We start from the raw sequence: 49,976 nt of genomic DNA, 5'->3' as shown, positions 1-49,976 counted from the left end.
TCTTCAAACGAAAAACACCTCCATTGAATTTGCATACTTAGTATGCGAATTCAGGAGGTGTTTTTTTCATGTACCACTATTCGGGTTCACTTCAAAAATTATTTTAAGGAGGGCTTTTTAGTTTAGCCTAATTTTTTTGGAAGAGTTTCAATTGTTTCATATAATCAATAGCTTTTGTTTTATTACTCTGTTTAGAAACATATTGTAGCTCGTTTAAATCTCTATAATAACTATTAAATATTTCTTCAGAAAGTATGCCGTCAGAGATAGCTTTTTTTATTGCACAGTGTGGTTCATTTGTATGCGAACAATTAGAAAATTTACATTTCCGAGATATACCCGTAATATCTTCATATCCAAAATCAAAGTTACCTTTATGTTCTATCAAGTCAAATCCCATTTTACTAATAATTATTCCCTCCAATTTTGAAAGAGTTTTTTAGAATCATACATACAAATTTTAGCGTTTTTAAGTTGTGTTTATTTTAATATTCTATATTTTTATAAATCGATGTCTCTATATCAGGGAGAAGTGTGTATATGCTCTTACCAATTAAAGATTCTAATTCTTTCTTAATTGCATAGAATCCCTTCCAATGTAAAGAAGTATGAGAGGTTGTGCCATGACGTAAACCAACTGAAATCAATCTTTTTTCAAGAGTAGTAAATCCATCCGCATCAGCGAGAGCGTCGCAAAGAGTAATTACTTTATTGTATAAGTCATAGTCACTATTTTTATTCAATATTTCAATTAACCGGCTTTCCATATAATCAGGAACAATGCTCCACTCCGCTGCGATATCTATATGTTCATTTTTGCAAGGAAATGAATGCGTCACACATATAATGGCGTTTCCTGTATACCCTAAATCATTCATATACATATAACCATCATAGGAATGAATAACAGATTTAGTAAAACCTTTATATCTTCCTATGTCATGCAGGAGGGCAGCGTTGTATGCTATATCAGCATCTAGGTCGTACCCATTATTAATAAGTTCAACAACTATCTTTTCAGTTGCAAGGGCAACATTACGTGAATGATCGAACCACGGACCTGGGTTTTGTTCATATGCCCACTGGAGTAATTCTCTTGCATATGTCCTATCTAATATATATTTCATATAGGTATCCTTTCTCTAAAAAATCATATATTTAATAATTTCATCTTAGAATTTCATTATTCCTTCTTTAAAAGTTGTTACAATGAAATAAAAGGGGGAAAAGTAATGCGAAATTTAGTAATTGAAGAAATTAAGCAACTAGAAAATGATATTGAAGAGCTTTCTGAACTGTTGAAAACTGTAGTAGATGATGGGGCGTCAATAGGTTTTTTACCTCCACTAGAAGAAAAAGAAGCAGCGAAGTATTGGCAAACTGTATTAGCACCAGAAGTGATATTGTATGTTGCTAAAATAAACAATGAAGTGGCGGGCAGTGTTCAATTACATTTAGTTACAAAGCCTAACGGGATACATAGAGCTGAAATTTGCAAGTTAATGACTCATCCAAACTTTAGACGTAACGGTATTGGACGTTCACTTATGCAAAAAGCAGAGGAACGAGCAAAGCAAGAAAACAGGTCTCTTTTAGTGTTAGATACTAGAGAAGGAGATCCCTCGAATAGATTGTACAAGTCGTTAGACTATCAAGAATCCGGTAAAATACCAGGGTATGCAATTTCTCCGAATGGTGAGTTAGATGCAACAGTAATTTATTATAAAATGATTTAGTTTTTTATTTGAAAAGGGAGATAATTTCAAACGACATATTTGTTATTATGTCTGTGTGTTGATTTGCAAAAAAGATTAATAATTCAAAATAAAGTTTGGTGAAATCCTGTATAATAGTTTTTTTCTTTTGACCCTTTAACTTCATCTGGAATGTTTAATTTAAAGGGCTAGTCTGTAGAGAATTTTAACAGTTTTTTAGATTTTGATTTTGAAGTCTTTTGGTGAATATTAAATGTTAATCTAAAAGATGGAGGTTGCTGTCATGTTGAAACTGTTTCAATATAATTGGCAAGTTCGTGATGAGTGGTTTACATTGTGCGAAGACATGCCGGATGAAGAACTATTAAAGAAACGGGTCGGTGGGTTCGGTAGTATACTACATACACTATTTCACATTGTAGATGTGGAATATATGTGGATCTTAGGTTTGCGAGGTGAGCCAGTTCCTGAGGAGCCATTGTTTGAAGAGTATGCCAGCTTGCAAAAAGTAAAAAATCTCTCAGCTCAATATCACGAGAAAGTGAAGCCATTTGTGACATCTTGGACAAATGAAATGGATTCTCGGAAACTTTCAGAAACTGATTTCAATGAAGAACCGATTAGCTCTAGAGACGCATCAATTAGGCGCCGAGTCATTGAATGTACACACGGAGAGATAATATGTCATGTCATTGTCCACGAAATCCACCATATCGGCCAGTTATCTATATGGGCACGTGAAATAGGAAAGGAGCCTGTTTCCGCAAATCTGAGAGGAAGAGGGCTATTCGATAATTAGACTGCCTTTGCCAATTTCGTAATTTATTTATAAACGAATGGTTTAATTGAGTATATTTAAAGCGTGTTTAGATCAATCTTTTTCAAAACACACTTTGTCTTTGTATTATTTTATCTAGCTTTATAGAGTTAATGTAATCAAACTTTTTTCGAAGCTACACTGTGATATATAATTGTAAGTAATTATTAACTACTTTAACGCCGTTTGTATTTTCAGACGGTGTTATAAGTATTTAACAATAAAACGACAAAATAAATAATAGATTTGATAACTGGTAATTAAAATGTGAAGAAGAATTGATATTTTTGTAGCTAAACGAATTGGAGAAAGTTTTTAGAGGGTTCTTTTAGTAATGCTCTTCCACTTATAATGGATGTAGAGAAGATGACTAGGCAACTATAGTTATTTTCGTTTCATTTTTGGGAAGGGGATGAAAGAATGAAAAAGACAAGTTTACAAAAGATAAAAAAGGTTATGTTAAGTGGTGGGATATTACTTACTGGATTATTAACATTTGGATTTTCAGAAAAGGCTTCAGCTCATGGGTATGTAGAATCACCAGCGAGCCGATCTTATTTATGTAAGCAAGGGGTAAATGTAAATTGCGGTCCAGTTCAATATGAACCACAAAGTGTAGAAGGAATAGGTGGCTTTCCGCAATTAGGACCTTCTGATGGACAAATTGCAGGTGCTGGTCATTTTCCTGCTTTAGACGTTCAAGCAGTTGATAGGTGGAAGAAAGTTACGTTAAACGGCGGGATGAATACATTCAAGTGGAAACTAACCGCTCCTCATAGTACGAAAGAATGGAAATACTACATTACAAAGAAGGATTGGAATCCAAATATGCCTTTAACAAGGTCTAGTTTAGATTTAGTGCCGTTCTATGTAAAAAATGATGGCGGAGTTAGACCGGGGACAACAGTAACGCATGAAGCAAATGTACCAACTGACCGTAGTGGCTACCATCTTATTTTAGCTGTTTGGGAGATTGCGGACACTGGAAATGCGTTTTATCAAGTTATTGATGTGAACCTTGTGAATAATGGTTTAAATTCCAATTTTGCTTTTAACAATGTAGTGCAAGTTCCTACACTATTTTAAATTAAATATACATTTTGATCATCTAATTCATTTTAGATGATCTTTTTTATGAAAAATATAGAAGAAAGTACAATTATTTATAAAAAAATGTGTCTAAAATATTGTCATATTTGCTTCTTTAAGATATCCTTTTCATGAAGAGGTGGAAAACATGGAAAAAGTACTAGTTTTCGGGCATAAAAACCCAGATACAGATGCAATTTGTTCTGCGATTGCTTATGCAGAATTGAAAAAAGAATTAGGAATGAATGCTGAGCCTGTACGTTTAGGCGAAATCAGCGGTGAAACTCAATTTGCGTTAGACTCTTTTAAAGTAGAAGGACCGCGTTTTGTTGAGACAGTAGCAAACGAAGTGGACAACGTTATTTTAGTTGACCATAACGAGCGTCAACAAAGTGCTAACGATATCGAATCTGTTCGTGTGTTAGAAGTTATTGACCATCACCGTATTGCTAACTTTGAAACAAGCGATCCTATATACTACCGTTGTGAGCCAGTTGGTTGTACAGCTACAATCTTAAACAAAATGTACAAAGAAAATGGCGTTGCAATTCGTAAAGAAGTTGCAGGTTTAATGTTATCTGCAATTATTTCAGATTCTTTACTATTCAAATCTCCAACTTGCACAGAACAAGACGTAGCAGCAGCTCGTGAATTAGCGGAAATCGCTGGTGTAGATGCAGATAGCTACGGCTTAGAAATGTTAAAAGCTGGTGCTGATTTAAGCGGAAAAACAATGGAGCAATTAATCTCCCTTGACGCTAAAGAATTCCAAATGGGTAACGCGAAAGTTGAAATCGCACAAGTAAACGCTGTTGATACAAACGACGTTCTTGTACACCAAGCGGAACTTGAAAAAGTTATCACTGCAGTAGTAGAAGAAAAAGGTTTAGACCTATTCTTATTCGTTGTAACTGATATCTTAACTAACGATTCTGTCGGTCTTGCGATTGGTAAAGCAACAAACGTTGTTGAGAAAGCATACAACGTAACATTACAAAACAACACAGCTACTTTAAAAGGTGTTGTATCTCGTAAAAAACAAATCGTTCCTGTATTAACAGAAACATTCCAAGCTTAATAATATTGAGTACGGATAAAGAGAAAGGACAAGTAGTCAGATTGGCTGCTTGTTTTTTTCTTTTTTAAAATGACAGAAAATTATAATTTTAAACGAGGAGGTTTGCGTATGTTTAATGGTTCAAAGACGTTAAAAAGGGATGGAAATAGGAAATGTTATGACTTGGAAACGTTGGAAAACAAATTTCAATCACTTTTAAATCAAAATATTTCTTCTGTTGCTGAATTAGAGGAATGGCTAATAAAGGAACAGCGTTTAACCGCTGAAGTAGAAGAGGTGTTAACGAGTCAATTAATTGCTGTGTATAGAGATGCGAAAGACAGTACAATACGTAATCTACATAAATATAACCAAAATAGTATTCAACCACTTTTTAAAAAATACAATGCAAAATTTGATCGGAAATTTAGTGATTGTCCGTTTTCAAAGCTATTGGATGAACGAAAATACGGATACATGAAAAAAGTAAGATTGGTGAACAGCGAATTATTTAATGAAAAGAATATTTCTCTTGCCGTTAAGGAGGAGGGTTTTATAACGAAGTATAGAGAAATTATGTCTAACATAACAATCAATTGGAACAACGAAATAAGGACGTACGCATACGTTAAAGCAGAGTTGGATAACCCAAATAGAAGCATTCGTGAAAAGGCATGGCATGCTTTATGTGAAGCACGAAGTGTAGTAAAACCAGAAATAGATTGTATTATGAATGAACTTGTACAATTACGGAATCAAATGGCCCTAAATGCAGGGTTTAACAATTATAGCGAATATATTTTTAAGCTAAAAAACAGAGAATATAGTATTGAAGACTGTTATACGCTTCATGAATCTATAGAGAAGCTGGTTGTACCCGTATGGAAACGATTAGGAAATCTTTTTAAAAAGGATCTTGGTGTAAAAGCGTATCTCCCATGGGATCTTGCTCCTTGTACATTGCAGAAAGTTTCATTTCAAAATTCCAATGATTTATTGGATGGGATTGAAGAGATGTTAAGAAAGACAGATTCATATTTTCATGAGGAATTTATTCATATAAGGAAATCAGGATTAATTGACGTAGAAGAACGGGAAAATAAGGCGCCGGGGGCTGCTTGTTTTACCTTACCTTATAACCAAGAGGTTTTTATTTATTCTAATTTTAGTCCATCATTTAACGCAATTAATGCACTCATACATGAAGTGGGTCATGCACTTCATTTCAATAAACAGTTTAACAATGAAAGTAGTATGCAAGAAAAATATCTTCGTGAAGAAGTAGCTGAGTTGTATTCTCATAGTCTCGAGCTATTACTAATGGATAAACTTAACATTTTTTATAAGGAAGAGAATGAATATAAGAAAGCACAACGAGAACAACTGCATCGAGCTTTGTCTTTATTAATTACGCCAGTTTCAGGTGATCTATTTCAGCATTGGCTCTATACCAATCCAAATCATTCATCAGAAGAACGGGATGAGAAATATCTTGAATTATGTAAAAGGTATAAATTTTCGTCAATCGATATTACAGGCTATGAGGAAGGGCTTGGTGCGAGTTGGATAGAATCGTTCCATTATATTCAGTATCCTTTTTACAAAATTGAATATGCAATTGCACAATTAGGAGCACTACAATTATTTCAAATATATCGGGAGAATCAAGAAAAAGCGATTACTTTCTTTAAAGAGGGAACGAGTACGGATTGGAATGTTTCCATACAGGAAATCTATGAAAATACAGGTGTTACATTTGATTTTTCGCAAGAAACGGTACAAAGTACTGCTGGAGCTGTGTTGAAGTTTATAAGTGAATTAAAATAAGGATAGCATTCGCTATCCTCTTTATTCATAAGATCGTTTCTTGTTTATATAAAATGTAACAATAGCAGTAATAATGAAAATAGGTATTGCGTACGCTTGCCCAACGAATAATTTCCATCCCACATTATTATAGCCGTCAGATGCTGGAATGATAATTGCGATGATACAAACAATAATATAAGCTAATAATGCTGGGAGTATATTTTTCATAATTGTTCACCTCCTTTTTATACTACATTTATATATTGTACTATTAAATAGAGGTTGGGAGATTAAGTGTACTTGATTTTACGAGATCTTTACAAATTCACTAAAGGATGAGGAGTCTGCATGCTGTATGAAAGTGACTTTAGTACGGTGTGTTTATGTAATAATACATATGCTTAATAGATTGTTCTGAAATAAATTAAACTAAATATAGGAGATAATGTAATTTTATCTTTCGAGATAAGTATATAGTATTCTGTAAAAAAATGTACTGGAAAATTGATATTTCATAAGAAATATAGAAGCGAGGTAAGAAATAACAATGAAAAGATTATGCATTATTCCGTGCGGAAAAAAGAAAATTTGGGATAAGTATCCAAATTACGGAGAGGCAGAGGCAAAAGATGTATATATTAGTCCATTCGGAAAAGCATGTCAGGCGTATGCAACTGAGTTTTTCGAGAACTGGGTTATATTATCAGCAAAGCATGGATTTTTAAGACCAAATGATATTGTAAAGGAAAACTATGATCTTGCATTTGATTCAAAGAGTGATGAGGTTATTAGTATTGAACAATTAAAACAACAGATGATTGATAAAGGCTTATTTCAGTTTGATGAAATAGTCTTACTTGCAGGGAAGAAACATAAAAAAGTAGTGACGGAGCTATATCCAGAAGAAATCATTACATATCCATTAGAAGGATGTAAAGGGATTGGGTATATGTTGCAGAGGTTGAAGGGGGCTGTGGAAGGGCAGCAGGAAATATAGGCATGAATTAGTACTTGATTCAAATTATATCACATTTATACATTTAAAATAGACTATTAAACAAGCCTTTTTACGCTTTTAAACATAGAATATGATGAATTCTAATATTGTATTAGGGGGAAGCATATTCATGTGTAATAATTGTGGTTGTAGACGTAGAGATTGTAATAGATTTTGGGATGATTTAATGTTTGGTAGATGTAGACGCAGAGATTTTGATGATTGTGGTTGTAGACGTAAACGTGACTGTGATTGTGATGATTGCCGTCGCAATCGTAAACGTGACGACGATGATGACAAATGCCGTAAGTGGTAATTTTCTTTGAAAGAGTACTTTGAAGTAAAGTACTCTTTTTTGTATGAACCTTTTAAATTCCTTTTTGAACGGATTTCTTTTCAATTCCCCATGAATCTTGTTTTATTATTTTTAAAGCTACATTCGTACCATTAGATTCTGTATAAAAGATGTATCCGTGGTTTGATTTAACGTAAGTTGAAGGTTCACTTGTGCAATCTTGTGAACAAGATTTATTGATGAGCTCAATTAAGGATAGTTCGCTAGGATCGGTTTTACTAGCATCTATAAGTGTATCAAGGTTCGTTTTACGAAAGCCTTGTAAGTTTACATCGAAATTCTTTTCTATTTCTCCAGTAACGCTAGTATTCATTACTTCAACTGAATTTTTCTTTTCTAGAAGAAAACCATTTCCATAAAGGAATTTTGTATATCCAATCCATGCGATTAAAAATAGTATAAAAAACATACCAGTTGTTTTAAGTTTTCGAAGCCGTTTACTTACGATTGATTCTGAATATTTCATTCAGCCTAATCCTCCAATGTTTTTATTTTAAAGTATGCGTGGGTATATATATTTAGAAGGAGATGAAAGTTAGAGAGTTACTGATTCAAAAAAAGAAAGCATCTGAAGTTAGGTGCTTTCTTTTTGAATACTGTCCGCTATCTGTTAGTTACTTGTTTCATAAGCGGTCTTATTTCTTTAACAGGTGGTTTTTTATCATAGGCATCAACGTAAGAAAAGTAATAATTTAAGTTTCTAAGAAGTCCCTTTCCTATTTTTGCGCTTAAGAAGGGGAATACTTGTCCAGTATAATCATCGAGAGATTTACAGTAGTATTTTTCGTCTAAGTATATGCTGTATTTACATGTTAGTTCTACTAATGAGTTACCTTCATCATCAAATACTTCTTTAGAATCAATAATGTCTATTAATGCGAATTTTTCATTCAGATAAACTTTCTTCTTTTTCTCGTGCTTATTTGTGAGAATAAATACGAGACCAATTGCGTTAATCAAACTATTTCCTCCTATAAAAAACGGATATTAATAAAATATATCGATATACGTTAAATGTAAAGAGGAGTAGTGAAATATCATTGATAGAAAGCTAAATAAGCCGATTTGTTTTTTCAAATCGGCTTATTTTTATTGAAATACTTGCGGAAATTGTTTTACGATTGCGTCTGTTATCATGTCGGCCATTTCTAATGCTTCTTTTTCAATTTTATCGTATAGTTTTACACTGGCATCATAATCTTTATTTAGGAAGGCAAGTGCTTCCGCTTTCGTTAACGCTAAATGCTCATAAAACATTTTTCTAAATTCTTCTTTTTCTATATATGGATTGATACTAGTTAGAAACTCAACAATTTCGTCTCCATTAGCGTACCATTTCTTTTCTATAGCGGCCGCTGCGTTTTGATCACTAGCTTTTGCGGCTTTAACAAGATCAGCAGCGATTGTTAAGTGGTCTTTAATTAATGCACTATATTTTTTTACTGCATTTTCTCCGTAGAATGGTTCAAGTGATAGCCCCATGTGTGTTGCATTTTGTAGAAGACGTCCAACGGTAACGTTTACGTCGGGCAAGTTAAAGATGATGCCTATAATGGCTAATCGTGTCCAAGCAACGTGTTGTTCCCATAAAGAACGCATATATCCTTTTAGAAAGTTTTCGTTTTTACTAACTGGGTAATTTCTTACAAATGAATCGAAGTTTCCATTAGTGATATGATAAGGGGAGTAATACGATTGCCAATAAGTATACATAAATAGTTACACTCCTTTGAACATGTATATCTCACAATATGATAAACGTTATTTTTAAGTTACGTGTCCAAGAGTTTTTTTGAGAGTTGGAAAAGGAGAAAGTTGAAGGGGAATGAAAAATATACTTATGATATATATAAATCAAAAGAATTTTAAAATAATAGAGGTCCTGCAAGGGAAATTACAGGACCTCTAAAGGGTATTGTCGAGATGTCGGACTCGACTACGTAATATTAACATAAAATTCTTTCAAAAAAACCTGGTAAATGTGTCCAAATAAGAAGGGTACTTTTTAATAAAGTTAAAGGGGTCTGCTTCCCGTGGCAGACCCCTTTAACTAGATAATGTTGATGAGCAAAAACTCATCTAGAGTACTTTTATAGTAACAAATGAAATTCACTTTGTGTATTGAGAAAAAATGAATTGCTTGTATGAATGTAGCGGATTTATATTTTGCTTTTTGGAATTATAATCATTTGTGGAGAGCGGAATAGGGTTCTAAAATGGAGAAAAGACTTTTCAACCAGGATACGATATATTGCGATATGCAAGTATAAAAAAAGACCTGCTAATTTAAGCAGGTCAACATAAGGGGTTTATCTAACAGATTATTATATATGGTAACAACTGTATTGTAGTAAGTCTATAAGTTATATGTTGAGAAAATTTGTTTGAATGATATATATTTGGCACATGTATTAACGTTTAAAAAGTTGAGAAAGGAAATTCATAAGCTTGCTATAAGAAAATAAGGGCTGATACTTATAAAATGATTCATATTTCCACGCATCATTATTAGAGAATTGGAGTTGTTTATTTGACGCTTTAGGTTTGTTGGAATTATTGTAACGACTCTTCATAATTTAACCTCCTCAAATTCATATGTATACGATTAGTAGTATTCTAGGAAGGTAAATTAAATGAATATTTATTTTGAAATTCTTTCTTCTTGTGTACTAGATTTGTTTTTTTATGTTGGAAAACGTAGAAAGCAAATAGAACTCAAATACTTATAAAATTCAAAGTGGCGAGAATCAGTTTGATGATATAATGGGAATAGATGAAAGATAAAGAAAAGCAGGTGACTCTTTTTTGTTTACAAAAGCACAAGAACTTTTAGCGTCTTATTTCGGTTATTCTTCATTCCGAAGAGGACAAGATGAAACAATTAAAAATGTATTAGATGGGAAAGATACAGTCTGTATTATGCCTACGGGTGGTGGTAAGTCAATTTGTTATCAAATTCCCGCATTAGTATTCGAAGGAACGACATTAGTTATTTCACCTTTGATTTCACTTATGAAAGACCAAGTAGATACATTAGTACAAAACGGTATTTCAGCTACTTATATTAATAGTTCCATTTCTATTACAGAAGCAAATCAACGAATTCAATTAGCGAAACAAGGCCATTATAAGTTACTTTATGTGGCGCCTGAGCGTCTTGATTCAATGGAATTTGTTGATCAACTTATCGATATGAAAATCCCGATGATTGCAATTGATGAGGCGCACTGTATTTCGCAGTGGGGACATGATTTCCGTCCTAGTTATTTACATATACATCGCATATTAGATTATCTTCCAGAAAAGCCGCTCGTATTAGCGTTAACAGCGACGGCAACACCACAAGTTCGTGAAGATATTTGCAACACACTTGGAATTAATCAAGAAAACACGATTATGACAACGTTTGAGCGCGAAAACTTATCATTCTCTGTCATTAAAGGACAGGATCGTAATGCTTATTTAGCGGATTATATTCGTCAAAATCAGAAGGAATCTGGGATTATATATGCAGCTACAAGAAAAGTTGTCGATCAGTTATATGAAGATTTAGGGAAAGCAGGAGTTTCTGTATCGAAATATCATGCTGGTATGAGCGACCACGATCGAAATGAACAGCAAGAACTCTTTTTACGAGATGAAATAAGTGTTATGGTGGCAACATCTGCATTTGGAATGGGTATAGATAAATCGAATATACGTTACGTTATCCATTATCAACTTCCAAAAAATATGGAAAGTTACTATCAAGAAGCAGGACGTGCTGGTCGTGATGGATTAGATAGTGAATGTATTTTGTTATATTCTTCTCAAGATGTGCAAGTACAACGCTTTTTAATCGATCAATCAACTGGAGAATCACGTTTTTCAAATGAGCTTGAAAAACTCCAAAATATGATCGATTACTGTCATACAGAACAATGTTTACAATCATTTATTTTGCAATACTTCGGAGAAGAGCCGAAGGAAGATTGTGGTCGCTGCGGTAATTGTACGGACGACCGTGAAAGTATCGATGTGACGAGAGAATCCCAAATGGTACTATCTTGTATGATTAGGACGAACCAACGATTCGGAAAGCAAATGATTGCACAAGTATTAACTGGATCTAAAAATAAGAAAGTCATTGAATTTAATTTTCATACTTTGCCAACGTACGGTCTTTTATCAAACCGTAGTGTAAAAGAAGTCAGTGAGTTTATTGAGTTTTTAATTTCAGATGAGTTAATTGCAGTTGAACATGGTACGTATCCAACATTAAAAGTAACGGAAAAAGGAAAAGAAGTATTACTTGGTAAAGAGAATGTTTTACGCAAAGAACGAGTAGAAACGAGACAAATTGTTCAAGACCATCCTTTATTTGAAGTGCTTCGTGAAGTGCGTAAAGAAATTGCACAAGGAGAAGGTGTACCGCCGTTCGTTATTTTCTCTGACCAAACGTTAAAAGATATGTGTGCGAAAATGCCACAAAGTGACTCCGAACTCCTAACTGTAAAAGGAATCGGAGAACACAAACTCGTGAAGTACGGGTCTCACTTCTTACAAGCAGTTCAGCACTTTATTGAGGATAACCCAAACTATGCGGAAACAATTAAGACTGAAGTTGTTTCAGAGAGTAAAAAATCAGGAAAAGCGTCAGCGAATTCTCATTTAGAAACGTATGAAATGTATAAACAAGGCATTGATCTAGATGAAATTGCGAAAGAACGTAGCTTATCAAGACAAACAATTGAAAATCATTTAATTCGCTGCTTTGAAGATGGAATGGAAGTAGACTGGAACAGTTTTGTTCCTGCAGAATATGAATCACTGATTGAAACTGCCGTGCAAAATGCAGAGGGTGGTCTGAAATCGATTAAGGACCAACTTCCAAACGAAGTGAGTTACTTTATGATTCGTACTTATTTACAAATTAGAAAGTAGAGACATATAAAGGGGATAGGGATTTATGCATCACGTTTTCGTGTATGGCACGTTAAGAAAAGAGCAAACGAATGCTCATTTTATGCAAGGTGCAATATGCATCGCAGACGAAGCATGGACGTATGGTAAATTATTTGATACATACGAAGGGTATCCTGCGATGATTTGTTCAAATGGGGAAAAGGTATACGGAGAAGTTTATGAAGTAAATGATGATGTTCTGCAAAAGTTAGATGAACTTGAAGAATACACAGGTAATGCAGAGAGTGATTTATATGACCGAATCACCCAAACGATTTATTTAGGTGATAGAGAAATACGTGCATTTGTGTATATTGCTCAAGGTAGTGAAATGTTAAAGAAAGTTATCATTTCTGGTGATTGGCTGGAGTATCAAAGAGAGAAATAAAGTGAAGCTTTAATCATTGAGCCAATCGTGCCTTTACGGACAGTTGATCTCCCACCAAACTTCTTTGCTTAGCTGAAGTTTGGGGTGGGAGTCTTACGGCTCGTTAATGCGGTATAAAAACTTATTTATAGTTATGAGTAATATAAAACCTGGATAGTGGCCGCTTGTAAAACGGTCATAATTCGGGTTTTATTTGTTTTTTAGTGTTAAGGTTACTTTTTATCATCCGCTTTTATTAGTTACTATATTAATAGGTAAAGAGGACTTGCGAACTAAACAGTGAATATATTTAAATTAAAGTTTCGAATTAAAGGAAGGTGATAACAAATGGAAAGTTTAACAATACCTGAGTTGTTTCTTTTATTATCTGTAGATGATGAAACAGAAACGATAAAAGCTCCTTATCAATCGAATATAGAAATGTTCATAACAATAAATATATTGTTAGAACTTTATCTTCAAAATTATATTCACATAGATCATGAATTTAATGTAAGGAGAACTGGAAAGTCATCAAATATTTCTTATTTGCAACAAACTTTAGATGCAACAGAGCATTTAGGAGATAAGCATGGTATAAAAATATGGTTAATGATGATTTGCAGTAAACAACAATTAACCCACAAACTATATAATTCAATACTAGAGTGTATACAACATAAAAAGCAAATAAAGATAATCGAAAAGCGTGTATTAGGTATAACCGTTCAAAAAAAATATATTTGCCTTCAAACGAAAAACCAAATTCTTATGTTTTTACGACAAAGATCTTTGGAAGGTGGGAGACAATTTTTAACTACGTTAACACTTTTCTTAGTTATGGATTTGAATGGTATGTTAAAAAGCGAAATATTTCAAAGTAATTATGAGCATTTAGTGCAATTAGAAGAATACAACGAGCGGTTGCAGGAGGTTACATTTTTGCGCAGAGTAATAATACATATTAAAGAGAAATTACCTAATCTTTTAATAAGGAAACACGCTCCATTTTCGAGCATGTAAGTTTAGTTATTTAACATACTGTATAACTGGTATCATTCAGTAGAGAAATTATATGGAGTTAAGTTGTAATGTTCTGTCTATTTCGATATTATGTTAGATGTAGTGCAGAGGAAATGTTTTACTATATTTGGACTTGTAGTGTTAAGTGAAAGGGGAATTATTATGGGTATCAGAAATTTAGTTTCTCACCTGTAGTAGAAAAATCTATTGCAGGAGGAGAATAATAATGAACGAATTAAATGTGAAGGAATTTTACAAAAAACAATTTGAATTGTCGAATTACGATATCAATACAGAAAGCTGGCTAGAGCAGGTTGCTAAAGAAGTTCAAGAACAAGTTGGTCATCCATTTCAAGCGATGTTAGAACTAGGAGCAGGAAATGGTAGATTTGCAAGGGCGATGTCTAGGTTACAAGTGAAAATGACTACGGTTGAATTTGTACCAGAGTTAGTTATGTTTGCAAAAGAACATTCTACTAATAATATAGATATTCATTGCGCTGATTTTTATAAAATTAACTTTGAAGAAAAGTTTGATGTTGTTAGTTATTTAGACGGATTTGGTGTAGGAACAGATGATGAGCAATTGATTCTATTAAAACGGATTAAAGATTGGATGAAGGATGAAGGATGTGCACTTATTGATATTTATCAACCATTGTATTGGAAAAAAGTAAGTGGACAAGAAATGTCCTTAAGTACAGCTATGCGAAAATACGAATATGATAGTATAAATGAAAGAATGTTAGATCATTGGTGGGACCCTAATTATCCAAATGATGTAGTAACACAGTCTTTACGATGTTATACGGTAGATGAGATTAGCAATCTATGTGCTGAAGCTGGTTTAAGTATTATGGGATTCTTCCCTGGGGGAGCATATGATTTTGAAAAACGAAAATATAAAGAATTGGCAACATTAAATGAATGTTTGGCATATCGAATTAAAGTAAGGAAGAGTAGGGATTAATCTCTACTCTTTTTTAATTTAGAAAATTCTTACTAAAACTATTGACTTTATGAATGGATTTTTAATACAATTATATTTCGACTGAAAAAATTGGAACGGACAGGAGGGAATCATCAAATGAACAACATTTTTGACGAAGAGTTACAAAAAATGAAAGATACTTTAAGTACGATGGATGATCAATTAGAACAGCTTGAAAAAATCCCGGTTTATTATGGAGAAGATTTTAAAGAGCAAATTCTTGAAAGTATGAGGGAGTCTAATAGACAAAGCTTACGTATTGGTGTACATGAGCCGTATTTTGGAAGATTAGACTTTCAGGAAGATGGCAAGGAAGACGTAATGCCGATTTACATCGGTAAAGTAGGTGTTTCGGATAAAGATACGATGAAACCAATTGTAATTGATTGGCGTGCACCTGTCGCAAGTATGTTTTATTCATTTACCGGTGGTGAAGAATTAGCATTTTATCATTCACCAGACGGATTAGTAGAAGGCGATGTTTATTTAAAACGAAACATTTCGATTCGAAAGAGAGAACTAGAACGTGTTGTTGATACATATGTGAAAGGAAATGAAGATGTCTCACATGCTGATGATTTTCTTCTATATCGATTAGGTGAGAATAAAGATAACAAATTGAAAGATATCGTTTCGACTATACAATCGGAGCAAAATGATATTATACGTGCGGAAAGAAACTTACCATTATTAATTCAAGGGGTTGCAGGGAGCGGAAAAACAACGATCGCTTTACATCGCCTTGCTTTTTTAATTTATGAATATCGTGAACAGCTTGAAGCGGAGAGAATGATCGTATTCGCTCCAAACAGTTTGTTTTTAGACTATATTTCAAGTGTACTTCCTGAGTTAGGGGTAGGAAATATTAGTCAAACAACGTTTCCAGATTGGGCATTGCGTCTGTTAGAGGGTTCAGTGAAACTGAAGCAGACAGAAGAAAAATTGAAAGAAGCTTTCTCAATTAATCGCGATGAAAAAAAGGTTATGCTAGGTAAATTGAAAGGCACGCTGGAATTTAAGTCGTTTATTGAAGAAAGAATGATTCAATTTGAAAAAGATTTAGTGCCAACAAAAGATTTTGAGGCATGGGATAAAGCTGTTATTCCAGTGGAAGATGTTAAAAAATGGATGCAGGTTGAATATAAACATTATCCATTAAAGAAAAGAAGAGAACGTTTAGTCGGCCGTATGAAGCGCTGGATTGAAATTGAGCTTAAAAAGTTTGGAGAAACAAACGAGAAAAAATTACTAAAAAAAGAAGCGACAAAGAGATTGAACACATATATGAATTTTTGGCCGAAAATGAGCCCGCTTTCACTATATAATTCAATGATAAAGAGTAAAGAAATACTCGAAGTATTACCTGAAGAACTTGTTCAAGAAACAGAAAAGAATTGTCGTAAAAAAGAAGTGTATGTAGAAGACTTACCAGCTTTAATTTACATACAACATCGCATAACAGGAATTGAAATTGGACAGAAGTTTCATCACGTCGTTATTGATGAAGCGCAAGATTTCTCGCCATTCCAAGTATATGTATTAAAAGAAATTACACTAGGTAATTCTTTCACTATATTAGGTGATTTATCTCAAGCAATTTATGATTACCAAGGAATTGAAGACTGGAATGCTTTTAAGGAAGTATTCCAAGAAACAGGTTATTATGAACTGACGAGAAGCTATCGTTCTACAAAAGAAATTATTGAATTTGCGAATGAAATAATAAAAAATGCAGAAATTCCTGTAGGACTCGCAACACCAGTTTTTCGTAGCGGTGAAGACGTGAAAGTAATTCGGGCAGAGGACCAATTTACTGAAGTTTTAAAGACATTACAGCATTTGCAAAATGAAGATGTGAAAACAATCGCGGTAATTGGTAGAACAGATGATGAATGCCGTGATATATATGAGAAATTAACAAATGTAGGGTTGACAGTTAATGTCATTGAAGCAGATCAAAGCAAGTATGAAGGTGGTATTTCGGTAGTGCCAGTATACTTGGCGAAAGGGTTAGAATTTGATGCCGTACTTCTAATCGACGTTGATGAAGAACATTACAAAAATACAAAACATGATGCGAAATTATTGTATGTCGGATGTACAAGGTCGCTTCATGATTTATGGATTTTCTATAGCGGGGAAGTATCACCTTTAATTAAGGGATTAAAATAAATAAAAAAGAGGATTTTCTAGTAGTTCATGAAAATCCTCTTTTTATAGTTAAAAGGTATATGAATTAAAAATCTAAGCTGTTTTTTAAATAATAAAATATCATATTCTCAAATTCCTGAATCTGCTCTTTTTCCCATAGACGAACAGCATCTACCGGATTTTGTGTATTCTTTAACCAATCTAGAATTAAGTTTAGTTGCTCTTGTGTTTGCCATATTATTTGTTCTTTTATGTTCTCATCCCGGATTCTCTCAATTAATTGAATCATATAGGGAAGTTTTTCAATACATTCGTTTAAATCTCCGCAATAACCTGATGGAAATTCATGCGTACCAAACTCTAAGCTATTTATATAGTAAGAAACAAGATGTATCATTGCCTCTTGTTCTGTGTCGCCACCTAATTCAATGATTTTTTGGAGAAGTTGTTCCAAATCCTCATCAGTATTTCCGGAACCCATATAAAGTCCCATCCATCTAAAAGGTCTTGAATCAGATGGATCCTTTTCTATCCATCGATATAGAATGTCTATTAGAAAACGATTTAGTGGGAAAGTTAACACTTCATTTTTTTCGTTTGATGTATCTAAAATAGTAAACAGCGTAATAGCAAACTCTTGTTGTTCTTTGAGTTCCCATTTCTTTGCATTTGAAATAAATGTTTCTAAATGCTTAAAAGCTAAGTTTCGTAGTCCTGCTTCGAGCTGCTGACAGTAAGAAATAAAATCATGCCAGTTCTCATTTGTATTCATATGTATAATAATGGCTTGTAGTGCAGTGTGATTTTTACTCATTAGTTATGTATCTCCATCCCGATAAAATGCTATTTTAATTGAATAACGTAAGCATATAGAAAAAATTCACTGGAGTTATATGCTTTAATATGTGCGTTTAAGTATAAATCTTGGTGATGGAAGTGTTTCTTGTTCTGCTTCAAAATACGCAACTTGATTTGTAATTGAGTATAGAATAGAAGGCATTCCCATTCCAACAGCAGCCTCTAATGCGTCTAGCAAAGGGAGGGTTTTCCCATCAATTTTTGTGTCCCATGATATGGCGTAGCAAGAATCATCGGCCCCATGTTTTTTTAACAGACGACCTATATCAATTGGACACGAATTAGGTTTAGGAATTTCAATCATATATTCTTCACGTAACGTAGTTCTGTAATTATGGCAAAGTCGACCGATCGCATCTTTACGTTTCTTAGTAGAAGATAGCTCGAACATGATTCTATTTTGAAGTCGCTTAGTAAAAAATGATTTTACAATGATCTCTTCTAATTTTTTATCCATTATAAGTCTCCAATCTATTAATCATGTGTTGGAAATTTTAGTATTATTATATCATTACATATATTAAAAAAGGAGAGTAACTATGATTACAAAAGTAATAACAAAAAGAAATTGGAGAATCGCGAAAAACATTGGAGAGATTAATGAAGCTTCACTTAAAGAAGAGGGATTTATTCATTGTTCATTATTAGACCAAGCTTTAAAAGTTGCTCAAAAACATTTCAATCATGAAAAAGATGTTTTATTACTTACAATAGATCCATCTCTTGTAAAAGCAGAAATAAAATATGAACTTGCTTCAAACGGTCAAGAATACCCGTATGTATATGGAGTAATTAATGTTGGGGCGATTGTAGAAGTTGTCCCATTTTCTAAAGAAAAAGGAGAGTTTATATTACCAGAGGTATATCGTTAAAAGTATTAATGGTATTTAAGTTTGTTAGTAAGCTGCAAGAAAATAAGAACACAAATTATATAGTTTGTGTTCTTATTTTCTGATTTTTATAAAAATAGATTGTTTTTGTCACAACTATACTGTACGATACATAGTATAAAACATATACTGTATGACATATAGTAATGCAAATGAGGTGGGTAAATGGATACTTTATTAAATTCATTAATTACTGAGCTAAGAAGAGGGACGTTGACATTAGCAGTTTTAAGCCAATTAAGAACACCGCAATATGGATATTCGCTTGTCCAGTTATTGGAGCAATCAGGAATCATGATAGATCAAAGTACTTTATATCCACTACTTCGCCGATTAGAAAAACAAGAGCTAGTGACGAGTAGTTGGGATAAAACGGAGAGTAGACCTCGTAAATATTATGTTTTAAGTGAATATGGATTAGATATATTTTTGCAATTGAAAAAGGAATGGATAAAGGATTCGAAAGAACTTTATAACTTATTAAAGGAGGAGGACGAGAATGAATTTAATTGATATCTATATCCAAGAAGTTGCGAAGAGATTACCTGAAAAAAATCGTGAAGATATTACATTAGAACTCCGGTCAACTATAGAGGATATGTTACCTGATGGTTATAATGAAGAAGATGTAAAGAGTGTCCTTGAAAAATTGGGGAGCCCAGTTTCATTGGCTAATGGGTATTTGGATAGACCGATGTATTTAATTGGACCGCGTTATTTTGATGTATATACGACATTATTAAAAATGATTATACCAATTGCAGCTGTTATCGCACTCATTGCAATGGTTGCAGAAAATTTTATAGGCTATAGTGGTGATCAAGCAGTATTAGATGTTATTTTAAAATTAATAGGTAAAGGCATTGGGGAAATTGTCGAAGTAGGCCTCCATGTATTTTTCTGGTTGACACTTGTATTTGCTATTTTAGAAAGAACAGATAAAGACAAAGGTACCCAACCGTTGACGACAAGTTTAAAAAAATGGACTCCTGATGATTTGAAAAATATCTCGTATGTTCCAAAGAAAAAGTCGATCTCGAAGTTTGAAGTTTTTGGAGGTTTAATGTGGACAGCAGTGTGGGCTACACTTTACTTTTATGCGAATCATCTCGTTGGCGTATATAATGGTGCAGCAGATGGACTAAAATTTGTCGCACCAACTTTCAATCAAGATGTTTTACTTCAGTATTGGCCAATCGTTGTAATTATGATCGTTTTCGAAGTAGCTATATCTCTTTATAAGTTAGTACAGGGACAATGGACGACAAGATTGGCAATTGGGAATGCAATCCTACAGTTAGCTGCAACAATAGTATTCATTGTAATCGTAGTAAATCCTCATTTATTTAACGAAGGATTCATTACGTATGTGGCAAATGTGTTTACAATTTCTCCAGAGGAATTTAAAACGTGGTTAATTGGTGGAGGGATAATTATCTCCATATTATCTGCGGTACTAAATGTAATTGATGGTTTTCGAAAATCTAGAATTCGGTTGTAAAAATAAGTTTGTATTATTATTAGGTAGATCAGTTGAAAGAAAGGTACAGAGAAAGATCATTATGAAAGGAAGAAAACAATGATAAGGGAAGCAATGAAAGAAGATGTAACATTTATTTTAGATATTTATAATGATGCAATCCTTAATTCAACAGCTGTATATGCGTACAAACCTGTAACCCTTGAAAATAGAATAGATTGGTATGAACAAAAAAAGGCTGATTGCTATCCAATTTTAGTCTACGAGCTAGATAATAAAGTAGTAGGATTTGCGACATTTGGTTCATTTAGAGCATGGCCTGCCTATAAATATTCAATTGAACACTCTATATACGTTGATAAGGAATATAGAAAAAATGGAATTGGGTCCTCTTTAATGGAAGAATTAATCACAATTGCAAAAGGAAGAGAATATATGACCTTAATTGCTGGAATTGATGCGGAAAATGAAAAAAGCATTGTAATGCATAAAAATTTCGGATTTGTTTATTCGGGAACAATAAAAAAGGCTGGTTATAAGTTCAATCGATGGCTAGATTTAGCTTTTTATCAATTGGAGCTTAACGGACCTGGAAATCCTATCGAAGAATAGATGTATTCGTTATGCGTAATAATTAATTTTAAAAGGTAGTGTGAAGAAATTTCATACTATCTTTTTCTTATTGTATTCATGATTATCATTTAGCAAAAAAGGATTCTTATATTCTATATCGAATTTTGAGAAGATGATAAAACGACATAAAAAGAGGGATGAATATGCAGGCTGTCATTGGAAAAATAAAAGAAATACAAATTGGTCAAGTTGGAATACTTGTTTATTCAACAAAGAATGGAAATATAGTTGCTACCCATAACAATGAGCTATACGTTCCTTTAGCATCAGCAGCAAAAGTGGCAATTGGATTTACAGTAGCAAAGATGGTAAAGGATAAACTAATTAGTTGGAGTGATACACTTCATGACATTAAGTATAATCCAAATGAGGATAGTGCGCAGTTATATCCTCACTTACAAGACAGAGCTACATTAACACTTAGTAAAGCGGTTGAAGTAATGATAGCATGTCACGACAGCTATATTGCTCAGTCAATTGTTATGCACTGCGGAGGATGGGATACTGTCAGAGAATATGTTTCAATGAACTTTTCCAAGATTCATATACAGGAAAACCCTAAAGATGAGAAAAATATTGGGGAATTACAACAAGTTCTTTCGCTTTTATTACATATTTTCCAAGGATATAAATCCGCACCAGAATTATGGGAACCAATTATAAGTGGAATGGTAAGACAACAAGGAGAGTATGAAGGTATACCTTATTATCATCTAGCACATATGACAGGTGGTTTATCCACCGCTATAATAAATATTGGTATAATAGGAATGTTTCATAAATTTCCGTTTCTTTATGTAATTGGGGGAAGAGATTTACCTAATCGATTTGATAATAAACAAGTTGATGAAACCGTTATAGAAGCTTTGAGGTACGTGTACAAAGAATACAGTAAAAGTATATTAGGGGTGAGTGATTGAAACGAAACTTAAAGACTTCAACAATCATTATTTTAATCATTACGATTATTGCTCTTGAAGTTGGAATTGTACTATACGATCACACTTTGTCATTAGATACAATTTATTTTGCAGCGATTCTTATCTGTATTGTATTGCTTTTTGGCACACGTCTTTCTGAAGAGAAAGAAAGTACATCGAAACAGAGACGAAGAAAAACAGCTTTTATATTTTGGCCATCTATTTTATTATTAATTGTTAGTTTTGCAGTTATTAGTTATGTAAGAATAGGCTATGTCTCTGTACCAGGGATAATTGGTTTCTCATGCTTTGTTACATATGGTGGATTTGTATTCATTAGTATTTTAAAGAGAAGAAACAAAAATTAAAAGTAGTTTACGAACTGGGGAGGATGAAAAATATATGAAACGCATAGAGAATGGTACTCGCACTGAAGGAGAATACATTAAAAATAAATTAATTCAATATAACATGTCCGTGCTGTCAGATGAAGTAAAACAGCAAATGGAACAAGTAAACCTCGTAGTGAAAGATGAGGAAGGAAAAATCTTTGGCGGGGTAACAGGAACGATGTATTTTTATCATCTTCATATCGACTTTTTATGGGTTGATGAATCAGTTCGTCATGACGGCTATGGCAGTCAATTGTTACATAAAATTGAAGACATTGCGAAGGAAAAAGGATGTAGACTCATATTACTAGATTCATTTAGTTTCCAAGCACCAGAATTTTATAAAAAGCACGGATACCGAGAATATGGTGTCGTTGAAGATCATCCGAAAGGGCATAGTCAACACTTTTTAGAAAAGAGATTATAATAATATTATGTATACTGGTTGAGGGGAGAAAAAATGTACACGTATAAATTACAACATGAACAACCAATCTGTGCAGAGAAAATAAAGCAGCTTTACGATTCTGTAGGCTGGTGGCCAGAAAGAAAAGAAGTCGATATTCAAAAAATGTTAAAAAATAGTATGACAATTGGAGTATGGGAAGAAAACGAATTAATTGGATTTGCTAGAGTCGTTTCAGATGGTGTTTTTCGAGCGTACATAGAAGATGTTGTCGTACATGAAAGTGTAAGAAATAAAGGCATTGGAGAGAATATGCTTACAATATTACTGGAAGAGATATCTCATATTGATATTGTTAGTCTATTTTGCGGAGAGAAACTCATAAAGTTTTATGGTGAACAGCAATTTAAAGCGACGAAGCAAATTGTAATGCATCGTAATCAAATAGTGGAAGAATAAGAGGTGCCAAAAGAATGAATGCAACGAGAGAGTATTGTTTATCGAAAAGAAAAGCGACAGAAGATTCTCCGGATGGCTGGAGTGCAACATGTATGAGATTAAATAATAAAATATTTGCGATAGTAAACCATGAAGAAGGTGAAAAAGCTGCGATTACATTAAAATGTGATCCAGAACTTGCCTTGCGAATAAGAGAAGATTATCCCGAAACAATTATTCCTGGATATCATATGAATAAAAAACATTGGAATACAGTGTATATACATAAGGATGTAGAACAAGAGCAAATTAATAAAATGATTGATTGGTCGTATGATTTAGTACTACAATCATTTTCAAAGAAAAAGCAGAAAGAGTTAATGGATTAATATGTATTAGGGGTGGATGTAATGAAAGACTCAGTCAAAGATACGTATGATAAATTAGCGAGTACATATAAAGAAAATCTAGATTTGGCAAATCCATATAACAGTTATTATGAAAGACCAGCGATGATGGAGATTATTCCAAAGAAACTAGAAGGGAAGAGAATACTAGATGCTGGATGTGCAGCTGGATGGTATACTTCTCAATTCGTAGGTAGAGGAGCTAACGTTACAGCAATTGACGTAAGTTCTGAAATGGTAAAAGCAGCAAAGAGCAAAGGAAAGTACAGGTGATAAAGCAACGTTTCTTTGTCATGACCTTCAAGAAACATTACCGTTTGAAGATAATGCTTTTGATATGATTGTAAGTTCGCTTACTCTTCATTACTTGCAAAATTGGAGTGCTGTATTTCAAGAATTTCATCGCGTCCTTAAACCAGGTGGTTTATTTGTGTATTCCGTTCATCACCCATTTATGGATTTTACAAAATTTCCGTGTGAAGATTATTTTAAAACGCAATTGTTAGTAGATACTTGGCGGAAACCCAATATTACAATTGAAGTAAGTTTCTTTAGAAGGTCACTTCAAGATATTATTAATGAAACAACGAGTAATTTTGTATTAGAAGAGTTAGTCGAGCCGAAACCGATTGAAAAGATGAAGGAAGTAGATGGAAAATCATATTATTATTTAAACACTAACCCGCATTTCCTTATTATAAAAGCGAAGAATAGAAAGTGAAACCGTATATAAATAGCTAGTAAAATGATTATATTTTACTAGCTATTTGCAGTTTCACATTATATATTAGGAGATTTTGAAATGAATACGAAACGAAATAGATTACTATATGCAATGTTTACTATAGTTGTTATTATTTTAGGTCTTAGTTCAAGAAAGTTTGCTTTTGCGTTACCTGATTTATTAAATGATTACTTAGGTGATGCTTTATGGGCATTAATGATTTTCACTGGATCCGGATTTTTGTTTTCTAAAATAGAAACGAAGAAATTAGCTTTTATTAGTTTGATATTTTGCTACGGGATTGAAATTAGTCAATTGTACCATGCGGAATGGATAGATAGCATTCGAGCAACGACTTTAGGTGGACTCGTATTAGGTTACGGATTTTTATGGAGTGATTTAGTGGCTTACACAATTGGTGTTGGAGTAGGAATGCTTGGTGAGTTTGTGCTAGGGAAGAAATAAGTGACTTTAAAAAGGGGGATTTGTACATGAAGGATATATTAGAAATTGCAAAGTTTTGGTTTCAAGATAAAGGTGTCACAGCTACTGAAATTCAACCAAACGTAACGAAGATTCATTGTAATAATAAAGCGTATATTTTAAAGGGAAAGGGATCGATAAAACAGTTTCTAGTTGAACTAAATGTATTAGAACAGCTTGATGAAAAAGGAGTTAAAGTACAAAAATTAGTAAAAACGAGAAATGATGAAAGGTCCGTATTGTATAAAGAGAAGAATTATTGTTTGTACGAATATGTTGCCGGAAGTGTACTAGAAATCAAAGATACAGAAAAGCTAAAAGTGCTAGGAAGCACAATTGGAGAGGAAATGGCTAATTTACATCACGAACTAAATTCAGTGAATAGTGCTGACGAGTTAATAAAAAGAGAGTTATATAAAGTGGTATACGAATGGGCTTTACCGAATTTAGTAAAGCATGAGCATGTTCATCAGGATGTAATTCAAAAAATGGATCAAATACATACAACTTTTAAGGAAACGATTCACTCATTACCGAAACAAATTATTCATCGCGATATGCACTTATCAAATGTAATCTTTAGAGAAAGTGATTTTCAAGGGTTTATCGATTTTGAGCTTCTAGAAGAAAACGTTAGAGTATTCGATTTATGCTATTGCTGTACAAGTATTTTAAGTGAGATATTTAGTGATGAAACATTAAGAGGGAAATGGTTACAAATTGTAAGTGAAATTTTAAAAGGATATTATAAGCAAAACATTTTAACGAGAGCAGAACTACAATCAATTTGGTATGTAATGCTTTCAATTCAAATTATATTTATTACTTATTTTGTTCAGTTAAAAGATTTACTAAAGTTAAATGAAGAGATGTTTTTATGGATTTTTGCTAATAAGGAAGATATTGAAGAATCTATAGAAAGAAGCGTACTCATATGAAAAAAATTATATTAATAGGTTCTGGTGGTTCAGGAAAATCTACATTAGCAAAACAGTTAGGGAATAAATTAAATATTAAGGTGCATCATCTTGATGCACTATTTTGGAAACCAAATTGGGAGGGTGTACCGAAAGAGGAGCAAAGAACGGTTCAAAATGAATTAGTTAAAGGGGAAAAGTGGATTATTGATGGGAATTATGGCGGGACAATGGACATAAGAATTAACGCAGCTGATACAATTATCTTTCTTGATATTCATAGAACAATTTGTGTTTATCGTGCTTTTAAAAGAATTGTGCAATATCGGAATAAAACAAGACCGGATATGGGGGCTGGATGTGAAGAAAGATTTGACTTGCAATTTTTCAAATGGATATGGGAATATCCTAAAACGAAACGAGCTTCAATTTTAAAGAGGCTAAATCAATTGAGTAAGGATAAAGATATTATTATTTTAAAATCTTCAAATGAAGTAAGACTATTTTTAGAGAAGCACGATACCATAAATAGTTAGATTATAAAAAGAAGTAACATGGGGGGATAGGATTGAATAGATTCATTGGCCCGGTTGACTCTAATATGGTGAAAATTCCAACAGGAAAAGTAGAATTAAGAGATGATCGAATAAAAAAAGAATGGCAAGTTCAAATAAAACCATTTCTTCTTGCAAAGTATGTTGTAACAGCGGAATTATATTACGCAATTACGAATCGTGCACTAAATGGTAATGAAAATGGTAATAAACCTGTTGTAAATATTTCATGGCATGATGCAATTGCTTTTTGCAATTTACTGTCTAAAATAGCAGGGTTTACAGAGTATTATTCTATACAAGATGATGGGAAAAAGGTTAGTTGTAACTTGCATTCAAATGGCTATCGATTACCGTCTGAGGCAGAGTGGCAATATGCATGTAAAGCAGGTACGACGGGATATACGTATGGGGAACTTCAGAAAATAGCGTGGTATAATGAAAATTCAAGTGGGCAAATTCATGACGTCGGTAAAAAAGAGCCGAATGCATGGGGACTTTATGATATGTTAGGGAACGTTTGGGAATGGTGCTATGATTTGTATGATGAAACAGTGTACGGGTCATACCGCATTTTTCGTGGTGGTAGTTGGGCTGAAGCAGCTAGAGGTTGCGGTGCCACTTGTCGCCGTCGTAGTCATCCTACATTTCATATAGATGATCTCGGTTTTAGGCTTGCTAGGTCAATTTAGCAGGAAAATGATACATATAACTCCGTAAAGAGTATGGAAAGTATCCATATTCTTTACAACATAGAAATTTAAAAATTTAAGGAGTGTTTTGAATGGCACGTGTTTTATTCATTAACGCTGGATCAGAAGGACATATAAATCCAACATTACATGTTGTAGAAGAACTGATTTCTCGCGGTGAAGAGGTAGTTTATTTTTCAATAGAGGCTTTCAGGGAGCGTATTGAGAAGACAGGTGCTACTGTACGAACGATTGATGATGAAAAATTTATAAAAGCATTTCTTTCCGGTGGTCGAAATTATTTACAGGAAAGAATAAACGGCCTTCTACATACAGCTGATATTGTAATACCTAGTGTTCTAGAACAAATTGAAGGAGAACATTTTGATTATATTATTCATGATTCGATGTTTGGCTGTGGACGCTTAATTGCCCAAATTCTTAATCTTCCAGCCATAAATTCATGCACATCTTTTGCACAAGATGAAAAATCATTTAAACAAATGTTAGACCATCTTTCTAAAAATATCCCACTGGAATTTCAGGATAGAATACATAATGATTTTGAAAACTTAACTAATGGAATTACAGAAAAATATGGTGTTGATATAAACTCACCGTATGAAGTTTTCTGTAATCCAGCTTCACTTACTATTGTGTATACAATTAAGGAGTTCCAACCTTTTGGGGATACATTTAATGAAACATTCAAATTTGTGGGTCCATCTATCTCTACACAAGTGAAAAATGAAGGTTTTGATTACACTTCAATTGAAGAAAAAAGCCTGATTTACATTTCATTAGGTACTGTTTTTAATGAAGCGCTTGATTTTTATAAACTTTGTATGAAGGCGTTCGAGAATAGTAAGCATACAATTGTTATGTCTATTGGCAACAAAATGGAAATAAGTGATGTAGGTAATATCCCTAAAAACTTCATTGTGAAAAACTATGTACCACAAACTGAACTTCTCAAATATACGAAACTATTTATTACACACGGCGGTATGAACAGTACGCATGAAGGGATATATAACGGTGTTCCACTCGTTGTAATTCCGCAAAGTGCAGATCAGCCAGTAATCGCAAAGCAAGTGGAGAGTCTCGGGGCAGGAGTTAAATTGCAAATGCAAGGATTAACTGCGGATCAACTAAGTGAAAGTGTAGAAATAGTATTAAATAATCCGTCATGTAAAGAAGCTACTTTGAATTTGAAGGAGTCTCTCCGAAAATCAGGTGGGTATAAGCAAGCAGTTGATGAAATTTTTAAATTTACAGGCTGTTATTAAAACTATACATGTGAAAGGGTGTCTATATTAAATGATATAGACACTTTTATGTTATATGAAGCGAGGAATTGATGAAATGGAAAGAATGAAAATACTAGATGTAAATTTTGCTGATATGACAGCTACACCATTTTTTCAAGTGGAGGCGAAAAATAGAATTAGATTCGATATAGAATTATTTGAGGGTAATTTGAGAGGATTAAGAGGGATTTTGACTGAACTTTTTAAAAGTCCTGATGCAATTGATGTTTCATTTATTTCCGGTTACATAACATATGGTAAAAGTAAGAGAATAAATGAGAAAACAAAAATTGGAAGGTTCATGAAGATTAAGAATTGGGCAGAAACGAAAGTAGACGTTGATGATCTTGAAAGTACAATCATATTTACTACGATTAAAGGTGTACATGAAGATGAAATATATAAGTATTGCGAGTATGTCGTTAATGGTGGTCAGCAAGCGTATATTTCTTTTTATAACGATACTTATTTATTGTATATAAGTACAGACGTTATTGACATTGTTTCACCAGATACAAGTTTAATAGAAAAGTTAAAACTTCAATACAGTGAAGAATATGATAAGTTTTATGAAACTATATTGACGGATTAGGAAATGTTTACAAGTGATAAGTAATTTCAAAGTATTGATAGAAAGATATATGGAAAATGGAGATGGCACGTTGTTTTAAAATAATGTGATCTCACATTGCCATGCGTTTTAAGTTAACGATGAAGGGTTTCAAGACGACTTGGTGCAATTCATCCATATATATACCTAAAAATTTTCATTACAAGTACTACAATTTCTATTGCTCACTTTTTCTTTATAAATTTAGGATGTAGTTTTACGTGTTAGTAGTAATTTCACTGTTTCTGCACAACTTCTGCACACATTTAGGTGATTTCTATGTCATGATATATTCCATAAGTGAAATATTTCACAAGAAATGAAATGTTTCTTTACGACGGTGTATGCATATTTACGCATACACGAAATAAGATTGACTCTTGTTATTCTTTTACATCAAAGCCCACATTACACTACGAAGTATAACAAGAAGGGGACAGGAACATGAATAATCGATTTTTAAAACAACTACAAAACTTGAAAATGAACAAAAAAAGTATAGGAGCTGTTGCATTAACAGCTGGAATTATCAGCACGACACTTATTCCTCAAAATGCATACGCGCACGGCTTTGTTGAAAAGCCTGGTAGCCGTTCCGCTTTATGTAGTCCAACTTATGGTGCTCTAAATGTAAACTGTGGAAGTGTTATGTATGAACCACAAAGTTTAGAAGCTCCAAAAGGATTCCCACAAGGTGGCCCAGTTGATGGGCAAATCGCTTCTGCAGGTGGAAAATTTGGCGGTATTTTAGATCAACAAACAGCAAATCGTTGGTTTAAAAATACAATCACTGGTGGGGAAAATACATTTACTTGGAAGTATACAGCACCTCACTTAACAAGCAAATGGCACTACTATATTACAAAGAAAGGATGGAATCCAAATAAAGCACTAACAAGAGCAGACTTTGAGCCAATTGGCACTGTACAACATGATGGTTCTGCAGCTTCAAATAATTTAACTCATAAAATCAATGTACCTACTGACCGTAGTGGATATCATGTGATTTTAGCTGTATGGGATGTAGCTGATACAGCAAATGCGTTCTATAATGTAATTGATGTGAATCTCATCAATAATGTGAAACCAGACACAGAAGCGCCAAGTATTCCAAATGGAATTCAGGCGCAAAAAGTAACAGCAAATAGTATAGAACTAACATGGAACGTTTCTACGGATAATGTAGGAGTAAAAGGGTACCAAATCTTCCGTAACGGAGAGATGATTGACACAGTACCAGGCACTTATTTTATTGATAAGAAATTACAACCAAGCACAGAATACACTTATACTGTAAAAGCAATTGACGCAGCTGGCAATGTATCGAAAGAAAGTACAGCGCTTACAGTGAAAACAACAGTTGAAGCTCCTGATACAGAAGCACCAACACAACCAAAAGGATTACATAGCATGGGAACAACAGCGTCAAGTGTGGATCTAATGTGGAGCCCATCTGATGATAACGTTGGAGTAGACTATTACGATATTTATAGAGAAATAGAAGGAACAATGAAAAAAATTGCAACATCCAATACGACTTCTTATATGGATAAAAATTTACTCGCTAATACTACTTATAAATATGCAGTGAAAGCAGTGGATGTAGTTGGAAATGAATCCGTACAAAGTGATACGTTCACAATTACTACAAAAGCTGAAAGCGCTTCATATGAAGCGTGGGATGCAAAGAAAGCATATAAAAAGGGGGATAGAGTTTTACACGAGGGAAAAGTGTATGAAGCAGTCCAGAATTATGAAGGACATGGGGATCCAAACTGGATTTTTGCTTTATCCTTATGGAAAACAGTGTAAGCTTTACCTCAAAATGAAATGAAAGATGATGGGCTTTGATGCAAAAAAAGGAAGTTTGAGAGTTAACTTTTCTGCTTATAAAAAAGACGACGTATTCAGCGTCGTCTTTTTGTATTAATCTAGAATATTCATCAAAGAGACTTTCAAACGAATAAGCTACAGAAAGGTTACTATACGAATACATAATGTAGAATCATATAGTAACCTTTCTATTATGATAACACTTTCGTCATAAGAATATGTGGAATTCCATCTTCCATAAATACGTCGGAAGAAGTTTGATAGCCTAATTTTTCATAAAACCCTTCAGCTTGTGTTTGACCGTGTAGTTTAACTTTGTTTGCTTCTTTGTTACGAGCAATCTCTTCTAACTTTTGAATGATTACTTTGCCTAATCCGTATTTGCGATAGTCTTTTAAAATACAAATTCTTTCTAGTTTACCCATTCCTTGAACGAATCGTATACGGCCAGTTCCTACAGGAAGTTCATTATAATAAACTAATATATGTTTGCATGCCTCGCCAATTTGGTCATATGTATCGAATTCATCTTCAAGTGGGACACCTTGTTCTTTTACAAAGACTTCTTTTCGAATGTGAAAGGCAGTTTCTAAATCTGTAAGTTCTGTTATGAGTTTGGATTGCAAATTGTTCAGCCCTTTCTAGTGTGATATGAATGTGTTTTCATAGTATATCATACTGTAATGCTATAAAAGAAAAAACTGACTTGCAAAAGTCAGCCTTTAAAATGCTTAATATTCTTTTATACCGTTTTTTGTTCCGATGATCGCTTTGCTCGTCATATTGATAAATAATCCTGTTTCAACTACACCGGTAATCATCTTTAACTCTGTATGTGTATCATTTGGATTCAATATTTTGTTTGGAAAAATACAATCAATAATTAAATTGCCGTTATCAGTTATAAATGGTCCGCCATCTTTCATACGTAAACGCGTTTCGCATCCTAAAGATTGAATTCTCTTTTCAGTTTGCTTCCAAGAGAAGGGGATGATTTCAATAGGAAGTGGAAAGGTACCTAAATGTGAAATGAGTTTGGATTCATCTGCAATAATAATAAGTTCTTTAGAGGAGGTGGCAACAATCTTTTCGCGAAGTAATGCACCACCGCCACCTTTTATTAATTGTAAATCATTATTGATTTCATCTGCTCCATCAATTGTGAGATCAAGTATATCAATTTCATTTAAAGAGATTAGCGGAATAGATAATTGTTTTGCTAATACTTCAGTTTCTTTTGATGTCGGTACAGCTTGAATAGATAACCCTTCTTGTACACGGTGACCTAACTTTTGTATCGCCCAATATACGGTTGAACCCGTACCAAGTCCAATCGTCATACCATCTCTTACAAAGCTAGCAGCATATTCGCCTGCAAGCTGTTTTAAATTCACCATTTTACTCCGCCGGGCGTGGTCCAGCATCTAAACCGGAACTTTCAACTGTAAGTATTGGGCGAACAGTAATATCTTTATGTACACGCATTTGGCACGATAATCGTAAGTGGTCTTCAATGCCTTTTTCCGTAATAGCTTGTTTTTCATCATTTGTCGCCTCACAAAAATCACCTGCAATGACTTCAACTCTACAAGTTGTACATCTTGCTTTGCCACCGCAACGATGAAGAATGTGTACACCGTTATCTTCAAGTGCTAATACTAATTTCGTTCCTTCTTTAATATCGAAAGTTCCGGTACCTTCAACTGTTAATTTTGGCAAATTGATTCCTCCTCATGTAAAATGCTATATAACATATTTATGACCCGTATTCATGAACATAAACATAAAATTAATTATAAGCCCCGTAACTTTTTTATTTGTTCAATCGTTTAATAAGTAAGCGCTGAAAAGGAGTGGTTATTTTGTGCACAAAAGTAACTCAGGTTTTAAAGAATCATATCGATATGAATCATTCAAATATAAATTTATTAATTGAACATTATCCAGAGGTAAAAAGATACTGTACGTTTTTGACGAAGAATAAATGGGATGGGGAAGACCTTGCCCAAGAAGCAATTTGCAAAGTTCTTCAAAAGTATAGTGAGAAGAAAATCTGTATAACGCTTCTGTATAAAATTGCTCGAAATCAATGGTTAGATCAAATGAAATCAAAATCCGTACAAGAAAAATTAGAACAGCAAGTTACATTTGAAGAACCACATGAAAAAATTGCAGATTTGCATGAAATGGTAGGGAAATTATTGTCTTCGTTAAATGTGCAACAATCTGTAATTTTATTATTAAAGGATGTTTTTCAATATAGTATCGCGGATATTGCTAAAGTATGTTCGGTATCAGAAGGTGCAGTAAAAGCATCGTTATTTAGGAGTAGAAATAGGCTGAAAACTGTAAGTGAAGAAGGAATTGAAATAGTGGAGTACACGGATGATGTTGAAATCGTTGTAACTTCTATTCGTGAAGAAAGACCTGAATTGTTGACGAAACTTCTCCCAACAATAGACTTCACTAAGTTACCATCAATACAACCAGTGTTATTATTCAGTATGAAAAAACCTTCTTCTTACAGTTGTATGCTTAGTGCGGCATAAAATAGATGGAGGGATTTAATATGAATGCAATTCCTTACGTAGTAGAACAAACGAAATTAGGAGAACGCTCCTATGATATATATTCAAGATTATTAAAAGACCGAATTATTATGATTGGTTCAGAAATTAACGATCAAGTTGCAAGCAGTGTAGTAGCACAATTATTGTTTTTAGAAGCGGAAGATGCAGAAAAAGATATATTCCTGTATATCAATAGTCCGGGCGGTTCAACGACAGCGGGATTTGCAATATTAGATACGATGAACCTTATTAAACCAGATGTGCAAACACTTTGTATGGGCTTTGCGGCATCATTTGGTGCGCTTTTACTATTAGCTGGCGCAAAGGGAAAAAGATTTGCGCTCCCTAACAGTGAAATCATGATTCATCAACCGCTCGGCGGTGTAAAAGGGCAAGCAACGGAGATTGAAATTACAGCAAAAAGAATATTAAAGTTAAAACATGATATTAACAAAATCATATCTGATCGAACAGGGCAACCAGTAGAAAAGGTAGCTCATGATACAGAAAGAGATTATTTTATGACGGCAGTAGAAGCGAAGGAATATGGAATTGTTGATGCTGTTATTGAGAAAAAATAATGTGAAACAGGCTAGAGAATACGCTGAATTCTCTAGCCTGTTTCTGTCGTTCTTTATTCTTTTACCCATTCATCGACTAACAATTGATTCTTTTTTATCCATTTTCGAGCAGCTTCTTCTGGATCTTTCGTTTTATTTAACATGACCATTAACGTACCAAGCTGTTCATCGTTCATTTTCCATTTATCAAAGTATTTCACGATATCAGGATGATCTTTTTCGAAACCTTTACGAACGGAGTAATAAATGTCATCTTTTTCACCATATACTTTCTTAGGGTCTTTTAAATATTTTAAGTCAAATTCTGAAAAGCCCCAATGCGGATTCCAAAGCGTAACAGCGATTGGTTTCTTTTTCGTATATGCCTTCTTGAGTTCGCTCATCATCGCAGCTTCTGAAGATTGGACAAGTTTTAATTTTATATCATATGCCTTCATTGCTTTATCCGTTAAATTCATAAGGCTACTACCTGGTTCAATCCCAACAATTTTATTATCTAGCTCATCTTTATGTGCGTTTAAATCTTCTATGCTGTTTATGTTTTTCATATAAGAAGGGACGACTAAACCTAGTCCAGTGCCTTCATACCATTTTGATTTTAAGACAATATCATCTTTATAACGAGCATTTAGCGGTTTATCCGTAACAGGCAGCCATACTTCTAAATTTGCATCGACATCACCACGAGCAACACCAGTCCAAATCGCAGCTTTTTCTAAATACATGAGCTCAACTTTATAGCCTTTTTCTTCTAATAAAACTTTCCACATGTTTGCAGTTGCAATATTTTCTTTCCAACTTGTTACACCTATTTTAATTTTCCCTTTCGAATTAGCATTTGTTGCATTACATGAAGTAAAAATCATAGTAATAAATAATGCAAGGCATATAAGCCATATTTTCTTTCTCATTGAAACCCTCCTAAGAAACGTTTGCCTCTTTAAATAAATGTATAAGTAAGCATTCTTATTATGAACGGAAACAAGAATTTTAAAGAAAGCTTATGAATGTCATTTTTATGTAATATTTCTTTGCAAAATCGCAACACTATGTAAATAGATGGATAGAAAAGGAGTAGTGACATGGATAATACAAAGGTACGTGTTGAAAATGTAACAAAAGTATTTGGGAAACATCCGCAAAGAGCGCTTACCTTATTAAAAGAAGGGAAAAGCAAATCGGAAATTTTAAAAGAGACAGGAATGAACGTTGGGGTGAAAAAGGCAACGTTTGAAGTATACACCGGAGAAATTTTCGTTATTATGGGTTTATCCGGTAGCGGGAAATCAACGCTAGTCCGAATGCTAAATCAATTAATCAAACCGACAGCGGGGCATATATACATAGATGGTGAAGACATCGCAACGATGGGAAAAGAAGAATTGCGAAGAGTAAGAAGGACGAAAATGAGTATGGTTTTTCAGAAGTTTGCTTTATTTCCACATCGTACGGTAATACAAAACGTTGCGTATGGGCTAGAAATTCAAGGAGTTCCAGTAGAGGAACGAGAAAATAAGGCGTTAGAATCGCTACAGTTAGTAGGACTCGATCATCATAAAGATAATTACCCTAGTCAACTTAGTGGTGGTATGCAGCAGCGTGTTGGAATTGCAAGGGCACTAACGAATAATCCAGATGTATTACTAATGGACGAGTCATTTAGTGCATTAGATCCACTAATTCGAAAAGAAATGCAAGATGAATTGTTAGAGTTACAAGATAAAATGGAAAAAACAATTATTTTTATTACACATGATTTAGATGAAGCTCTTCGAATTGGTGATCGTATCGCATTAATGAAAGATGGAGAAATTGTCCAAATTGGAACACCGGAAGAAATTATGATGAGCCCTGCAAATGAATTTGTAGAGAAATTCGTTGCGGATGTGAATTTAGGAAAAGTAATTACGGCAGAATCTATTTTAAAAAGACCAGAAACGTTATTAATCGATCGTGGGCCGCGTGTAGCTCTGCAAATTATGAGAAATGCAGGTGTTTCTACGGTATATGTTGTGAACAAAAAGTATGAGTTTTTAGGTATTTTAACAGCGGATGATGCAAGTAAAGCAATGAAAAAACAATGGCCAATTGCTGATTTATTACTTAACGATATTCCACACGTTTATCTAGATACATTACTGGAAGAAACGTATGCAAAAATGGCGGAGATGAAATATCCATTACCCGTAATTGATGAAAAGAAAAGGTTGAGAGGAATTATTAAACGTGAAAGTGTCATTCAAGCTCTTGCAGGTAACATTGAGGAAGAGGTGAAAGACGATGAATAATATTCCGCGTATTCCATTAGGCGAATGGGTCGATTCATTTGTTGCAAGTTTATATGAGAACTTTGAAGGCTTGTTCCGAGGATTCTCCTATATTATCGGTGGATTTGTTGATTTACTCACTAATTTTTTAACAATAATACCAGCCATAGTGATGATTATCATCTTATGTTTCCTCATTTGGTACACAACGAGGAAATTATCTTTAGTCATTTTTACGCTCATCGGATTATTATTTATTTTAAATATTAACTACTGGGCACAAACGATGCAAACATTAGCACTCGTACTTACGTCAGTTATTATTTCAATTATTATCGGAATTCCCATTGGCATTTTAGCATCTCAAAATGAACGTTTCTCAAAATTTTTAAAGCCGACATTAGATTTTATGCAAACAATGCCGGCATTCGTCTATCTCATTCCCGCGATAACATTTTTTGGAGTAGGCGTCGTACCAGGAATTATTGCTTCCGTTATTTTTGCTATGCCACCGACAATCAGATTTACAGACTTAGGAATTAGGCAAGTTCCAGAAGATTTAATTGAAGCTGCGAATGCGTTTGGCTCTACCGCATCACAAAAATTATTTAAAGTACAATTACCACTCGCAACCGGAACGATCATGGCTGGAGTGAATCAAAGTATTATGCTTTCGTTATCAATGGTTGTAACAGCGTCACTTGTAGGAGCGCCAGGACTTGGAGTCGATGTGTATCGCTCTGTAACACAAGTAAACATCGGAATGGGATTTGAAGCTGGACTAGCTATCGTCGTGATTGCGATTATATTAGACCGAATTACGCAAGGGTTTTATACAAAAAGAAAATAATTCAAAAAACACACTTTATACTACAAAGTGTGTTTTTTGAATTCGAATTACATCCGAACAATAACAGAGCCTCCAGCTGGTGCACAAACTTGGTTTTGCTGTTGTTCCATTGATTTTATTAATTGATTATTTTCTTCGATTAATGAGATTAATTTAGCTAATTGGCTTTCAAGGCTTGCGATGCGCTGCATCATGTATTGCGAATCATAATGCAGTGTATTCCTTACTGGATGAGGGGAGTAAGCATATTGTTGATTTATATTTGGATTCCAAGGAGGATACATTTGAATCGTTCCTCCTTCAATAAATTACTGATCTTTCTTATAGTAAATGCCTATGTATATGTAATGGTGACTTGAAAATTCTTTCAAACGAAGAGGATTATGTAGGGGGAATGGAAAAGTAATAAAGTACATTTTTTGGAAATTTTTAAGCGGAATAGTAAATATATTAGGAAGCAGCAACGTTCATGTAAATGGATATTATATGGGGAGAAATTATGAGAGGAGATGCTATTTTGGCTAATAATAAAAAAAGAAATGATGCTATGACAATTGGTGTCGCTATAGGTGTTGTAATCGGTGTAATTCCTGGTGTATTTACTGATAATATAGCAATCGGAATAGCGATTGGGATTGCAGTTGGAATGGGGATTACGCTTTTGAAGAAATAATGAGTTGTAAATTATTTTAATGTGAAAATTCTAATTTCAAGAGATTGAATTTTCGGAATATAAAACCTATTTTTCCTTTTTTTATGATATTATATATGCAAAGGATGGTGATGGATATGCCAATAAACAATCAAGCAGAACAAAACTGCTTCATTTGTGAAAAACATAAAGGGAACATTACAGTTCCAGGTGGAGCTATTTACGAAGATGAACTCATTTACGTTGGACATGTCCATTGGGATGCAGAAGAAACATATCTTGGTTATGTAATGATTGATATAAAGAGACATGTACCTGGTCTCGCTGAATTAACTGAAGATGAGGCAAAGGCATTCGGACTGATAACAAGTAGAGTAAGTAAAGCGCTTAAAGAAAGCGAAAGTGCAGAACATATTTACAGTTTCGTTTCAGGTAATGGTGTACCACATTTGCATATACACATTATTCCGCGTTATCCAAATACACCAAAAGAGTTTTGGTCACCGACTGAAGTAGCAAATTGGGCTGGTGCACCCTATGGAGATTCAGAGAAAATTAAAAAACTATGCGAAAGAATACGAAAGTATATGGTGAATGAGTATGCATACAACAAATAATACACAATATTCATGGGTTGGAAGTAGAGCAATGTGTTTAGACGAAGTTTCAGTCAAGCAATATGGCGATATTGTACTTGGTAAATACGGCGGAAATATAAGCGCCGGAGCAAAAAAGAATGAAGACGGTGCATTAGTTTGGTCGAATGGTGATTGGGAATTCACCGTTATATTAGACGGACATAATAGTGCAGAAAGTGTTGAATTAGTAGTAAATACAATCCAAAGAGAATATGAAAATATAAAAGCGATTATGAAAGAATCAATTAAAACAGTATTTCGATCTGTTGAAAATCATATACTTACAATTTTTCAATCCTCTTCATTTAAAGAAAACTGTAAAAGAGTAAAAGGTGAAACTGCGTGCTTAATATGCGTAAGAAAAGAAAATTACATATGGTGGCTTTCCATAGGTGATTGCTTAGTTTATGTATTTCATGATGAATTACATAAATTAGGACAATATACATTGAATCAACGCCACTTTTACGAATGGATTGGAAATGTAAACACATTTGATTTACCCGTTCCTTGCTATTCTTCAGGAATTCGTGAACTACGTACTGGAAAGAATCGAATTGTAATGGTGACAGATGGGGTATTAGAATGCGGGGAACGCCGTTATGAAACGCCATTAAATCTTTATAATGATATGAACGGAAATAATATTGGGCTAAAAGAAAATATCCATAATGTGTTAGAACACGTTCATCATCAATTCGGACGAGATAGTGCAACCATTATTAGTTGGGATGTCGAAAATAAAGGGAATGCTACGTATCCGAGTGATCAGCCGGAGAAAATCCAGACGATAAGGTAAAGGAGGCGATCTCTCTATTGCATGTGAAAGTACTTGTATTAGTTTTATGGATCATATTCTTATTTGTCTTAGAAAATATAGTGAGAAAAAAGCTGAATATACCGAAACAAAAAGAATGGAATAATAAATATGTGAACAAGTCTCATAAATGGGGAAACAGAATTATTATTTTTTCTTATATAGTGGTTATTATTATATGTTCTTCTCTTTCAAACCCCCTATACATGGGCTTTCTACCTTTTCTGTTTTTAATTACGTTATATAGTTTTGATGCATATATGGAATGGAAATATGACAGGGAATCGAGGGAGTTCTTGATGTCCTTAGGTGGGGCTGTATCGTTAATGATAACAGGGCTGATTCTATATTTTCTTATTTAATACATATTAATTATAGCCCTATAGCAATGTCATATAATGAGTAATTAAAGGGAGAGAAGAAATGAAAAGCCCTCGATTACGTGCAGAAGCAATGATTTTAAATGAAGATCATTCTAAAGTACTTGTTCAATGTGATGAGAATGAATCATTTTATCGTTTTCCAGGTGGATCCATTGAATTTGGTGAAACAGCAAAAGAAACAATAACACGAGAACTACTGGAAGAATATAATTTAAAAGTTTTTGTTCAAGAATTAGCTTGTGTAAATGAGCAAATTTTTGATTGGAACAACGAAAAAGGACATCATTGTACATTGATATATTGGGGAACGGTTGGAAAAATATTTATAAATGAAATAAGACATAAAGAACATGAGGATATTAAATTATTATGGAAAAGTAAAGAGGAATTAAAGGAGAGGCCAACATATCCTGAAGGGATTGTAAGTTATTTAGAAGAGGATAACCGTAATATAGTCCACTTTATTTCTAAAAATAAATAAAGTAATGGGAGGGATAACAATGGGAATCTCTACTATTTTTATTATTATTATTGGAACTTGTATAGGTGGTTATTTTTTAGAACAGTTTTTAAGAAAAAAGTTGAATATGGAGAAGAGAGGGCTTTTTGGGTATAAACATGTGAATAGTTTACATGTAAAATTAGAAATAGGACTAATTATTATTTATGTGATAGCTAGTTGTTATTATATGTTTAAATTTGAAAACTCTAAAATGGCTTATGCCATTTTCACTTATTTAGGGATCACATGGATCTTAAGAGCATGGATGGAATGGAAGTATGATAGAGAATCGAAAGAATATATTCTTTCGATAATTGGATTGGTCGCATATATATTTATGATTTCGATACTAGTATATTTTGTTCCACCTGCTGCATAATAAAATAATTATTTATGTTACAAATAATAGGATAACTAATTAATAAGAAACCATTTACCGCTAAATGGTTTCTTATTATGTATATGAAATTCGGTCTTCTTAATTTAATCATTTATTTTGGCTAATATGGAATTAACGAAACTTGTCTTATCTTCTGCATACTTATGTTTATCATTAGGATCAGCTTTTGAAAGTTGAATCTTTAACTGTTCATACTGCATACGAGAAGTTTTATTGTCTATTAAGTAATCTCTGAATTTTATTTGTTCTATTAAATATGGATTCCCTTGTTCATACATATGAATTTGATGAGTTCTTGGCTCACCTTTATTGAAATAATACCTTTCGGGTAATACATTTTTTCTATATTTATAATTTAATTGTTCTAGGTTTGTAATACATTTTAGACCACTTTTGGAATCTCTTAATTCCATCGCAATATCAATAATAGGTTTTGCGCTTAAATGTGGGATGGAAGTACTTCCAATATGGTGTATCGCTAAAATATATTTTCCAATGTGTTCCTCAATTAATTGTTTTTCTTTTGAAAACTCAAATTCCCACTCTTCGGACCACGGAACTAAAAACACTTTACCATAGGGTAAACCTAGCATTTAATTAGCACCCCTTACATATTTTTTCAATAAAGTTACTTACATTTTCTTAAAGCTCCTCAATACAAGAAACTCCCACAATCTCCAAGGAAGAACCTTCTTCGCAAAGATCATAAATTTTACACCTTTCCCAATTGGGTATCGTAATGTAGTACGCCTTGCTTCAGCAATTTCTACGATTTTATTTGCAACATCCATCGGATTACCAAGTGTATCGTTGCCATTGTTTATGTGCTTTTGTATTTTATCCATATATTCTTTGTAAGGAGAGGTTGTATCAAATTGGTTTTCAGCTAATTGTTTACCAACTTCCCATATGTTCGTGTTATAAGAACCAGGTTCAAGTAAGGCAACGTCTATTCCGAAAGGTTTTACTTCTAAGCGAAGGGATTCACTCCAGCCTTCTAATGCATATTTTGAAGAAACGTAAGGGGATAAACCAGGGAATCCGACTTGGCCGCTAATACTGCTTATATTTATAATTTTTCCGTTTTTCTGTTCTCTCATATAAGGTAAAACAAGCTGAGTAATTGAAATAGCGCCAAAAAGGTTCGTTTCAAATTGTTTACGGTATTCCTCTACTGGAATTTCTTCTACAAAGCCCCCATTTGCATATCCTGCATTATTTATGAGAATGTCTATTCTGTTTATTTCGTTTAAAAATAATTGGAAGTTATGTATAGAACCTTGATCTGTTACATCTAATTGTTGAACTTTTATATTTTGTTGTAAGTGGAGTTTAGTAGCTTGAGATATTAAGTCTACTTGTTTTTCAAGATTTCGCATTGTAGCAATGACAAAATAGTCTTTTTTCGCAAGTTCAAGTGTCGTTAAAAGTCCGAATCCACTTGATGCCCCTGTAATAATCGCGATTTTTTTATTCATTGTTCGCTCGCTTTCTTTTTCTTTTATCATAACGAGTTATAAAGAGAAAATCTATTTATTGTATAAAGATATTTGATATAATTGAAAATAATTATCAATTAAATTTTGATTTTTACATAAAAGGAGTGTGGGTTTCATGGAGACTAATGGTTTTCATGATATTTTTCATAAATACTTTCATGGTTTACAAGTTGTAGAGGAAAAACATATGAATATGCCCAAAACAATAGGTATGGGTGAAATACGAAGATGGACTTCATTTTCAGGTATGGAAATTGTGTTATCAAATTATCAATTTCATAATAACCATCGCATCCAGTTTGCATCGGACGCAGCAATGGTGGAGCTTAATTTTTGTTTACAAGGGTTCGGAGAAGTGCAAGTTGGTCATTCTTCGTATGAATTAATGACTGGAAATAGCTATTTATATTTTATGAATGATTTTGATGTAGTATTTGAATATGAAAAAGAAACGCCTCTATATTCATTAGCGATTGGGATTCCTGTACAATTGTTTAATCATTTTATGATGAATAATGCTATTGAAAAAAGTCTTGATTTTCATTCTATATTAGGAAATCAATCTTTTAAAAAGTTTCAAAATCCAATTGATTCTATAACATCTAATCTTATTAAGAGAATGATAGAGCATCCCCAAAAGGATCGTATTAGTCAACTAGAATTAGAAAGTAAAGCGCTCGAATTGCTTTCTATACATTTTGGGAGAGTGTTGCTTAATGATTGTGACGCAAATAAAAGGAGTCAATTATCAAAACAGGATTTGAATAAAATAAAACAGGCTGAAGAAATTTTACTTCAACGAATGGAATCACCCCCATCATTATTAGAATTAGCTAAAATAGTAGAGTTAAATGATTATAAATTAAAAATTGGGTTTAAAGAATTATTTGGGATGTCCACATTTGCATATTTACGAGAAAAGCGTATGGAACATGCGATAGATTTACTGCGTTCGGGAAATAGTAATGTGACCGAAACGGCATTTGCAGTTGGATACAATAATGTCAGTCATTTTTCAGAGTTATTTCGTAAAAAGTATGGAATGAATCCATCAGAACTTTTACGTATTTATTAACGTAAAACAGGAATAATCCGCTATACCGTAAATTCCTCCGTCATTTGGTAGTTGCTTTTTGTAATGGTCATTATAATTACAAACAACATCCAATTGGAAATAACTTTTTATGGAGGAATTTAAATGAAAGAACGGAATGAAAGTCATTTTTGGATATTTGTATTAACAGGAATGTTTCTTATTATAACAACGACGGGTTTTGCACGTATGGCATATGGAATTATATTGCCGTTTATGCAAGAAGGACTCCATTTATCTACAGCTCAAGCAGGTATGTTAGGAACTATACTCTTTTTAGGGTATTTATTAACAGTCGGAACATCTGGAATACTTACTATCCGTTTTGGAGCAAAATCAGTTTTATTAATAGGGAGTTGGCTCGTCGTTATAAGTTTAATAGGATTAGCATTTGTTTCCTCATTTTGGATAGCCTCTATTTGTATGCTATGTTCTGGAGCTGGAAGTGCTCTTGTATATACACCACTCATGTCAATAACAGTAGGATGGTTTCCAGAAAAAAGAGGAACTGCAATGGGGCTGTTATTAAGCGGTGCTGGCATAGGTATGCTATTTAGTGGAATAATTGTTCCTTATATAGTACGTACATTTCCAGAATATAGTTGGCGTGGTTCATGGCTTTTGTTTGGCATTATTACATGTATTGTTGTATTCGTTGCCTCAATTGTTTTGAAAAATCCAGAAGTTACTGAAGATGAGGGGGCAAGGAATAATAAGTCGTTTTTATGGAAAACGAAAGAGCTATTCATCATTGCATGGATGTATTTTATTGTGGGCGTTGTTTATTTAATTCCAAATTTATATCAAACTAGTTTTATGATTAATAATGGTATTTCGGCATCAATTTCGGGAACTGTTTATGCGATTGCAGGAATGTTTTCAATTGTAGGAGCTCCTGTCTGGGGATTGATTTCGGATCGGATTGGTATAAAGAAGACGTTATGTATTGCACTTTTATTAGCTGTAATAGGTGATATGATTCCAATTATATTTGGACATATCATTGGCTTTATCATGTCGGCAATTATTTGGGGTTCCAGCCTCGGAGGTATCCTTTTATTAATTCAAGTTGCAGCTTCAAAGCAAGTATCTCCGAAATATGTCTCAATGGCAATTAGTTTTATATCCGTTTTCTATGCAGTTGGTCAAATGATTGGACCAGGACTTGCAGGATGGATTATCGGGGAAAGTGGTTATACAACAGCTTATGGATTAGGTGCTTTCGGTTTCTTTATGTGCATATGTTTGGGATTAAGGCTAAAAAGAGGGGATCTGGCAAACTCAGCGTATATAGAGAAGTGAGGATTGTCTTAAAATGAATCTTTTTAACGGGGGGAAGCAAAGTGTTCCATGTTAAAGACGTATTAGCAGATCAGTTATTAGCAAATGCGAATGATCCCAGTTGGTATATTCCATTTTCAGATGCAGTTAAGGATTTATCTGAGAGAGAAGCTTTCTGGAAACCGAATGAAGAGTGTAATAGTATAGCTGAAATTGTACAACATTTACTGTATTGGAATACGACGTGGCAAACTAGGTACAAAGAATCAAATGTTAATGCTGTGCCCGCTATTGGTGATAATAACAAAAGTTTTATGCTTTCAGATAATCAAACATTTGAAGAGTTAAGAGAAAAACTATTAGAGAAACTGTTACAATGGCAAAGTCTCATAAATGAAGACAAGGTTGAAAGTGATGTAATTGGATTTCCTGTATCTGCGAAGTGGTGGGAAGTATTAGCTAATGTAACGACTCATAACGCGTATCACATTGGTCAAATTATCTACATTCGGAAATTACAGAAGAGTTTTGATAATGAATAAGATAATAATTCTCAAATTAGGTGAACAAAAGTGGACAAAACGAGACAGATGTCTCATTTTGTCCACTTTTTTATTATGAAAGAAAAGAGAAAACCTATTAAATCAGGGATTAGAATTTGGCACAGTACTTGCAATATAAAAGATGAACAAGAAAATAGGAGGGCTGGACATGTTAAAAACAACTGAAAGTAAAGGGAATGAAATTACGAAAGAACAAGTTCGTTGGATGTATGAAAAAATGTTAGAGATTCGTAAGTTTGAAGACAAGGTGCATGAATTGTTCGCGCAAGGCGTTCTGCCAGGTTTCGTTCATTTATACGCTGGTGAAGAAGCAGTAGCAGTTGGTGTATGTGCCCACTTAACAGATAGTGACAGTATTACAAGTACGCATAGAGGTCACGGCCATTGTATCGCGAAAGGTTGTGATTTAAATGGCATGATGGCCGAACTTTTTGGTAAAGCGACAGGGTTATGTAAAGGTAAAGGTGGTTCAATGCATATTGCCGATTTAGATAAAGGAATGCTTGGTGCAAATGGGATTGTAGGCGGAGGTTTTCCACTTGCTTGCGGTTCAGCATTAACAGCTAAATATAAAGGAACGAAAGATGTGAGTGTTTGCTTCTTCGGTGACGGAGCAAATAATGAAGGAACATTCCATGAAGGGGTTAATTTAGCAGCGATTTGGAAGTTACCAGTTATTTTTATCGCAGAAAATAACGGTTACGGTGAAGCAACAACATTTGAATATGCGTCAAGTTGTGATTCCATTGCAGATCGAGCGAAAGCTTACAATATTCCAGGTGTTCAAGTAGATGGAAAAGATTTACTTGCAGTGTATAAAGCGGCGGAAGAAGCAGTAGAACGTGCGCGTAATGGCGGTGGTCCAACAATAATTGAATGTATGACATATCGTAATTACGGTCATTTCGAAGGTGAAGCGCAAACATATAAAACTTCAGAAGAAAAAGAAGAACATTTAAATGAAAAAGATGCGATTGTGAATTTCCGTAAGCATTTAATTCATGAAGCTTTATTAACAGAATCTGAACTTGTGGATATGGAAAAGGCAGTAGATGAAGCAGTGCAACAATCAATTGAATTTAGTGAAAATAGTCCATATCCGGAAGATGAAGAATTATTAAAAGATGTATACGTTTCTTACAAATAAGAGGAGGGTGAAAAATAATGACTAGAACAGTAAGTATGTCAACTGCAATTAATGAAGCGATGAAAATATCAATGCGTCGTGATGAAAATGTAATTTTAATCGGAGAAGATGTTGCAGGCGGTGCACAAGTGGATCACTTGCAAGATGATGAAGCATGGGGCGGTGTACTCGGTGTTACGAAAGGACTTGTACAAGAATTTGGTCGAAATCGTATTTTAGATACTCCAATTTCAGAAGCGGGTTATATGGGAGCGGCGATGGCAGCTGCTGCAACAGGTTTACGTCCGATAGCTGAATTAATGTTTAATGATTTTATCGGAAGTTGTCTTGATCAAGTATTAAACCAAGGTGCAAAGTTCCGCTATATGTTCGGTGGAAAAGCGAAAGTGCCAGTTACAGTACGTACGATGCACGGTGCTGGATTTAGCGCAGCGGCACAGCATTCACAAAGTTTATATGCGTTATTTACGAGCATTCCAGGTATAAAAGTTGTCGTTCCTTCCACTCCTTATGACGCAAAAGGCTTATTATTAGCGGCAATTGAAGATGACGATCCAGTAATCTTCTTTGAAGATAAAACACTTTACAATATGAAAGGCGAAGTACCAGAAGGGTACTATACAATTCCTTTAGGAAAAGCAGATATTAAACGTGAAGGTTCTGATGTAACAATCGTTGCAATTGGAAAACAAGTTCATACAGCACTTGCAGCTGCAAAGCAATTATCGGAAAAAGGACTCGAAGTAGAAGTAATCGATCCACGTTCTTTATCACCGCTGGATGAAGATACGATTTTAGCATCTGTTGAAAAGACGAATCGCCTGATTGTTATTGACGAAGCAAATCCAAGATGTAGTATCGCAACAGATATTGCGGCAATTGTAGCGGATAAAGGATTCGATTTGTTAGATGCACCTATTAAACGAATTACAGCACCACATACACCAGTTCCGTTTTCGCCACCACTTGAAAAGTTATATTTACCAACGCCGGAGAAAGTAATTGAAACTGTATCAGAAATGATCGGAGACCAATCTTTATTACGTGTGTAATGAAACGATGAGAAGGGAGAGAGAAACATGGCTGTAGAAGTTGTAATGCCGAAGTTAGGTATGGCGATGAAAGAAGGTATTATTACGAGCTGGAATATTAAAGCAGGTGATAATGTAGAAAAAGGTGAACTAATTGCTAGTATTAACTCGGAAAAAATCGAAACTGAAATAGAAGCACCAGCTGATGGAACTGTTCTTGATATAGCTGTAAGTGAAGATGAGGGAGTGCCGCCGGGTACTGTAATTTGCTACATCGGTAAACCGGACGAAAAAGTAGAAGTTCATGAAAACATACATGTTGTAGAAGAAAAAGCATCTAATCCAGAACCTAAAAAGGTACAACATCCAGAACCATATGCGATAGATGTGACGAAGCAAAGAGTTAAAATATCTCCAGTAGCAAAGAAAATTGCAAAAACTGAAAATCTCGATATTAGATCATTAATTGGTACAGGACCTGGCGGAAGAATTACAAAGATAGATGTATTAAAGGCGCTTGAAGAAAGAGTAGCAATTCCAGAAGTACTTGAACAAGAAGAAAGTAAAGTCATTCCTATTATTGGTATGCGAAAAGCAATTGCGAACCGTATGCATGCAAGCTTACAAAATAGTGCGCAATTAACATTAACAATGAAAGTAGATGTTACAGATTTAGTTGCTTTACATAAAGAAATAGCGGAAGTTGTACAAAAACGATACGATAACAAACTAACTATTACTGATTTCGTTTCTCGTGCTGTTGTATTAGCGCTTAGAGAGCATAAAGAAATGAACAGCGCGTATATAAATGATGCCATTCATCAATTTGAACATGTTCATTTAGGTATGGCGGTCGCGTTAGAAAAAGGATTAGTCGTTCCAGCTATTCGCTTTGCTAATAATCTATCTTTAGTAGAGTTATCTAAAGAGATTAAAAATGTGGCACAAAAGGCACGAGCAGGCAGTTTAAGTAGTGATGATATGCAAGGGACAACATTTACAATTAGTAATTTAGGTAGCTTCGGTATTGAATATTTTACGCCAGTATTAAATACACCTGAAACTGGTATTTTAGGTGTAGGTGCAATTGAACATGTTCCTGTATATAAAGGGAAAAAATTAAGAAAAGGAAGTATGTTACCTTTAAGTTTAACATTCGATCATCGTGTACTAGACGGTGCACCAGCAGCTGCATTTTTACGCACAATTAAACGTTATTTAGAAGAACCTGTAACAATTCTTTTATAAAGAGAAGGTGAGAAAATGAGTAATTTAGTTGTTATTGGGGGCGGACCTGCTGGTTATGTAGCGGCAATTACCGCGGCTCAAAATGGAAAAGATGTCACTCTTATTGATGAAGCTGATCTTGGCGGGACTTGTTTAAATGTCGGTTGTATGCCTACGAAATCATTGTTAGAAAGTGCGGAAGTATACGATATTGTTAATCATGCGAATCGTTTTGGAGTATTAGTAAATAAGCAGAATATATCAATTGATTGGAAACAAATACAGACGAGAAAATCACAAATTGTTACGCAACTCGTACAAGGTATACAATATTTAATGAAGAAAAATAAAATAAAAGTTATACAAGGTAAAGCGAAATTTGAAACGGATCACCGTATGCGTGTTACACACGGTGATAAAGAAGAGCTAGTAGATGGAGAACAGTTCATTATAGCGGCAGGATCAGAACCAACTGAATTACCTTTTGCTCCATTTGATGGGAAGTGGATTTTAAATAGTAGTCATGCAATGTCCCTAGAAAATATACCAAAATCATTATTAATCGTTGGCGGTGGTGTAATAGGTTGCGAGTTTGCAAGCATTTATAGTCGTCTTGGAACAAAAGTTACGATTGTTGAAATGGCATCGCAATTATTACCTGGTGAAGATGAAGATATCGCACAAATTTTAAGGGAGAAACTAGAAAATGATGGCGTAAAAATATTTACAGGAGCGGCTTTAAAAGGATTAAATAATTATAAGAAGCAGGCTTCATTTGAATATGAAGGAAGTATCCAAGAAGCCAACCCGGAATTTGTTCTCGTTTCTGTAGGTCGAAAACCACGTGTACAAGAATTAGCTTTAGAAAAAGCAGGCATTCAATTTTCAAATAAAGGAATTTCTGTGAATGAACATATGCAAACAAATAGATCACATATTTACGCAGCGGGTGATGTGATTGGTGGAATACAGCTTGCTCACGTTGCCTTCCATGAAGGAACGACAGCGGCATTACACGCGAGCGGAGAAGATGTGAAAGTAAACTATCATGCTGTACCTCGCTGTATTTATACAGCTCCAGAAATTGCTAGTGTCGGTTTGACAGAAAAAGGAGCAAGAGAGCAATACGGTGACATCCTCATCGGAGAATTCGCATTTACAGCGAACGGAAAAGCGCTTATTATTGGAGAACAAACGGGGAAAGTAAAAGTTATTGTGGAACCTAAATATCAAGAAATTGTAGGGATTTCTATTATCGGTCCTCGTGCAACCGAACTAATCGGACAAGGAACTGTAATGATTCATACAGAAGTTACAGCTGATATAATGCGAGATTATATTGCAGCGCATCCAACTTTATCTGAAGCGATTCATGAGGCATTATTGCAGGCAGTAGGACATGCTGTACATGCTTGAAGGTAAAAAGACCAGTCTAATATGATGGTCTTATCCCTGTCAAGTAGACAGTATTAAAAAGACTAAGCAGCCATCGAGATTCGATATTCTATCGGAGCTCGGTGGTTGAGTCGTTTTTGGAACCGTTTATAGTTATAAAAGTAAATATATTCTTCAATTGCTTGTATTAAATCTTCTTCTGTTTTAAAATGATTCAA

61 protein-coding genes and 1 pseudogene are annotated in these 49,976 nt (G+C 33.9%); 46 read left to right on the top strand and 16 right to left on the bottom strand.

All coding sequences use genetic code 11. The features are described from left to right. Window positions 1–127: 127 nt before the first annotated feature. Both DET63_RS28555 and DET63_RS28550 read right to left on the bottom strand, forming a co-directional pair. Window positions 128–400: a hypothetical protein gene (locus DET63_RS28555; RefSeq protein WP_113938511.1), complete on the bottom strand. Its 273-nt coding sequence runs from the start codon at window positions 398–400 to the stop codon at window positions 128–130. 85 nt (window positions 401–485) lie between these two features. After that, entirely contained in the window at window positions 486–1,127 is a 642-nt protein-coding gene (locus tag DET63_RS28550; protein WP_113938510.1) for an HD domain-containing protein, read from the bottom strand. Window positions 1,128–1,232: 105 nt separating this feature from the next. Between DET63_RS28550 and DET63_RS28545 the strand changes: the two genes are divergently transcribed. From DET63_RS28545 to DET63_RS28525, 5 genes are all read left to right on the top strand, one after another. Continuing rightward, window positions 1,233–1,736: a GNAT family N-acetyltransferase gene (locus tag DET63_RS28545; RefSeq protein ID WP_113938509.1), complete on the top strand. Its 504-nt coding sequence runs from the start codon at window positions 1,233–1,235 to the stop codon at window positions 1,734–1,736. A gap of 262 nt (window positions 1,737–1,998) precedes the next feature. Continuing rightward, complete coding sequence (locus DET63_RS28540) at window positions 1,999–2,514, top strand: DinB family protein (RefSeq protein WP_113938508.1); 516 nt, start codon at window positions 1,999–2,001, stop codon at window positions 2,512–2,514. Window positions 2,515–2,952: 438 nt separating this feature from the next. Next, window positions 2,953–3,618 (top strand): lytic polysaccharide monooxygenase, encoded by a 666-nt coding sequence (locus tag DET63_RS28535; protein WP_085311559.1) that lies wholly within the window; start codon window positions 2,953–2,955, stop codon window positions 3,616–3,618. A 151-nt stretch (window positions 3,619–3,769) separates the two neighbouring features. After that, entirely contained in the window at window positions 3,770–4,699 is a 930-nt protein-coding gene (ppaC, locus tag DET63_RS28530) for a manganese-dependent inorganic pyrophosphatase (RefSeq protein WP_002136748.1), read from the top strand. Window positions 4,700–4,807: 108 nt separating this feature from the next. After that, a complete protein-coding gene (locus DET63_RS28525) occupies window positions 4,808–6,505 on the top strand; it encodes a M3 family oligoendopeptidase (protein ID WP_002136747.1) in 1,698 nt (565 codons plus the stop codon). Window positions 6,506–6,526: 21 nt separating this feature from the next. Here DET63_RS28525 and DET63_RS28520 read toward each other — a convergent pair whose 3' ends face one another. After that, on the bottom strand, window positions 6,527–6,715 hold the full coding sequence (locus DET63_RS28520) for a DUF4017 family protein (RefSeq protein ID WP_113938507.1): 189 nt from the start codon (window positions 6,713–6,715) through the stop codon (window positions 6,527–6,529). A 319-nt stretch (window positions 6,716–7,034) separates the two neighbouring features. Between DET63_RS28520 and DET63_RS28515 the strand changes: the two genes are divergently transcribed. Beyond that, window positions 7,035–7,484, top strand: coding sequence for a DUF6884 domain-containing protein (locus DET63_RS28515; RefSeq protein ID WP_113938506.1), 450 nt, complete (start codon window positions 7,035–7,037; stop codon window positions 7,482–7,484). Between the two features lie 130 nt (window positions 7,485–7,614). Beyond that, window positions 7,615–7,800, top strand: a complete 186-nt coding sequence (locus DET63_RS28510) for a hypothetical protein (RefSeq protein ID WP_113734882.1) — start codon at window positions 7,615–7,617, stop codon at window positions 7,798–7,800. A gap of 52 nt (window positions 7,801–7,852) precedes the next feature. On the opposite strand, the gene DET63_RS28505 is transcribed toward DET63_RS28510, so the two are convergent. The 3 genes from DET63_RS28505 to DET63_RS28495 form a co-directional block, all read right to left on the bottom strand. Then, on the bottom strand, window positions 7,853–8,305 hold the full coding sequence (locus tag DET63_RS28505; protein ID WP_113938505.1) for a hypothetical protein: 453 nt from the start codon (window positions 8,303–8,305) through the stop codon (window positions 7,853–7,855). Between the two features lie 137 nt (window positions 8,306–8,442). Continuing rightward, window positions 8,443–8,799, bottom strand: a complete 357-nt coding sequence (locus DET63_RS28500; protein ID WP_000606233.1) for a hypothetical protein — start codon at window positions 8,797–8,799, stop codon at window positions 8,443–8,445. A gap of 129 nt (window positions 8,800–8,928) precedes the next feature. After that, entirely contained in the window at window positions 8,929–9,552 is a 624-nt protein-coding gene (locus DET63_RS28495; RefSeq protein WP_113938504.1) for an acetylglutamate kinase, read from the bottom strand. Between the two features lie 1,092 nt (window positions 9,553–10,644). Here DET63_RS28495 and recQ point away from each other — a divergent pair. From recQ to DET63_RS28470, 5 genes are all read left to right on the top strand, one after another. Next, complete coding sequence (recQ, locus tag DET63_RS28490; RefSeq protein WP_113938503.1) at window positions 10,645–12,762, top strand: DNA helicase RecQ; 2,118 nt, start codon at window positions 10,645–10,647, stop codon at window positions 12,760–12,762. Window positions 12,763–12,787: 25 nt separating this feature from the next. Further along, complete coding sequence (locus tag DET63_RS28485) at window positions 12,788–13,171, top strand: gamma-glutamylcyclotransferase family protein (RefSeq protein ID WP_113938502.1); 384 nt, start codon at window positions 12,788–12,790, stop codon at window positions 13,169–13,171. Window positions 13,172–13,498: 327 nt separating this feature from the next. Then, the gene (locus tag DET63_RS28480; protein WP_113938501.1) at window positions 13,499–14,173 is read left to right on the top strand and encodes a hypothetical protein; all 675 of its coding nucleotides are present in this window, start codon (window positions 13,499–13,501) and stop codon (window positions 14,171–14,173) included. Between the two features lie 226 nt (window positions 14,174–14,399). Continuing rightward, window positions 14,400–15,143 carry a class I SAM-dependent methyltransferase gene (locus DET63_RS28475; RefSeq protein WP_113938500.1) on the top strand — a complete coding sequence of 248 codons (744 nt, stop codon included), beginning with the start codon at window positions 14,400–14,402 and terminating at the stop codon, window positions 15,141–15,143. Window positions 15,144–15,260: 117 nt separating this feature from the next. Continuing rightward, complete coding sequence (locus DET63_RS28470; protein WP_113938499.1) at window positions 15,261–17,336, top strand: HelD family protein; 2,076 nt, start codon at window positions 15,261–15,263, stop codon at window positions 17,334–17,336. A gap of 64 nt (window positions 17,337–17,400) precedes the next feature. Here DET63_RS28470 and DET63_RS28465 read toward each other — a convergent pair whose 3' ends face one another. Both DET63_RS28465 and DET63_RS28460 read right to left on the bottom strand, forming a co-directional pair. Next, entirely contained in the window at window positions 17,401–18,129 is a 729-nt protein-coding gene (locus DET63_RS28465) for a hypothetical protein (protein ID WP_113938498.1), read from the bottom strand. An 84-nt stretch (window positions 18,130–18,213) separates the two neighbouring features. Next, window positions 18,214–18,630 (bottom strand): hypothetical protein, encoded by a 417-nt coding sequence (locus tag DET63_RS28460; protein WP_113938497.1) that lies wholly within the window; start codon window positions 18,628–18,630, stop codon window positions 18,214–18,216. 82 nt (window positions 18,631–18,712) lie between these two features. On the opposite strand from DET63_RS28460, the gene DET63_RS28455 reads away from it, so the two are divergent. From DET63_RS28455 to DET63_RS28375, 17 genes and pseudogenes are all read left to right on the top strand, one after another. Continuing rightward, on the top strand, window positions 18,713–19,045 hold the full coding sequence (locus DET63_RS28455) for a DUF952 domain-containing protein (RefSeq protein WP_113938496.1): 333 nt from the start codon (window positions 18,713–18,715) through the stop codon (window positions 19,043–19,045). A 183-nt stretch (window positions 19,046–19,228) separates the two neighbouring features. Beyond that, window positions 19,229–19,576, top strand: a complete 348-nt coding sequence (locus DET63_RS28450; RefSeq protein WP_002065784.1) for a PadR family transcriptional regulator — start codon at window positions 19,229–19,231, stop codon at window positions 19,574–19,576. Then, entirely contained in the window at window positions 19,563–20,564 is a 1,002-nt protein-coding gene (locus DET63_RS28445) for an HAAS signaling domain-containing protein (protein ID WP_113938495.1), read from the top strand. Before DET63_RS28450 ends, DET63_RS28445 begins: the two co-directional genes overlap by 14 nt. 78 nt (window positions 20,565–20,642) lie before the next feature. Beyond that, the gene (locus DET63_RS28440) at window positions 20,643–21,155 is read left to right on the top strand and encodes a GNAT family N-acetyltransferase (protein WP_113938494.1); all 513 of its coding nucleotides are present in this window, start codon (window positions 20,643–20,645) and stop codon (window positions 21,153–21,155) included. A 164-nt stretch (window positions 21,156–21,319) separates the two neighbouring features. Then, window positions 21,320–22,096, top strand: a complete 777-nt coding sequence (locus DET63_RS28435) for a serine hydrolase (protein ID WP_113938493.1) — start codon at window positions 21,320–21,322, stop codon at window positions 22,094–22,096. Beyond that, window positions 22,093–22,464, top strand: coding sequence for a hypothetical protein (locus tag DET63_RS28430; protein WP_113938492.1), 372 nt, complete (start codon window positions 22,093–22,095; stop codon window positions 22,462–22,464). Before DET63_RS28435 ends, DET63_RS28430 begins: the two co-directional genes overlap by 4 nt. 34 nt (window positions 22,465–22,498) lie before the next feature. Further along, a complete protein-coding gene (locus DET63_RS28425; protein ID WP_113938491.1) occupies window positions 22,499–22,915 on the top strand; it encodes a GNAT family N-acetyltransferase in 417 nt (138 codons plus the stop codon). A 33-nt stretch (window positions 22,916–22,948) separates the two neighbouring features. Next, window positions 22,949–23,353 carry a GNAT family N-acetyltransferase gene (locus tag DET63_RS28420; protein ID WP_113938490.1) on the top strand — a complete coding sequence of 135 codons (405 nt, stop codon included), beginning with the start codon at window positions 22,949–22,951 and terminating at the stop codon, window positions 23,351–23,353. 14 nt (window positions 23,354–23,367) lie between these two features. Continuing rightward, entirely contained in the window at window positions 23,368–23,721 is a 354-nt protein-coding gene (locus tag DET63_RS28415) for an MmcQ/YjbR family DNA-binding protein (protein WP_002085101.1), read from the top strand. 21 nt (window positions 23,722–23,742) lie between these two features. Further along, window positions 23,743–24,460, top strand: a pseudogene (locus tag DET63_RS28410) (class I SAM-dependent methyltransferase). A gap of 81 nt (window positions 24,461–24,541) precedes the next feature. Continuing rightward, window positions 24,542–24,928, top strand: coding sequence for a ribosomal maturation YjgA family protein (locus DET63_RS28405; RefSeq protein WP_113938489.1), 387 nt, complete (start codon window positions 24,542–24,544; stop codon window positions 24,926–24,928). A gap of 26 nt (window positions 24,929–24,954) precedes the next feature. Next, window positions 24,955–25,884 (top strand): phosphotransferase enzyme family protein, encoded by a 930-nt coding sequence (locus DET63_RS28400; RefSeq protein WP_113938488.1) that lies wholly within the window; start codon window positions 24,955–24,957, stop codon window positions 25,882–25,884. Beyond that, window positions 25,881–26,399 carry a DNA topology modulation protein gene (locus DET63_RS28395; protein WP_113938487.1) on the top strand — a complete coding sequence of 173 codons (519 nt, stop codon included), beginning with the start codon at window positions 25,881–25,883 and terminating at the stop codon, window positions 26,397–26,399. Before DET63_RS28400 ends, DET63_RS28395 begins: the two co-directional genes overlap by 4 nt. 32 nt (window positions 26,400–26,431) lie before the next feature. Further along, the gene (locus tag DET63_RS28390; protein WP_033734055.1) at window positions 26,432–27,109 is read left to right on the top strand and encodes a formylglycine-generating enzyme family protein; all 678 of its coding nucleotides are present in this window, start codon (window positions 26,432–26,434) and stop codon (window positions 27,107–27,109) included. Window positions 27,110–27,201: 92 nt separating this feature from the next. Further along, window positions 27,202–28,398: a macrolide family glycosyltransferase gene (locus DET63_RS28385; protein ID WP_113938486.1), complete on the top strand. Its 1,197-nt coding sequence runs from the start codon at window positions 27,202–27,204 to the stop codon at window positions 28,396–28,398. Between the two features lie 76 nt (window positions 28,399–28,474). Then, on the top strand, window positions 28,475–29,011 hold the full coding sequence (locus DET63_RS28380; RefSeq protein ID WP_113938514.1) for a phosphatase: 537 nt from the start codon (window positions 28,475–28,477) through the stop codon (window positions 29,009–29,011). A 462-nt stretch (window positions 29,012–29,473) separates the two neighbouring features. After that, a complete protein-coding gene (locus DET63_RS28375) occupies window positions 29,474–30,841 on the top strand; it encodes a lytic polysaccharide monooxygenase (RefSeq protein ID WP_113938485.1) in 1,368 nt (455 codons plus the stop codon). 212 nt (window positions 30,842–31,053) lie between these two features. On the opposite strand, the gene DET63_RS28370 is transcribed toward DET63_RS28375, so the two are convergent. From DET63_RS28370 to DET63_RS28360, 3 genes are all read right to left on the bottom strand, one after another. Further along, a complete protein-coding gene (locus DET63_RS28370) occupies window positions 31,054–31,488 on the bottom strand; it encodes a GNAT family N-acetyltransferase (RefSeq protein ID WP_113938484.1) in 435 nt (144 codons plus the stop codon). Window positions 31,489–31,593: 105 nt separating this feature from the next. Next, window positions 31,594–32,256 carry a ribose 5-phosphate isomerase A gene (gene rpiA, locus DET63_RS28365; RefSeq protein ID WP_113938513.1) on the bottom strand — a complete coding sequence of 221 codons (663 nt, stop codon included), beginning with the start codon at window positions 32,254–32,256 and terminating at the stop codon, window positions 31,594–31,596. A 4-nt stretch (window positions 32,257–32,260) separates the two neighbouring features. Beyond that, complete coding sequence (locus tag DET63_RS28360) at window positions 32,261–32,581, bottom strand: 2Fe-2S iron-sulfur cluster-binding protein (RefSeq protein ID WP_002085119.1); 321 nt, start codon at window positions 32,579–32,581, stop codon at window positions 32,261–32,263. Window positions 32,582–32,724: 143 nt separating this feature from the next. Between DET63_RS28360 and DET63_RS28355 the strand changes: the two genes are divergently transcribed. Both DET63_RS28355 and clpP read left to right on the top strand, forming a co-directional pair. Next, a complete protein-coding gene (locus tag DET63_RS28355; protein ID WP_113938483.1) occupies window positions 32,725–33,411 on the top strand; it encodes an RNA polymerase subunit sigma-70 in 687 nt (228 codons plus the stop codon). 20 nt (window positions 33,412–33,431) lie between these two features. After that, window positions 33,432–34,013, top strand: coding sequence for an ATP-dependent Clp endopeptidase proteolytic subunit ClpP (gene clpP, locus DET63_RS28350; RefSeq protein ID WP_002147396.1), 582 nt, complete (start codon window positions 33,432–33,434; stop codon window positions 34,011–34,013). A 53-nt stretch (window positions 34,014–34,066) separates the two neighbouring features. On the opposite strand, the gene DET63_RS28345 is transcribed toward clpP, so the two are convergent. After that, window positions 34,067–34,924, bottom strand: a complete 858-nt coding sequence (locus tag DET63_RS28345) for a glycine betaine ABC transporter substrate-binding protein (RefSeq protein WP_113938482.1) — start codon at window positions 34,922–34,924, stop codon at window positions 34,067–34,069. A 171-nt stretch (window positions 34,925–35,095) separates the two neighbouring features. Between DET63_RS28345 and DET63_RS28340 the strand changes: the two genes are divergently transcribed. Both DET63_RS28340 and DET63_RS28335 read left to right on the top strand, forming a co-directional pair. Continuing rightward, window positions 35,096–36,301: a quaternary amine ABC transporter ATP-binding protein gene (locus DET63_RS28340; protein WP_002013036.1), complete on the top strand. Its 1,206-nt coding sequence runs from the start codon at window positions 35,096–35,098 to the stop codon at window positions 36,299–36,301. After that, window positions 36,294–37,130, top strand: coding sequence for an ABC transporter permease (locus tag DET63_RS28335; protein ID WP_098354825.1), 837 nt, complete (start codon window positions 36,294–36,296; stop codon window positions 37,128–37,130). Before DET63_RS28340 ends, DET63_RS28335 begins: the two co-directional genes overlap by 8 nt. 47 nt (window positions 37,131–37,177) lie before the next feature. On the opposite strand, the gene DET63_RS28330 is transcribed toward DET63_RS28335, so the two are convergent. Then, on the bottom strand, window positions 37,178–37,414 hold the full coding sequence (locus DET63_RS28330; RefSeq protein ID WP_113938481.1) for a hypothetical protein: 237 nt from the start codon (window positions 37,412–37,414) through the stop codon (window positions 37,178–37,180). A gap of 215 nt (window positions 37,415–37,629) precedes the next feature. On the opposite strand from DET63_RS28330, the gene DET63_RS28325 reads away from it, so the two are divergent. The 6 genes from DET63_RS28325 (at window position 37,630) to DET63_RS28300 (ending at window position 40,501) form a co-directional block, all read left to right on the top strand. Next, entirely contained in the window at window positions 37,630–37,803 is a 174-nt protein-coding gene (locus DET63_RS28325; protein WP_002127725.1) for a glycine zipper domain-containing protein, read from the top strand. 104 nt (window positions 37,804–37,907) lie between these two features. After that, window positions 37,908–38,399, top strand: a complete 492-nt coding sequence (locus DET63_RS28320; protein ID WP_113938512.1) for an HIT family protein — start codon at window positions 37,908–37,910, stop codon at window positions 38,397–38,399. After that, window positions 38,383–39,219: a PP2C family serine/threonine-protein phosphatase gene (locus tag DET63_RS28315; protein ID WP_113938480.1), complete on the top strand. Its 837-nt coding sequence runs from the start codon at window positions 38,383–38,385 to the stop codon at window positions 39,217–39,219. The genes DET63_RS28320 and DET63_RS28315 overlap by 17 nt, the downstream gene beginning before the upstream one ends. Before the next feature lie 17 nt (window positions 39,220–39,236). Continuing rightward, window positions 39,237–39,599, top strand: coding sequence for a DUF4181 domain-containing protein (locus tag DET63_RS28310; protein ID WP_016091516.1), 363 nt, complete (start codon window positions 39,237–39,239; stop codon window positions 39,597–39,599). A 61-nt stretch (window positions 39,600–39,660) separates the two neighbouring features. Further along, complete coding sequence (locus tag DET63_RS28305; RefSeq protein ID WP_016091515.1) at window positions 39,661–40,101, top strand: NUDIX domain-containing protein; 441 nt, start codon at window positions 39,661–39,663, stop codon at window positions 40,099–40,101. A gap of 19 nt (window positions 40,102–40,120) precedes the next feature. Beyond that, entirely contained in the window at window positions 40,121–40,501 is a 381-nt protein-coding gene (locus DET63_RS28300; protein WP_016091514.1) for a DUF4181 domain-containing protein, read from the top strand. 104 nt (window positions 40,502–40,605) lie between these two features. Here DET63_RS28300 and DET63_RS28295 read toward each other — a convergent pair whose 3' ends face one another. Next, complete coding sequence (locus tag DET63_RS28295; protein ID WP_113938479.1) at window positions 40,606–41,115, bottom strand: GrpB family protein; 510 nt, start codon at window positions 41,113–41,115, stop codon at window positions 40,606–40,608. Window positions 41,116–41,154: 39 nt separating this feature from the next. Next, window positions 41,155–42,000: an oxidoreductase gene (locus tag DET63_RS28290; RefSeq protein ID WP_220182454.1), complete on the bottom strand. Its 846-nt coding sequence runs from the start codon at window positions 41,998–42,000 to the stop codon at window positions 41,155–41,157. A 136-nt stretch (window positions 42,001–42,136) separates the two neighbouring features. Between DET63_RS28290 and DET63_RS28285 the strand changes: the two genes are divergently transcribed. The 7 genes from DET63_RS28285 (at window position 42,137) to lpdA (ending at window position 49,779) form a co-directional block, all read left to right on the top strand. After that, window positions 42,137–43,096 carry a helix-turn-helix domain-containing protein gene (locus DET63_RS28285; protein WP_113938477.1) on the top strand — a complete coding sequence of 320 codons (960 nt, stop codon included), beginning with the start codon at window positions 42,137–42,139 and terminating at the stop codon, window positions 43,094–43,096. A 123-nt stretch (window positions 43,097–43,219) separates the two neighbouring features. Continuing rightward, window positions 43,220–44,416 (top strand): MFS transporter, encoded by a 1,197-nt coding sequence (locus tag DET63_RS28280; protein WP_113938476.1) that lies wholly within the window; start codon window positions 43,220–43,222, stop codon window positions 44,414–44,416. A 41-nt stretch (window positions 44,417–44,457) separates the two neighbouring features. Next, on the top strand, window positions 44,458–44,937 hold the full coding sequence (locus DET63_RS28275) for a DinB family protein (RefSeq protein ID WP_002085139.1): 480 nt from the start codon (window positions 44,458–44,460) through the stop codon (window positions 44,935–44,937). A gap of 169 nt (window positions 44,938–45,106) precedes the next feature. After that, window positions 45,107–46,105 (top strand): acetoin:2,6-dichlorophenolindophenol oxidoreductase subunit alpha, encoded by a 999-nt coding sequence (gene acoA, locus DET63_RS28270; RefSeq protein WP_002136695.1) that lies wholly within the window; start codon window positions 45,107–45,109, stop codon window positions 46,103–46,105. A gap of 17 nt (window positions 46,106–46,122) precedes the next feature. Continuing rightward, entirely contained in the window at window positions 46,123–47,157 is a 1,035-nt protein-coding gene (gene acoB, locus DET63_RS28265) for an acetoin:2,6-dichlorophenolindophenol oxidoreductase subunit beta (RefSeq protein ID WP_002085142.1), read from the top strand. 27 nt (window positions 47,158–47,184) lie between these two features. Further along, window positions 47,185–48,384, top strand: coding sequence for a dihydrolipoamide acetyltransferase family protein (locus DET63_RS28260; RefSeq protein WP_002085143.1), 1,200 nt, complete (start codon window positions 47,185–47,187; stop codon window positions 48,382–48,384). A gap of 15 nt (window positions 48,385–48,399) precedes the next feature. Continuing rightward, window positions 48,400–49,779 carry a dihydrolipoyl dehydrogenase gene (lpdA, locus tag DET63_RS28255; protein ID WP_113938475.1) on the top strand — a complete coding sequence of 460 codons (1,380 nt, stop codon included), beginning with the start codon at window positions 48,400–48,402 and terminating at the stop codon, window positions 49,777–49,779. 62 nt (window positions 49,780–49,841) lie between these two features. Here the strand turns inward: lpdA and DET63_RS28250 are convergent, their stop codons facing one another. After that, window positions 49,842–49,976 carry an IS3 family transposase gene (locus DET63_RS28250; protein ID WP_113938474.1) on the bottom strand — a complete coding sequence of 45 codons (135 nt, stop codon included), beginning with the start codon at window positions 49,974–49,976 and terminating at the stop codon, window positions 49,842–49,844.

Source organism: Bacillus sp. DB-2 (assembly GCF_003315125.1).
In the GTDB taxonomy this organism is placed as follows: Bacteria; Bacillota; Bacilli; order Bacillales; family Bacillaceae_G; genus Bacillus_A; species Bacillus_A mycoides.
The sequence above is the reverse complement of the archived record's forward strand: the minus strand, read 5'-3'. Positions and strand labels throughout refer to the sequence as shown.

What these genes read in the sequence shown, in the direction of transcription:
- DET63_RS28400 (WP_113938488.1), top strand. Translation starts at nt 24,955, where the DNA reads ATGAAGGATATATTAGAAATTGCAAAGTTTTGGTTTCAAGATAAAGGT.
- DET63_RS28385 (WP_113938486.1), top strand. Translation starts at nt 27,202, where the DNA reads ATGGCACGTGTTTTATTCATTAACGCTGGATCAGAAGGACATATAAAT.
- DET63_RS28285 (WP_113938477.1), top strand. Translation starts at nt 42,137, where the DNA reads ATGGAGACTAATGGTTTTCATGATATTTTTCATAAATACTTTCATGGT.
- DET63_RS28380 (WP_113938514.1), top strand. Translation starts at nt 28,475, where the DNA reads ATGGAAAGAATGAAAATACTAGATGTAAATTTTGCTGATATGACAGCT.
- DET63_RS28335 (WP_098354825.1), top strand. Translation starts at nt 36,294, where the DNA reads ATGAATAATATTCCGCGTATTCCATTAGGCGAATGGGTCGATTCATTT.
- DET63_RS28260 (WP_002085143.1), top strand. Translation starts at nt 47,185, where the DNA reads ATGGCTGTAGAAGTTGTAATGCCGAAGTTAGGTATGGCGATGAAAGAA.
- DET63_RS28465 (WP_113938498.1), bottom strand. Translation starts at nt 18,129, where the DNA reads ATGAGTAAAAATCACACTGCACTACAAGCCATTATTATACATATGAAT.
- lpdA (WP_113938475.1), top strand. Translation starts at nt 48,400, where the DNA reads ATGAGTAATTTAGTTGTTATTGGGGGCGGACCTGCTGGTTATGTAGCG.
- DET63_RS28520 (WP_113938507.1), bottom strand. Translation starts at nt 6,715, where the DNA reads ATGAAAAATATACTCCCAGCATTATTAGCTTATATTATTGTTTGTATC.
- DET63_RS28495 (WP_113938504.1), bottom strand. Translation starts at nt 9,552, where the DNA reads ATGTATACTTATTGGCAATCGTATTACTCCCCTTATCATATCACTAAT.
- DET63_RS28395 (WP_113938487.1), top strand. Translation starts at nt 25,881, where the DNA reads ATGAAAAAAATTATATTAATAGGTTCTGGTGGTTCAGGAAAATCTACA.
- DET63_RS28415 (WP_002085101.1), top strand. Translation starts at nt 23,368, where the DNA reads ATGAATGCAACGAGAGAGTATTGTTTATCGAAAAGAAAAGCGACAGAA.
- DET63_RS28290 (WP_220182454.1), bottom strand. Translation starts at nt 42,000, where the DNA reads ATGAATAAAAAAATCGCGATTATTACAGGGGCATCAAGTGGATTCGGA.
- DET63_RS28505 (WP_113938505.1), bottom strand. Translation starts at nt 8,305, where the DNA reads ATGAAATATTCAGAATCAATCGTAAGTAAACGGCTTCGAAAACTTAAA.
- DET63_RS28305 (WP_016091515.1), top strand. Translation starts at nt 39,661, where the DNA reads ATGAAAAGCCCTCGATTACGTGCAGAAGCAATGATTTTAAATGAAGAT.
- DET63_RS28280 (WP_113938476.1), top strand. Translation starts at nt 43,220, where the DNA reads ATGAAAGAACGGAATGAAAGTCATTTTTGGATATTTGTATTAACAGGA.
- DET63_RS28525 (WP_002136747.1), top strand. Translation starts at nt 4,808, where the DNA reads ATGTTTAATGGTTCAAAGACGTTAAAAAGGGATGGAAATAGGAAATGT.
- DET63_RS28315 (WP_113938480.1), top strand. Translation starts at nt 38,383, where the DNA reads ATGCATACAACAAATAATACACAATATTCATGGGTTGGAAGTAGAGCA.
- DET63_RS28405 (WP_113938489.1), top strand. Translation starts at nt 24,542, where the DNA reads ATGAATACGAAACGAAATAGATTACTATATGCAATGTTTACTATAGTT.
- DET63_RS28345 (WP_113938482.1), bottom strand. Translation starts at nt 34,924, where the DNA reads ATGAGAAAGAAAATATGGCTTATATGCCTTGCATTATTTATTACTATG.
- acoB (WP_002085142.1), top strand. Translation starts at nt 46,123, where the DNA reads ATGACTAGAACAGTAAGTATGTCAACTGCAATTAATGAAGCGATGAAA.
- DET63_RS28435 (WP_113938493.1), top strand. Translation starts at nt 21,320, where the DNA reads ATGCAGGCTGTCATTGGAAAAATAAAAGAAATACAAATTGGTCAAGTT.
- DET63_RS28510 (WP_113734882.1), top strand. Translation starts at nt 7,615, where the DNA reads ATGTGTAATAATTGTGGTTGTAGACGTAGAGATTGTAATAGATTTTGG.
- DET63_RS28470 (WP_113938499.1), top strand. Translation starts at nt 15,261, where the DNA reads ATGAACAACATTTTTGACGAAGAGTTACAAAAAATGAAAGATACTTTA.
- DET63_RS28480 (WP_113938501.1), top strand. Translation starts at nt 13,499, where the DNA reads ATGGAAAGTTTAACAATACCTGAGTTGTTTCTTTTATTATCTGTAGAT.
- DET63_RS28455 (WP_113938496.1), top strand. Translation starts at nt 18,713, where the DNA reads ATGATTACAAAAGTAATAACAAAAAGAAATTGGAGAATCGCGAAAAAC.
- DET63_RS28550 (WP_113938510.1), bottom strand. Translation starts at nt 1,127, where the DNA reads ATGAAATATATATTAGATAGGACATATGCAAGAGAATTACTCCAGTGG.
- DET63_RS28440 (WP_113938494.1), top strand. Translation starts at nt 20,643, where the DNA reads ATGATAAGGGAAGCAATGAAAGAAGATGTAACATTTATTTTAGATATT.
- DET63_RS28330 (WP_113938481.1), bottom strand. Translation starts at nt 37,414, where the DNA reads ATGTATCCTCCTTGGAATCCAAATATAAATCAACAATATGCTTACTCC.
- DET63_RS28325 (WP_002127725.1), top strand. Translation starts at nt 37,630, where the DNA reads ATGAGAGGAGATGCTATTTTGGCTAATAATAAAAAAAGAAATGATGCT.
- acoA (WP_002136695.1), top strand. Translation starts at nt 45,107, where the DNA reads ATGTTAAAAACAACTGAAAGTAAAGGGAATGAAATTACGAAAGAACAA.
- DET63_RS28485 (WP_113938502.1), top strand. Translation starts at nt 12,788, where the DNA reads ATGCATCACGTTTTCGTGTATGGCACGTTAAGAAAAGAGCAAACGAAT.
- DET63_RS28540 (WP_113938508.1), top strand. Translation starts at nt 1,999, where the DNA reads ATGTTGAAACTGTTTCAATATAATTGGCAAGTTCGTGATGAGTGGTTT.
- ppaC (WP_002136748.1), top strand. Translation starts at nt 3,770, where the DNA reads ATGGAAAAAGTACTAGTTTTCGGGCATAAAAACCCAGATACAGATGCA.
- DET63_RS28340 (WP_002013036.1), top strand. Translation starts at nt 35,096, where the DNA reads ATGGATAATACAAAGGTACGTGTTGAAAATGTAACAAAAGTATTTGGG.
- DET63_RS28320 (WP_113938512.1), top strand. Translation starts at nt 37,908, where the DNA reads ATGGTGATGGATATGCCAATAAACAATCAAGCAGAACAAAACTGCTTC.
- DET63_RS28450 (WP_002065784.1), top strand. Translation starts at nt 19,229, where the DNA reads ATGGATACTTTATTAAATTCATTAATTACTGAGCTAAGAAGAGGGACG.
- DET63_RS28475 (WP_113938500.1), top strand. Translation starts at nt 14,400, where the DNA reads ATGAACGAATTAAATGTGAAGGAATTTTACAAAAAACAATTTGAATTG.
- DET63_RS28555 (WP_113938511.1), bottom strand. Translation starts at nt 400, where the DNA reads ATGGGATTTGACTTGATAGAACATAAAGGTAACTTTGATTTTGGATAT.
- DET63_RS28295 (WP_113938479.1), bottom strand. Translation starts at nt 41,115, where the DNA reads ATGCTAGGTTTACCCTATGGTAAAGTGTTTTTAGTTCCGTGGTCCGAA.
- DET63_RS28545 (WP_113938509.1), top strand. Translation starts at nt 1,233, where the DNA reads ATGCGAAATTTAGTAATTGAAGAAATTAAGCAACTAGAAAATGATATT.
- DET63_RS28460 (WP_113938497.1), bottom strand. Translation starts at nt 18,630, where the DNA reads ATGGATAAAAAATTAGAAGAGATCATTGTAAAATCATTTTTTACTAAG.
- DET63_RS28425 (WP_113938491.1), top strand. Translation starts at nt 22,499, where the DNA reads ATGAAACGCATAGAGAATGGTACTCGCACTGAAGGAGAATACATTAAA.
- clpP (WP_002147396.1), top strand. Translation starts at nt 33,432, where the DNA reads ATGAATGCAATTCCTTACGTAGTAGAACAAACGAAATTAGGAGAACGC.
- DET63_RS28445 (WP_113938495.1), top strand. Translation starts at nt 19,563, where the DNA reads ATGAATTTAATTGATATCTATATCCAAGAAGTTGCGAAGAGATTACCT.
- DET63_RS28515 (WP_113938506.1), top strand. Translation starts at nt 7,035, where the DNA reads ATGAAAAGATTATGCATTATTCCGTGCGGAAAAAAGAAAATTTGGGAT.
- DET63_RS28535 (WP_085311559.1), top strand. Translation starts at nt 2,953, where the DNA reads ATGAAAAAGACAAGTTTACAAAAGATAAAAAAGGTTATGTTAAGTGGT.
- DET63_RS28300 (WP_016091514.1), top strand. Translation starts at nt 40,121, where the DNA reads ATGGGAATCTCTACTATTTTTATTATTATTATTGGAACTTGTATAGGT.
- DET63_RS28420 (WP_113938490.1), top strand. Translation starts at nt 22,949, where the DNA reads ATGTACACGTATAAATTACAACATGAACAACCAATCTGTGCAGAGAAA.
- DET63_RS28375 (WP_113938485.1), top strand. Translation starts at nt 29,474, where the DNA reads ATGAATAATCGATTTTTAAAACAACTACAAAACTTGAAAATGAACAAA.